The organism is Streptomyces sp. NBRC 109706, assembly GCF_000974485.1.
Lineage (GTDB): Bacteria > Actinomycetota > Actinomycetes > Streptomycetales > Streptomycetaceae > Streptomyces.
This window is the reverse complement of record NZ_BBOM01000007.1, coordinates 395,689-452,456: the sequence shown is the minus strand read 5'-3', so window position 1 is coordinate 452,456 and position 56,768 is coordinate 395,689. Positions and strand designations below refer to the sequence as shown.

The following is a 56,768-nucleotide window of genomic DNA, read 5'->3' as shown; positions in this document are numbered from 1 at the left end:
TGGCCGTGGCGCTCAGGGCGAAGCGGATCAGTGCGCGGTCGGAGCCCGGGGGGCCCACCAGACCGAGCCCGACGGGCAGCCCGGAGGCTCGCCCGAGAGGCATCCCGGTGGGCATCCCGGCCGGCTTCGCGGCCGGCACGGTGAGGGCGGGCAGGCCGGCCAGGGACGCCAGGCAGGTCAGCCGCAGCGTGCGGTCCCTGATCACGGCCAGCGCCTCGGGGCCGATGCCGGCCGCCGGCGGCGGCCCGGTGGGCGTGGCCGGCAGCAGCAGGAACCGGTCCTGGACCGCGGTGCGGATGGCTTCGCTGGCATCCGCCAACTCCCGCCGCGCGGAAGCGTGTTCTTCGTCGGTGATGCGGGCGGCCCGGTCGAAACGGGCCGCCACGTCGGCGCTCAGCGCGCCGGGGTTGGCGGCGATCCAGGCGCCATGGGCACGCCAGGCCTCCCAGCCCTGGACGGTGCGGAAGGCCGCGTACCAGGAGTCGAGATCCCAGGCCACCTCCAGTGCGGTGGCGCCCAGGGCATCCGCCGTGCCCGCTACCGCCTCGGCGATCTCCCGGTCGGCCTGGGAGTTGAGCGCGGGCACCGTGACCAGCTCGGCGTGCCCGGCGGGCTCAGCGTGCCCGGTCCGGGCATCCTCGGGCAGCAGCGCCTCCGCCACCGCCAGCAGCGTCCCGCCGTCCCCGGCGAGCCAGCCGACCGTGTCGAAGGACGGCGCCAGCGGCAGCAGCCCCTCGGTGCCGATCGCCCCCGTGGTGGTCCTGATGCCCCACAACCCCTGGTAGGAGCCGGGCACCCGGATCGAGCCGGCCGTGTCGGTGCCGAGGCCGAACGCGACCTCGCCCCTGGCCACCGCGACCGCGGGACCGCTGGTGGAACCGCCGGGCAGCCGCCCGGGCGCGGCCGGATTGTCCGGGGTGCCCTGCCGCCCGCCACGCCCATGGACGCTGTAGGCGAACTCGTCGGTCTGCGCGATCCCGGCGATCGAGGCGCCCGCTTCCAGCAACACCCCGACCGCGTGGGCGTGTTCGGTCCGCACCCGGGCCTGGGCCAGATACCCGGCCACCCCGGCGCCGACCGCGTGCCCGGCCACCGCGAAGAGATCCTTGACGGCGAAGGTCAGCCCCCGCAGCGGCCCGGCGTCGCGCCCCGGCACCAGCGGGGCGCCCAGCACCCGCCACACCGTCCCGTCCAACGGCCGCGCCGGCGCCGTCACATGGGCCACGCCGACCCGCCAGCCGTCCGCGCCGCGCTGCCAGAGCTGGGTCTGCAACCCGGGGGCCCCGGCGGGCGAGACCACCTCGGCGACGATCAACGCCACCCCGTCGGCCGGCAACCGCACATGGACCCGCACCACCCGGCGGTTCGGGATGGCGGTGCGCGCCGCCCGGAACTCGCTGATCGCCCGGTGGCCGACCACGACGCCCGAGCCATCGGCCCGCAGGGTGTCGGCCCCCCGCGCGAAACTGCTGTCCAGCGCCGGGACGTCGTTGCCGAGCAGGGCACGGTCATAGGCCCAGAAAGCATCCATCAACCCCGCCGGAAGGGGCCCCGGCGCGAGTACTTCCACAGCGTTCGTGTCGCTCATCGGGTGTGCTCCAGAATCCGCCGCGCCAGCCGTCCGGCGCCGCCGGCCCCGGCCACGAAATCGGCCACCCGCAGCTCGCCATGGACGCCGGCCACCAGATCCACCGCCTGCGACACCTGGAAGTCGGCCGCCGCGCTCAGATAGAGATACGCCTGCCGCCGCTCCATGCCGAACACCGCGCCCAGCAGCGCCACGGCGTTGCGCACACAGCGGCGCAGCGCCTCGTTGAGATCGGCGTCGAGGCCCGTGGGGATCAACAGCCCGTGCCCGGCGGCGAACGGGCCCCGCACCCCGCCCAGTTCCTCCCTGACCTGGTCCCCCGGGAGCAGTTCGACGCTCAACTCGGCCCGCAGCGGTGCCTCGAACGCGGTCAGCGCCACCTCGCCGTTGCCCTGGGCGTAGTGCGGATCGCCGACATAGAGCAGCGCCTCCGGCACCTGCACCGGCAGGAAGAGGGTGGCGCCCGGGGTCAGCAGCCGGATGTCGATATTCCCGCCATGCAGGCCGGGTGGCACCGAGTTGGCCCGGTCGGCGGTGTCGGTGGCCACGCCCACCAGGCCCAGAAAGGGCTCCAGGGGGAACGTCGCCAGCGCCTCGTCGTCCCGTCCGGTGGGCAGCGTGCCCAGCCAGCGTCCCCCCGGTCCCGCCGTCACCCCGCAGAACGTGTGGTAGTCGCCGCCCAGTTGGGGATCGGCGGCGAGCACGCCCCGGCCGTGCCGGGTGGAGATCACCCCGTAGGGCGCGCGCATCGTCAGCCGCTCGGTGCGGACCGCCAGCAGATCCCCGGGCCTCGCGCCCTCGACCGCGATCGGGCCGGTGACCACATGGGGCCCGTCCGAGCCGGGACGCCGCCGGCCGGTCGCGGTGATCTCGACGGCGTCGGCCAGCACCTGCTCCCGTTCGACGCCGTAGCGCCCGAAGAAGGCGACGGGATCGGAGCCCTGGTCCTCCAGGATCCCCTCGTGGCTGACGGTGTCGACCAGGATGCTCTCGCCCGACCGCACCGTCGCCGCCGGCTTGTCCCCGGCGCACGGGAGGCGGCCCCAGAGCACATGGTCGGGGTCGGCCGGCAGATAGTCGACGCCCCGGGGCAGACCCTCGCCCGGTTGGAGAACGGGGAAGGCCCCGGCTGCCGTTGTCTTCACTGGTGGTCGCGCCCCTCGCTTCGCTGTCCCGCTGTGTCCTGCTGTCCCGCTGTGTCCCGTCGGCCGTCGACCGGAACCGAATTGGTCTGACCATCCGACGTCCCGGCCACAGTAGGCGGGCCCAGGCGGGGGGAGTCCAGGGGTGGCGGCGAACGTAATGGCCCTTTTACGTGGCCGAAACGGTGCCGGCCCGACGGGTGTTGACGCAGGTGAGAACGGAAACGCGCCGGATATCAACGGATCTCGGCCAACGGGGACGCTGTGCGTCGACACGTCTTGCGGTGCCGCGATACGAGGTGGTACTGATTGGTCAGACCAGTGGTCCCAGTCGGCTGGCCCTCAACTGGCCCTCGGTAAAAGGAGCCGGAATTGAGCTTCGCGTCCATCCCACCCATGCTGCGGCGTTCGCGCAGCGTCGGCGCCGAGGTTGCGGCGCATCTGGAGCGGCTGATCACCAGCGGCGAGCTGGCCGCCGGCGATCGGCTGCCCGCCGAGCGGGAGTTGGCCGCCAGCCTCCATGTCTCCCGGGCCTCGCTGCGGGAGGCGATGTTCGAGCTGGAGTCGAAGAAGCTGATCGAACGACACCAGGGGCGCGGCAGCGTGGTGGCCGACATCTCCGAGGATGCCGCACAACTCTACGAGAATCTTTCGGAGTTGGATGTGGAGATCGCCAACGCCACCGAGCTGCGGGATCTGGTGGAGCCGCGGATAGCCCAGCTCGCCGCGGTGCGCGCCGCCGATTCCAACCTCCTCTCCCTGGAGGATGTGCTGGCGCGTTCCCAGGAGGATCTTGGCCCGGCCGAATCCCTGGCGCTGGATGTCGAGTTCCACACCCTGCTGGCCCACGCCGCGCAGAACCCGCTGCTGGTCACGCTCTGCACCATGACCACCAACTGGACGCGGAAGACGCGTGAGTTGTCCCATGAGACGGCGGAGGGCCGGCGGATATCCGTCCAGGGCCATCGGGCCATCTTCGAGGCGGTGGTGGCGCGTCAGCCGGCGCCCGCCGGCGCCGCCATGGAGCGGCATCTGCGGGAGATCCGCGCCATCAGCACGGAGCACGGCCACCGCCGCGCCCCGTCCTGACCCCGCGCCCCCCGCTGGCCGCCCGTCGTCAGCCGCGCAGGTCGAAGACGCCGTAGCCGAAGCCGGCGGCCGAGATCCCGTCCGGGCCCACGGTGACGCCGTCGCCCAGCACCTCGCGGGCGGTCGCCAGATCGGGGCGCGGCAGCGGATGGTCGGCCCGCTCGCGGCGTGGGTTGACCACCACCAGGAAGCGCTCGCCGCGCAGATAGACCAGCGGATAGCCGGTGTGGAAGACCTCGACGCCGCAGTTCGCGCCCAGCTCGGCATGGGAGCGGCGCAGCGCGATCAGCCGCCGCACCAGATGCAACAGCGAGCGCTCGTCGGCCCGTTGGGCGGCCACGGTGGGCCGCTCCGGGTCCGGGTCGATCGGCAGATAGAGCTGGTCGGCCGGCGCGCTGGAGAAGCCGGCGTTGGGCGATCCGTCCCACTGCATCGGGGTGCGCGAGCCGGCCCGGTTGTAGCGCGGGCCGAGGCGGCTCCCCTCGTGGTCGGGCAGATCGGGCACATAGCGCATCCCGATCTCGTCGCCGTAGTAGATCGCCGGCAGCGAGGGCCAGGTCAGCTGGAAGGCGAAGGCCGCCGGCAGCTGCTCGGCGGTGCGGTCGCCACAGGCTAGCCGGGAGAAGTCGTGGTTGGCCGTCGGCAGTGTGACAAAGCCCAGATCGGCGACGATCGCGCCGACCGACTCCCAGGCGCTGACAAAGGTGCCGGCCGAGGCGGCGCCCTCGGCGGCAAAGTAACAGTGCTCCTGGGTCCAGTGCTCGGCCACCGTGCCCTGCCCGTTGTTCCAGAGCGACCGCAGCGGCAGGCCGTCCGACGGGCCGCCGAACTGGAGGAAGAAGTCGGAGTGGAACCCGGCCGGCACCGAGACGGAGGGGTCGCCCCATTCGGCCAGCAGCGCGGCGCTCGGATGCGTCTCGTCCAGCCAACCGCGCAGCTCCGACCAGAGTTTGCTGGTCTCCAGCATGTCGGGATCGTCCTTGACCAGGGAGTGCGCCATGTCCACCCGGAAGCCGGCCAGGCCCAGGCCCAGCCAGTGGTCCATCACCTCGCGCAGCGCCGCCCGGTTGGCCCGCGGGCCGACCGAGTCCACCGACTGCCGCCACGGCTCGTCCGGATCGGTGCGTGCGTAGCCGAAGTTCAACGCGGGCTGGCTGTCGAAGAAGTTGGGCAGATAGCCGCCGGGACGGCTGCCCGGCGAGGTGACAAAGCCCTTCGGCAGCGCCTCGTCCACCCGGTCGGTCCAGATGTAGCGGTGGTCGTCCGGATCGTCGACGGCCCGCTGGAACCACGGGTGCTGGTCGGAGGTGTGACCGGCCACCAGATCCAGCATCACCCGGATCGACCGCCGCGCCGCGGCCTCCACCAGCTCGGCCAGCTGCTCCTCGGTGCCGTAGCGGGGCGCCACCGACAGATAGTCGGAGACGTCATAGCCGGCGTCGTCGAACGGCGAGGCGAAGCACGGGTTGAGCCAGATCGTGTTGACGCCCAGCCAGGCCAGATGGTCGAGCCGCTCGGTGACGCCGGCGAAGTCGCCGATCCCGTCGCCGTTGGAGTCGGCGAAGCTCTGCGGATAGATCTGGTAGAGCACGGCGTCGGCGAGCCAGCTCGGAGCGGGGCGGAAGGGCGACATGCGGGGGACGACCTTTCGTACGGTACGGGGCCGCGTCGCGCGGCGGTCTCAGACGATCGACACGCTTTCAGACGTTCGACACAAACGAGACGATCATCGCCGATCACCCCCCACCCGGCCTAGGGTGCCGGGGCGCCCGGGTGGCCGCGTCAGCCCTTGACCGCGCCCGAGGTGAGGCCGGAGACCACCGCGCGGCGGAAGATCAGGACCAGCAGGGCGATGGGGAGGACGGAGACCGTCGCGGCGGCGAAGATCGTGCCATAGGGAACGGTGAAGGTGCTGCCGAAGAGCGCCACGCCCACCGGCATCGTCCGGTAGCTGTCGGCCGTGTTGAGGGTGAGGCCGATCAGGAACTCCGTCCAGCAGGCGGTGAAGGTGAAGATCGCGGCCGTGAACATCCCGGGCCTGGCCTGCGGCAGGATCACCTTCAGCACGGTGCGCACCGGGGAGGCGCCGTCCACCCAGGCGACCTCCTCCATCTCCTTGGGGATCTGCAGGAAGAAGTTCCGCAGGATCCAGATGGCGAACGGCACATTGAGCGCCGTGTAGACGAGGATCAGCCCCTGGTAGCTGTTCAGCCAGCCGATCTCCCGCATCAGCAGGAAGAGCGGCGCGGCCAGCGCGATGGTGGGGAAGAGCGAGATCATCAGCAGCGCGATCATGATGGGCGACTTGCCGCGCAGCGGCAGCCGGGCGAGCGCGTAGCCGGCGAACGAGCTGAGCGCCAGCACCACGCCGGTGGCCAGCAGCGAGATCACGGCGGAGTTCAGCAGATAGACCCCGAAGTGGTTGTCGGCGAACGCCTGCCGGTAGTTCTCGAAGGTGAAGCGCTCCGGCCAGGCCGTCGGCGGGTTGGCGCCGACCTCCTCCATCGGCTTGAGCGAGCTGACCGCCATCCAGTACAGCGGGGCGGCGACGAAGAGCGCCACCAGCAGGGCTGCCAGGTGGACCCAGCGGAACTGGAACCGCACAGCGGGCCGTCTCACGTCTGTGACTCCTCGTCTCCGACCCGGGCCCGGAAGGCCCGGAGAAAGATCAGGCAGCCGACCAGCACCAGGGCCGCGGTGCTCGCGGCCACGGCCGCCCCTGGCCCGAAGTCCAGGTTGGTGAACATCACATGCCAGCCCAGCAGCGCCAGCGATTCGGTGGCGTCCCCGGGGCCGCCGCCGGTCAGCACGAAGGGCAGGTCGAAGATGCCGAACGCCTGCAGGATGCGGAAGAGGACGGCGATCACCAACGCCGGCCGCAGCAGCGGGAGTCGCACCTTCCAGAACGCCGTCCAGGCGTTGGCGCCGTCCACCCGGGCGGCCTCCACCACATCGCTGGGCAGCATCATCAGGCCGGCCAGCACGATGATCGCCACAAACGGGGTCGTCTTCCAGATGTCGGCGGCGGCCATCGACAGCACCGCGGGGGTCGGGGTGCCGAGAAACTGGAACGGGGTGCCGGTCAGCGATTCGGAGATGGCGGTCAGCACCCCGTAGACCCCGTTGTACATATAGGCCCACAGCTGGGCCGAGACCACCGTGATCATCGCCCAGGGCAGCAGCAGCAGGGCCATCATCCAGCCCCGGCCGCCGGAGAGCTGTTCCAGCACCAGGGCGATCAGGGTGCCGAGGACCAGCTCGGCGACCACCGTGCCGATGGTGTAGAGCACGGTGAAGACGACCGCGTGGCGCCAGCGGTCGGAGCCCAGCAGCAGCGAGTAGTGGTCGGTGGTCATGCCCGACAGTTGGAAGCCGTTTGCCGAGACCGTGACATGGCTCAGGCTCATGGCCACCGAGAAGGCGATCGGGAAGAGGGTGACGGCGAGTACCACCACCAGCGCGGGTGTGGCGAAGCCCCAGCCCAGGCGCGCGAACTTCCGGTCGAGCGCCGATCGGCCGGTCTCCTGCGGCGTCGCCCTCCGCACAGTGCCACTGCTCATAGGGCCCGGTCCTCCAGCGCGCGTTGGATGTCGTCAGCGGCCGAGCGCAGCGCGCTCGCCGAGCTTGCCGAACCGGCGAGCGAGCCGTTGATGTTGGTGTAGATGCCGTGGCTGATCTGGGGATAGCGGGGGGTCTTCGCCGGGCGGGCCACGATGTCGAGATCCGCCGCCACTTCGAGCACCGGGTTCTCCCGCTGCAACTCCGGGTCGTTGAGGACCTCTTCACTGGCCGGCAGCACCGAGTTCTCCGCCATCATCCGCTGTGCCTCGGGCCCGGTCATCCAGTCGATGAAGACCAGGGAGGCGCCGATGGCCTCGCTGTGCGGGTTGACCATCAGGTTCCAGCCGCCCGCCGCCGACGGGCCCTCGTCCTCGCCGCCCTCGAACCCGGGCAGCGGCATCACGCCGACCTTGTCGACGATCCGTGAGGCCAGCGGATCGTTGGCCATGCCCCAGCCGTGGGACCAGTTCCGGTGGAACGCCGCCTCGCCCTCGACAAAGGTCTGGAGCGACTGCTGCTCCTGGAAGCTGGTGCTGGCCGACGGCACCACGCCCTCGTCCATCAGCTTCCGCATGAAGTCCAGCACCCGCCGGTTTTCCGGCGAGTCGATGGCCGCCTCGTCGTTGTCGGCCGAGACGCTGCGCCCGCCGGCGGCGGCCGAGAGCTCCGTCCAGTTGACGGTGAGACCCTCGTAGTTGGCCCACTGGCCGACATAGCCGTAGTCGACCTCGTTCTCGTCCTGGAGGAACTTGGCGCTCTCGGCCAGCTCCTGCCAGGTCCCCGGCACCGGCAGATCGTGCTTCTCCAGCAGGTCCTTGCGGTAGTAGAGGAAGCCCGAGTCCACATAGAGCGGCGCCGCCAGGTGTTTGCCCCGGTACTCGGTGAGGTCGGCGCGCTCCTCCGGGTAGCGGTCCCAGAAGTCGTCCGGGAGGTGTTCGTCCAGCGGCATCGCCAGTTGGGCGTCGCCGAACTGCGCCGGCCAGACCAGATCGCCGTTGTACACGTCGATGCTGCTGGACCCACCGGTGATCTCGGTGGTGAGGGTGGCCCGCATGGTGTCGGTGTTGTTGGGCGCCGGCTGGAAGTCCACGCTGATCTCGGGATGGGCCTTCTCGAAGGCCGCGATCAGCTGTTCGGGGAATCCCTCGGGGCCGAAGTTGATGGCGTACCAGGTGATGTCGCCGCTGGCCGGCCCGACGTTCCGGGGATCGACCGATGCCGCATTGGCACCGGCCGAGCCACAGGCGGTGGCGGTCAGCAGAACGGACACGGCCCAGAACGCCCCTGCGCTGCTGCCGATCGACGTACTCAGGGCGTGCTCCTTGAGGAAGACCCGCGTTCCAAAGGAGCCTCAGCGTCCCGTGTGCGCCTCCTCATACCAAGCTAAAAACGCGCTTATCAGAAATATTCACCGAAAAGGCCCCCGGTGGCGTTGGCCACCGGGGTCGTCGATCGGGCGCTCACCAGGGGGTGGGTCAGCGGGTGGCCTCGGCGAGGTCGGCGAAGAGCGCCGTGTTGAGCGCGAAGGCGCGGCGGCACTCGTCCACGATCCGCAGCCGCTCGGGCCCGTCCACCGGCACCGCGTCGAGCAGCGCGCGGTACTCCCGCTTGAACGCGGCCGGGTTGGCGATGCCGTCGAAGACGTAGAACCGCACGCCGTCGCCCTTGTGCGCGAAGCCCCAGGTCTTCTCGGCGATGCCACGGATCACCTGGCCGCCGGAGAGATCGCCCAGGTAACGCGTGTAGTGGTGGGCGACATAGCCGCCCGGCCAGCCGTTCGCCACCTCCAGGACCCGGGCCGCGTAGGTCTCGGTCGCCGGCAGCGGGCGGAGCGCGGAACGCCAGTCCGCGCCCTCGTGCAGATGGTCGAGATCGCGCTCCAGCGCCGAGGTACGGAACAGCTCGGGGCGCAGGAAGGGCGCGGCCACCGGATCCCCGGCCAGGGTGTCGGTGACGCCCTCAAGGGCGCGGTAGACGAACCACAGCTGCTCCGTGTAGCGGCGGAAGGCGGAGACGCCGAGCCGGCCGGAGAGCAGATCGCTCATGAAGGTCGAGTTCTCCGCCTCGGTGTGCTGCGCCTGCGAGGCCTCGCGTATCTGGGTGGAGAACGGAACGGTGACATCGAGCACGGTCACGGGTGACCTCCAGGGCCGTGGCGGCGGGGCGTGCCCAGGGCGGGCCGCGCCTCGCCATACTGTCTACTTAGGTTTGCCTAAGTCAAGCAGTTGCCGACAGCTTGTCGGTAAAACATGTCAGCGGACCGAGCCAAGGGCCTTTCCGGGGCCGGAGATCGGGGCGGGGTCAGGGCAGTGTCAGCACCTCCGCGCCCTGCTCCGTGACCACCAGGGTGTGCTCGAACTGGGCCGAGCGGGCACGGTCCTTGGTGACCACCGTCCACTCGTCGGGCCACATCTCCCACTCGTGGGTGCCCAGATTGAGCATCGGCTCGATGGTGAACGTCATCCCCGGCACCAGCACGGTGTCCGCGCCCGGCTCGTCGTAGTGCGGGACGATCAGCCCCGAATGGAACGAGCTGTTGATCCCGTGACCGGTGAAGTCCCTGACCACGCCGTAGCCGAACCGTTTCGCATAGGACTCGATCACCCGGCCGATCACATTGACCCGACGGCCCGGGCGCACCGCCTTGATGGCCCGCCGCAACGCCTCCTCGGTGCGCTCCACCAGCAGCCGGGACTCCTCGTCCACCGCCTCGGGGCCGCCCACCAGGTAGGTGGCGTTGGTGTCGCCGTGCACCCCGCCGACAAAGGCCGTGATGTCCAGGTTCACGATGTCGCCGGCCTTCAGCACCGTGGAGTCCGGGATGCCGTGGCAGATCACCTCGTTCACCGAGGTGCACAGCGACTTGGGGAAGTTCCGGTAGCCGAGCGTGGACGGATAGGCCCCGTGGTCGCAGAGGAACGCGTGCGCCACCGCGTCCAACGCGTCGGTGGTGACGCCCGGTTCGATATGACGGGCGGTCTCGGCCATCGCCCGCGCCGCGATCCGGCCGGCCACCCGCATCCGCTCGATCGTCTCCTGATCCTGCGCGTCGGGCCCGGTGTAACGGGCGGGAGCGGCCTTGCCCACATACTCGGGACGAGGGATGACGGAGGGAACGGAGCGCCGCGGCGAAACCGTGCCGGGCTGGAGAAGCGACTGGCCAGACATGCGTCCGAGTCTACGGGCGGGCCGAACAGCGGGCAGGATAAGGGACATGGCTCTCTTCAAGCGCAAGGCGACCGGCCAGCCGGGCGAGTGGTACTACTGCCTCAAGCACGGCAAGGTCGAGGAAGGCCCGGAGTGCCCGGCCAAGGACCGGCTCGGCCCCTACCCCAGCCGCGCCGAGGCGGCGCAGGCCATCGAGATCGCCAGGGAACGCGACGACCGCTGGCGCAACGACCCGCGTTGGGCCGAGGACCCCGACGAGCCCCGGGAGCCGGGCGAGCCCGACGACCGGGGCCGGGGCCCGGCGGACACGGAGTGATCAGCGCGACACCCGGTCGGCAAACAACCGCCCCGGTGGCACCATTTGGCGTATGACCACACGTGATGACGCCTCACCCCCCAGGCGGGACCCCTGGGAACTCCCCGACGTGTCAGGACTGGTGATCGGCGTGCTCGGCGGCACCGGTGACCAGGGGCGCGGCCTCGCCTACCGGCTGGCCAGGGCCGGCCAGCAGGTGATCATCGGCTCCCGCTCGGCCGAGCGCGCCACCGCCGCGGCCGAGGAACTGGGCCATGGCGTCCAGGGCGCCGACAATGCGAGCTGTGCCTCCCGCGCCGACGTGGTGATCGTGGCCGTCCCCTGGGACGGGCACGAGCGGACGCTCTCCTCGCTGACCGCCGAACTCGCCGGCAAGCTGGTCGTCGACTGCGTCAACCCGCTCGGCTTCGACAAGCGGGGCGCCTATCCGATCGTCCCCGAGGAGGGCAGCGCCGCCCAACAGGCCGCCGCGCTGCTGCCGGACTCCCGGGTCACCGCCGCCTTCCACCACCTCTCGGCCGTACTGCTCCAGGACCCGTCGATCGAGTCCATCGACACCGATGTGATGGTGCTCGGCGAATCCCGCGACGACTGCGCGGTGGTCCAGGCCATCGCCCAGCTGATCCCCGGGATGCGCGGCGTCTTCGCCGGCCGGCTGCGCAACGCGCACCAGGTCGAGGCGCTGGTCGCCAACCTGATCTCCGTCAACCGCCGCTACAAGGCGCACGCCGGTATCCGGCTCACCGACATCTGACCCGACGCGCGACAATGGCGGTCGTACGCGGTTCGCGTACGACCGCCATCCGTCGTCTCCCAGCTTCCGGAGCCCCGCCCATGTCCTCACCGACCCCGACCGGCCACCCCCGACGGCTCGCCGGCTTCGCGCTCGCGCTCTGCCTGCTCACCGTCGTGGCGGCGGTGGTCTCCTTCGTACAGGGCCACTGGATCGGGATCGTCTGGGTGCTGTTGGCCGGGCTCTCCTCCAACATGGCCTGGTACTACGGGCGGAAGGCCAGGGCCGCCTGAGCCCGTCGGTCAGTGGAAGCTGTGCTCCTCGGCCGGGTAGGCGCCGCCCACCACGTCCTCCGCGAACGCCCTGGCCGCATCGCCCAGCGCCGTGCGCAGCTGCCCGTACTGCTTGATGAAACGGGGCGTCCGGCCGCCCGGCCAGTCCGTCATCCCGGCCATGTCCGTCCAGACCAGGACCTGGGCGTCACAGTCGGCGCCCGAGCCGATGCCGACCGTCGGGATGTAGAGGCTGCGCGTCACCTCGGCGGCCAGCTCGGCCGTCACCAGTTCGAGCACCACGGCGAAGGCGCCCGCGTCCTGCACCGCCTTGGCGTCCCGCAGCAGCTGGGCCGCCGCCTCCTCGCCGCGCCCCTGCACGGGGTGGCCGCCGAAGGCGTGGACGGACTGCGGGGTCAGCCCCACATGCGCCATCACCGGGATCCCGGAATCGACCAGCAACCGCACCTGGTCCGCCGAGCGCTCGCCGCCCTCCAGCTTGACCGCGCCGACGCCCGCCTCCTTCACCAGGTGGGTGGCGCTGCGCAGCGCCTGCGTCGGCCCCTCCTGGAAGCTGCCGAACGGCAGATCGCCCACGATCAGCGCCCGGCTGGTGCCGCGCACCACCGCGGCAGACAGCATCGTCATCTGCTCCAGGGTGACCGGCACCGTGCTCTCGTAGCCCAGCGCCGTGTTCCCCATGGAGTCGCCCACCAGCATCACCGGGATGCCCGCCTCGTCGAAGACCGAGGCGGTCATCGCGTCATAGGCGGTGAGCATGGGCCACTTCTCACCGCGCCGCTTGGCCGCCGCGATGTCCCTGACCGTGATCCGGCGGCTGCTCTTGCCGCCGTAGAGCCCTGGCCGCTCCGGCTTCGCCGGTACCTGGGCAGGAGTGTGCTGCGTCATCACGCTGCTCCTGTTCTTGGTGATCTCGAAGCGCCGTAACGGCGTCCCCGGACTTCCTCCATCGTCGCACCGACCGCCGACGGCGGGAAGTGGGGGGCGAAGATCGCGACTGATATAACGGAACCCCGCGCCGTACCGTGGCCGTCCTGTCCCTTGAGGTAGCGCGGATTTCCAGCGGCGGAGCCCGGACGAACAGCACGACGGTCAGCGAGGGCGCGAATGGCACATGTGGACACCCCCAAGGCAGGCCGGAGGGCGCTCGACGTGACAGCCGAGACGACGGCCGACGAAGCGGGTGCCCCCGGGCCGAGATGGAGCGACCGGGTCGGACGCTGGCGGCGCGGCCTGGTGCCCGCGGGCCTGGCGCTGGCCCTGGCGCTGCTGCTGACCGTGCACGCCAGGGTGCCCAACAAGATCGGCAACCTGGGCAGCCTGCTGGAGACCTTCCTCCCCTGGACCGCGCTCGCCGTCCCGGTGCTGGCGCTCTGCGCGGTGCTGCGCCGCTCCGTCACGGCGCTGGCGGCGCTGCTGGCCCCGGTCCTGGTATGGAGCAACCTCTTCGGCGGGCTGCTGCTGGACAAGACGGGGTCAGGCGGCGCGTTGATGGTGGTCAGCCACAACGTGGACGAGGGCAACGCCGACCACGCCGCCACGGCGAGCCAGCTGGCCGACAGCGGCGCCGATGTGATCGCGCTCCAGGAGGTGCCGCAGCGGGAGCTGGCCACCTACGAGGAGGAGCTGGCCCGGGTCTATCCGCACCATGCCGTCGAGGGCACCATCGGGCTGTGGAGCCGCCACCCCATCGTCGACGTGGCCCCGGTGGACACCGGGATGGGCTGGACGCGCGCGTTCCGGGGCACGGTGGCCACCGGCGAAGGGCCCGTCGCGGTCTATGTGGCCCATCTGCCGTCGGTGCGGGTGGAGTTCAGATCCGGGTTCACCGCCGAGCGGCGGGACGAGGCGGCCGAGCTGCTGGGCCAGGCCATCGCCCACGAGCCGGTGGAGCACGCGGTGCTGCTCGGCGATCTCAACGGCACCATGAACGACCGGGCGCTGGCGCCGCTCACCTCCCAGCTGCGCTCCACCCAGGGGGCCGCCGGCGCCGGCTTCGGCTTCAGCTGGCCCGCCGACTTCCCCATGGCCAGGATCGACCAGATTCTGGTGCGAAGCCTTGAGCCGGTGTCCTCCTGGACGCTGCCCTCGACCGGAAGTGATCATCTGCCCGTCGCGGCCCGCGTGGACTTCTGACCGGCACGGATCACCGCGCGCAGGGGAGCGGTTGCCCTGGGTTGTCCCGGTCCCCTCCGCTCGCTCCTGGCTTTCTCTCTTTGTTCCGGTTTTCGCTCCGGTTGTTCTACTTTTGAGAGACGTCCCCGAGCTGTGAGCTTCTTGGGAAGGGAGCGGTATGGCACGCACGCGGTTCGCCTCCGATCACGGGCTCACCCGTCGCATGGTGCTCACCATGTTCCTGATCGGGCTGCTGTACGTGGTCTTCGTGGGGGTGCTGATCGCCGCCTTCGGCCAGGCGTGGCCCCTGATCCTGGTCCTCGCCGGCGGGCTGTTCTTCGTCCAGTTCTGGTTCAGCGACCGGATCGCCGCCTACAGCATGGGCGCCCGGGAGGTCACCCCCGAACAGGCGCCCGAGCTGCACGGCGCCGTCGACCGGCTGTGCGCGCTGGCCGATATGCCCAAGCCCAAGGTGGCCATCGCCGACACCGATGTCCCCAACGCCTTCGCCACCGGGCGCAGCCAGAAGAAGTCCATGGTCTGCGCGACCACCGGCCTGCTCCGCCGCCTTGAGCCCGACGAGCTGGAGGGCGTGCTGGCCCATGAACTGTCCCATGTGGCGCACCGGGACGTCGCGGTGATGACGGTCGCGGCGTTCCTGGGCGTGCTGGCCGGTCTGATCACCAGAATGGCCCTGTGGACCGGCCTCAGTCGGGGTGGGCGGAACAACCAGAACGTGCTCTTCCTGTTGATCCCGCTGATCAGCGCCGTCGTCTATGTGATCAGTTTTCTGCTGACCCGGCTGCTCTCCCGCTATCGCGAGCTGTCCGCCGACCGCGCCGGGGCGCTGCTCACCGGCCGGCCCTCGGCGCTGGCCTCGGCGCTCACCAAGGTCTCGGGGCAGATGGGCCGCATCCCCACCCGGGATCTGCGGCAGGCGGAGCCGTTCAACGCGTTCTACTTCGCCCCCGCGCTCTCCGGCGACGGGCTGAGCAAGCTGTTCTCCTCGCATCCCACGCTGGAGCAGCGTCTCGACCGCCTCGGCCGGCTCTCCGCCGAACTGGGCCGCCCCTGACCGCCGGGCCCCGCACAACCCGCCAACGCATATAACCCGGACAACCCGTACAACCCGCACAACCCGCACAGGAAGCCGACCGGAAGGCAGGCAAGCGACCACGTGGGCCTTTTCGACGCGATCCTCGGCCGGCGCAAACCGGTCACACCCGATCTCGACCAGCTCTTCGCCGTGCCGTCGGCCGCCATCACCCTCCAGGCCGGCGGCGGCTTCACCCCCACCGGGGCCGGCTCCGTCTGCTTCGCCAGCGTGGAGGGCGGCGCCTTCGCCCGGGTCCGCGACGAGGTGCACCAGCTGCTGGACGCCGATGTCGACCAGGGCTCGCCGCCCGTGGAGTTCAGCCAGGACGACTACGGCTACACCTGGCTGCTGGCCCGCCATCCCGCCGACCGGCCGGCCGATCTGGTCAACGATCTGCACGCCGTCAACACCCTGCTGAAGGACGCCGGGTTCGGGCCCCAACTGCTCTGCTCGCTGGTCGGCTTCCGCGACCCCGAGGGCCAGCCGCTGGCCCTGGTCTACCTCTACAAGCGCGGCACGTTCTACCCGTTCGCGCCGCTGGCCGGCGCCAAGGAGCGCCGGGACAACGGTCTTGAGCTGCGGGTGCGGGCGCTGCTCGCCGACGATCTCAGGGTGGAGAACGACCTCAGCCGCTGGTTCCCCGTCTGGGGCGCGCCGGGGCTGTGACGGCGGGCCGCCGCCCGCGAGGGTGGGGACGGCGGCCCGCCGCGTGGGTCACGCGGTGTGCAGGGTCAGCCCGTAGACCGACAGGATCTCGTTGAGCGGCTGGTACCAGGTCTCGCCGCCGCTGGAGCAGTTGCCCCAGCCGCCTGAGGTCACGCCCTGGGCCTGGTCGCCACTGATGTAGGAGCCGCCGGAGTCGCCGCCCTCGGCGCAGACGCTGGTCTTGGTCAGCTCGTACACCAGGTCGCCGTTGCCGTAGTTGACCGTCTCGTTCTTGGCCAGCAGGGTGCCGCAGTGCCAGCCGGTGGTGGAGCCCGAACGGCAGATGGAGGCGCCGACCGGGGCCTCGGCCGAGCCGCGCACCAGCTGGTCGGAGACCGCGCCCCAGCCCAGCACGACGGGCTCCGTCCACCAGCCGCTGCCGACGCTCACCCAGGCGTAGTCGTTGCCGGGGAACGACGAGCCCTGGAACTGCCCGATATGCGAGCGGTCCCAGCCGAACACGTCGGCGCCCTGCGGTCCGCAGTGCCCGGCGGTGACAAAGCCGCCGTGCACGGAGAAGCCGATGGAGCAGCGGACGTTGCCGGTGTAGTACGGGTCGCCGCCCACGGTGCCGGCGGCGAACGTCGCCGGTGCCTCGCCCACGGTGCGGACTGCCACCGGACCCGCCGCGCGGGCCTCGTCGAGGAACGCGGCGACCTCGGGGGTCGATTCGGTGCCCTCGACGACATTGACCACCACGCTGTTGGCGCGGGGGTCGACCTGCCAGCTGGCCACCGCGTCGGGCGCGCCCGCGCTGTCGGCCAGGGTGTCGATGGACGCCTTGGCGGTGTCGAGGGCGGCCTCGCTGTGCCGGACCAGGGTGGCCCTGGCGCCGGCCTCCTCGACGGCGTCGGCCTGGTCGGCGTCGGTGACGGCGACCACCAGCTCGCCGCTCGCCGGGTCGAACCAGCTGCCGCCGAGCGCCGGGCCAGCCGCCTGCCGGGCAGCTGGCTCGATCGCGGTGGCGGCGGCCTCGTCGGCGAGCCGCTGTTCGGCCTGCTCGGCGGTGAGGCCGTAGTCCTGCTGGAGGGCCGTCAACAGGGCCTCGCCGGCGACCGGTTCGCCGGCCGAGGCCGATGCGGTGGTGGCGGCGCCGGTGCCGGCCAGCGCGCCGGCGACCAGCAGCGCGGACAGGCCAAGGCGCATGCCTCTGGTGCGTCTCATGGTGGGGGTTCTCCTTCGAGTGCTCTACCTGCGATGGGGCGGAACAGCGGAGACCGAGAGCGCTCTCATACTCTGCGGGGAGCAGCGTAGAAGGATGTCGTGGACATGTCTAGACCAAGTGCGCCGTCAACCGGTGCGCGGCGCCGGCGCGTTCAGTCGCCCTCGCGCCAGCCGTTGGTGATGGGCAGCCTGCGGTCCTTGCCGAAGCCCTTCGGGGAGATCTTGGTGCCCGGCGGGTACTGGCGGCGCTTGTACTCCGCCCGGTCGACCAGCCGCAGCACCCGCGTCACCAGCTCGGGATCGAAACCGTCGGCCACGATCGCCGACCAGCCCTGGTCGCGGTCCACATAGCGCTCCAGGATCCCGTCCAGGGTGTCGTAGTCGGGCAGCGAGTCCGTGTCCACCTGCCCCGGGCGCAGCTCGGCGCTCGGCGGCTTGACGATGGAGTTCTCCGGGATCGGCGGCGTCTCGCCGCGCCGGGCGGCCGCCTCGTTGCGCCATCTGGCCAGCCGGTAGACGCCGGTCTTGTAGAGGTCCTTGATCGGGCCGAACGCGCCGACCGAGTCGCCGTAGAGCGTGGAGTACCCGACGGCCAGCTCGCTCTTGTTGCCGGGGGCCAGCACGATCTGGCCCTCCTGGTTGGAGACCGCCATCAGCAGGGTGCCACGCAGCCGGGACTGCAGGTTCTCCTCGGCGAGCCCGGTCAGCTCCACCTGACTCATATAGGCGTCGAACATGCCGCCGATCGGCACCGTCCGCAGATCGAGCCCGGTGCGCCTGGCCAACTCCCTGGCGTCGTCCAGCGAGTGCTCCGACGAGTAGCGGGACGGCATCGCCAGCCCGAAGACGTGCTCGGCGCCCAGCGCGTCACAGGCGATGGCCGCGCAGAGCGCCGAGTCGATGCCGCCGGAGAGCCCGATCAGCACCGAGGCGAAGCCGTTCTTCACCGCGTACGCGCGCAGGCCCGTGACCAGCGCCTGGTACATCTCCTCGGCGTCGTCGAGCCGTTCGGCCACCACGCCCGGGTACGCGGGCTCGTAGGGCTCGGCCGGCTCGGCGGTCAGCGTCAGATGGTCGATGGTGAGCCCGTCGTCGGCCAGCCCGGTGGGCGGCTCGTCCGGGGCCGCCGGCAGCGACAGATCCACCAGCAGGCACTCCTCGGCGAACTGCCGCCCGCGCGCCAGGACTTCGCCGTGCTCGTCCACCACCAGCGAGTCCCCGTCGAAGACCAGCTCGTCCTGGCCGCCGATCATCGCCAGATAGGCCAGCGCGCAGCCCGCCTCCCTGGCGCGCTTGCGCACCAGCTCCAGCCGGGTGTCGTCCTTGGCCACCTCGTAGGGCGAGGCGTTGACGGCCAGCAGCAGACCGGCGCCCGCGGCGCGGGTGGCCGGCACCCGGCCGCCGTCCTGCCACAGGTCCTCGCAGATCGCCAACGCCACATCGACGCCGCGCACCCGCACCACCGGCAGCGTGTCGCCCGGGACGAAGTAGCGGTACTCGTCGAACACCCCGTAGTTGGGGAGGTGGTGCTTGGCGAAGGCCAGCCGCACCCGGCCGCCCTGGAGCACCGCAGCCGCGTTGCGCGGGGCGCCGGCCGGCTGCCCCAGATGCCGCTCGGCGTGCTCGGTGCGGTCCAGATAGCCGACCACCACCGGCACCTCGCCGAGACCTTCGGCGGCCAGTCGTTCGGCCAGCGCGCGCAGCGCGTCCCGGCTCGCGGTGACGAACGAGCCGCGCAGGGCCAGGTCCTCCACCGGGTAGCCGGTGAGCATCATCTCGGGGAAGGCCACCAGATGCGCGCCCCGTTGGACGCTGTGCCGGGTCCAGCGCAGCACCGCTTCCGCGTTGCCGGCCAGATCACCGACCCGGGAGTCGATCTGATTGAGGGCAAGTCGTAGCTGAGGCACGGGAGTGAGTGTAATCGTCCGACTGACGCTATGGGGGCGTGGACGTCTCGTTTCGGTCGTTATGTATGCCGGCGCACGCCCCATCACCTGCGGTGATCTCCCGACTACCGAGGCGATCCGGCCAGGGGTGGACACGTCCCCCGGTTGCTCCTGCGACGGTTGGGGCAGAGCAAGTGCACGCGCAGAAGGGGGTTGGCACATGCCGCAGGACGTGCGGTTCTTCCTGCCGTTCGCGCGCCGGGTCAACCCGCTGGCCGAGCGGGCGCGGGCGCACCACCTCGGCTGGGTCCGCGCCCATGGGCTGGTCGCCGAAGGGCCGGCGCTGCGCGCCTACGCCGACTGGCGGCTCACCGATCTGGCCGCCTACGCCTATCCCGAGGCGAACGCCGAGGACATCGAGCTGGCCACGGACGCGGTCTGCCTGGGCTTCCCACTGGACGACCAGTTCGACGGCGAGTTGGGCCGCAGCCCGAGCAGCGCGTTCCGGCTCTCCACCGCGCTGGCCGGCATCCCCTATCGGCCGCCGGGCGAGCGGCCGGCCCTGGACCTGCCGCTCACCCGCGCCTACGCCGACATGTGGCGGCGCGCCTCGGCCGGCATGTCCGATGCCTGGCGGCGGCGCGCCGCCGACAACCTCACCCGCTTCTTCCGCTCCTATGTGGGCGAGGCGCGCAACCGGCTCTCGGGCGCCCCGCTGGACGAGAACGCCTATCTGTCGCTGCGCCGGCAGGCGGTCGGCACCGCCCCCTGCTTCGATCTGATCGAGCGCGCCGGCCGCTTCGAGGTGCCGGCCCGCGCCTACTGGAGCCGTGAGCTGCAGATCCTCACCCGCTGCGCCGGCGATGTGATCTTCCTCTGCAACGACGTCCACTCCCTGGAGCGGGAGGAGGCCCAGGGCGATCCGCACAATCTGGTGCTGATCCGGCAGCGCGCCCAGGGCTGCACCAGGGCCCAGGCGGTGCGTCAGGTCACCGCGCTGGTCAGGGGGCGCGTCGAGATGTTCATCGAACTGTCGGGCCGGGTGCCCAGGATCGCCGCGCGCCTCGGCCTTGACACGGCGGGCCGGGTGGCCGTCGAGCGCTATCTGGAGGGCCTGCGCTGCTGGATGGCGGGGAACCAGCGCTGGGGCGTGGCCTCCGCCCGCTATACGGGCGGTGCGGCCGGCCGGGGCGTGATCGGCGACCTCACCGTGCCCGGGCCCGCCTCGGGCCCCGCCTCCCCGCCGTCCGGCGAGGTCAGCGGCCCCGTCGTTCCGGTGGGCGCTCTGCCGGCGCCCGCTCCGTCGATCGGCCCAACAGCCCGCGTAGCACCGCCCAGGGCGACCGTCGCGCACTAGCCGCCGGCTGGTCCGGCGCCGGCGCCGCCGCCGGCGGCCCCGGCCGCCGCCCGGGCGCGGCGCGGCGCCCCGGCGCCGGCGGCACCAGCGACAGCCGCTCCGCGCGGGTCCTCGGGGTGAACTCCACGGGCAGCGCGACGAGATGGCGGGACCAGGTGGAGGAGGACCAGGTCAGCTCGTCCGGCTCCAGCATCAGCCGCAGATCGGGCAGCCGGGAGAGTAGCACCTCGATGCCCGTCACGGTGATGGCCCGGCCGATGTCCTGGCCCGGGCACTCGTGCGGCCCGCTGGTGAACGACAGATGCGAACGGTTGCCGTGCATCGGGGTGCTGGGGGAGGGGCGGATGGCGGGATCGGCGTTGGCCGCCGCCAGGCCGAGAAGTAAGATATCGCCCTTGCGGATGTTCTGGCCGCCCAACTCCACGTCCTCGCTGGCGAATCCGCCGGGGCAGACGGAGATCGGCGGCTCGTCCCAGAGCACCTGCTCCACCGCCGCAGGCAGCGTCATCCGGCCGCCGTGCAGCGAACCCCGGAACCTGGGGTGGGTGAAGACCACCCGCAGCGTGTTGACGATCAGGTTGGTGGTGGTCTCGTTGGCCGCGACCAGCACCAGCCGCAGATGGTGCAGCACCTCGTCGTCGGAGAGGTCGGCCGGATGGGCGATCAGCCAGGAGGCCAGATCGTGTCCCGGGGTGGTGTGCTTGGTGGCGACCAACTCCGTGAGGGCGCGCTGGATATAGCGGTCGGCCTCGATCGCCTTCTCGGTGCCGATCAGCAGCTGCCGACTGGCCTCCACCAGCCTCGGCCCCTCCTCCTCGGGCAGGCCGAGCACCACGGTCAGCACCAGCATGGGCAGTTGCTGGGCGTACTGGCTCAGGATCTCGCCCCGGCCCTCGGCGGCGAACCCGTCGATCAACTGGTGTCCGTAGAGCTGCACATAGCGCCGCAGCCCCCGGCGGTCGAAGCGTTCCAGGGACTCGTTGACCGCGCCGCGCAGCCGCTGGTGGGTGCCGCCGTCCTGGTGGGTGCAGTCCGGGCCCCACAGCAGCACCGGGCCGATCGGGGAGTCGGCGCCGATCTCGCCGCGCTGCCAGGGCGACAGGGCCCTGCCGTCCCTGCGGAACCGTCGGGGGTTGCGGGTGACCTGCAGGATCTCGTCATAGCCGAGCACCAGCCAGGCCGGCACGTCCCCTTCGAGCAACACCGGGGCGACCGGGCCGTGTTCGGTGCGCAGCCGTTCGTAGAGGCCCATCGGGTCGGTCGAGGCGGCCGCTCCGTAGAGCCGTTGCACGCCGCCCGGGCCGCCGGTGCCCTGGTGGGCCGGACAGCCGGGCGGCGGTCCACCGGACGGGCCAAAGGCGCGTGGCGGTTCGGGCGTGGCGGTCACGGGGCCTCCGAGGGGTGCGGGGGAGCGGCACTGGGTGGGTGTGGAGAAGCGGGATGGGACGAAAGGCCGGGGCCGGCCGGGGTGTTCTCGGTGGCGCGGGTGTAGAGATGGCGCAGCAGGGTCAGCAGCACATCCCGGCTGGAGTCGAACTTGCGGGCGTCACAGCTGACCACCGGCACCTGGCTCGACAGATCGAGGGCGGCGCGCAGTTCGGGCACGGGGTAGAGCGGGGCGTCGGGGAAGTTGTTGATCGCGACGACAAAGGGGACGCCGCACTCCTCCAGCCGGTCCATCGCCTGGAAGCTGTCTTCGAGCCGCCGGCTGTCCACCAGCACCACCGCGCCCAGCGCGCCCTCGATGACGCCGTTCCACAGGAACCAGAACCGCTGCTGCCCGGGGGTGCCGAAGAGGTAGAGCACCAGCCGCTCGTTGAAGGTGATCCGGCCGAAGTCCATGGCGACGGTGGTCTCCGTCTTCCGCTCCACGCCGGCCAGGTCGTCCACCCCGGCACCGGCCTGGGTCATGGTCTCCTCGGTGGTCAGCGGGCGGATCTCGCTGACCGCGCCGACCATGGTGGTCTTGCCCACGCCGAAGCCGCCGACGACGACCACCTTGACCGACTGCTCGGCCGAGCTGGGCAGCAGGTCCTCGTCGCGGGGCCCAGGGGTGAACTCAGAGTCGTTGTAGGCCATCGATCAGTGCCTTCAGGGTTTCGAGGTCGGGATCGGCGGCGGCCGCGTGCTGTTCCACCCGGGTCTGCCTGACGTCCACCTGGGAGCTGTCGAGCAGATCCATGAGCAGCACGATCACCGCACTGAACGGAAGGCCGACATAGGCCGAGATCTCCGCCACCGAGATGGGGTAGCGACACATGCGCAGCAGCGCGGCGTGCTCCGGGGACTGCCCGGCCTGCGGATCGGCCCTGGCCACCACGAGGGTGACCAGGTCGAGGGCCAGGGCGTCCTTGGACTCGCTGCGGCCACCGGTCACCACATAGAGCGGAACGGGCTGGTCGTCGTCCGGCTTGCGGCGCGACGGAGATTCGTCCTCCTGTCCCTCGTCGCCGACGATCACTGGGTGGCCTGCTCGGGTGTCCTGGTGCCGGTCGAGAGGTGCTCGCCGATCCGCAGCACCAGATCGCGCATCCGCTGGCTGATCAGCCCCGGGTCCACCTCGGCGTCGGCGGTCACCGCCAGATAGGAGCGCTCCCCGGCCGACATCAGATAGAAGAAGCCGCCGGTCAGCTCCAGCAGCACCATCTTCACATCGCCCTCGTCGCCCGGGAGTTCGGTGGCGATGGACTGGGCCAGGCTCTTGATTCCGGAGGCGGCGGCGGCCAGCCGGTCCCCGCTGTCCCGCTCGCTGCCGTGCTGCGCCATGCACAGCCCGTCCGCCGACAGCACCACGATGTGCCGGATACACGGGACGGAGGCGGCCAGGTCCCTGAGCATCCAGTCCATGTCCTTGAACCGACGCTGTGTCACGTGCTTCTCACCCTTAATTCCGACTTGATCCGAGGTCCGACGCCGTCGAGGCGGCGTTCGAAGCGGCGTTTGAGGCTTTGCGGCGCCAGGCCCTCACCCGGCCAGGCGCGACGTGGGGCGCCTCGCTAGGGGCTGGGCCGCTCGGCCTCGCCCGGCCCATCGGGGGACGGCGAGCCCTCGGGCTCCGACCTGATACCGGCGAAGAACGCGTCCACCCACAGGCCCGACTCCCGCCGCTCGGGCGCGGGGCGCCGCCCCGCCGGGCGCGTCGGCGCCTGGCGCGGCACGGGCTGGCCGCCGTTCGGCTCCGGCTGCCGGCGCCTGCGGCGCTGCGGCAGGCCGTTGGCGTTCCGCTCGTACTGCGGGGTGTCCTCGTTCAGTTCGCCGATCGGCAGATGCCACTGGGGGGTCGGACGCAGCGCCGGGATCGGGTACTTGGGCGGTGGCACCGCCGTGAGCAGGTCGTTGGGCAGGAAGACCACCGCGCGCACGCCCTCGCAGGTGGAGGGGCGGAGCGAGATCTTGACGCCGTGGTGGCTGGCCAGGATGCCGGCGACCCGCAGCCCGATCCTGGCCGTCTCGCCCAGATCCTCCAGATCCAGACCGTCCACGCCCTGTTGCAGCAGGAACTCGGCGCGCCGCCGCGACTCGTCGGTGAGCCCCGCGCCCTTGTCCTCGATGGACACCTCGATGCCGGACGCCACCTCCTCGGTGTTCATCACCACGGTGCTGCTGGGCGGGGAGTAACGGGTGGCGTTGTCGAGCAGTTCGCCCATGATCATGATCAGCGGTTCGACCGCGTGGCCGACCACCGCCGTCTCGATCACGCGGTGCTGCTCGACCCTGAGGTACTCGTTGATCGGTCCAGATCCGGCGCGCATCACGTCGTGCAGCGAGATGGGCCTGGCCCAGCGCCGCACCGGGGCGCCGCCGCCGACCACGGCCAGGCTGGTGGCGAACCGACCGGTGACGTTGATGCGGTGTTCCAGATGCATCAGATCGCTCAGCACGTCGGGGGTGCCGTGCCGGAACTGCATCTTGGCGATGTCGTCCTGGAGACGGTGGATCTCGGACTGGATGCGGTGCGCGATGTTGACGATGGCCCGCTTGGCCGAGTCCCGTTGCAGCTCTTTCTCCCGCAGCACGTCGAGGATGCCGTAGGCCATTCCCTCGAAGGCGGCGACGAGTTGGGGGTCGGAGGTGGTCTCCTCGGGGAGCTGGGGGATGACATCGTCCTCCAGATCGCCGTTCTTCATCCGGTCGAGCGCCACCGGGAGCAGGTCGTAGGCCATCAGGTCGGCGTCGGCGAGATGGCGGCTGAGTCGGTCCTCCAGAAAGGCTATGGCCCGGCCCCGGCGCGCGGTCTCGCCGACGATCAGCAGCACCGCCGCCGTGGCCAACCCGCCGCACCAGAGCACAGCGAGGCGGGCGTCGGCCGGGACCACGAACACGGCGCCCAGCGCGCCGAGCGCCACCAGGACCGGCGGCACGAACCACCGTCCGCTGGGCGGGACGGGTCGGCTGGTTCGCTGTAATGAACCGACGTGCACCATTGGGTCTTCCTCACTGGCTTGCGACGGACGGACGAACGGTGGCCCATGCCACTGACATAGGCGACAACTGGCCGTAGCGACCACAACTCGCTATGTGACACAGGAGAGTAGAGGTCCGCCGCCCGACGCCGCAGGGACTTGCCGGAAGCTCCCTCGATCGGGCGGCCCGGTCCACCGTCGAAAGCCCTGCCACCCCCGGAACACCGGGCGTTGACCTGCGGATTCGCGTCAACGGCCGGCTCGTCTGGGCCGAGTGAAGCTTTGGGTAAAGCCTGCCGGGCCGCGGCCAGGGAGTCGCCGGGGGGTCACCGGACGCCCGATCTCGGTCGACTTCGGCGCGGTGCCCCACAATGGACTCGAACGGCACCCGGGACGTCCGGTCGTCGAACCGCAACGCGGCGGAAATCCTGTGATGGGATGCTCTTCGGGCCCCGTCGGGTCCCGCAGCCGGGGACAGAGCCGTCTGACCAGCGAGGATGGGTGGAAATGGAGAAGCAGCAGGAGTTCGTGCTCCGCACGCTGGAGGAGCGGGACATCCGTTTTGTCCGGCTGTGGTTCACCGACGTGTTGGGCTTCCTCAAGTCCGTCGCCGTCGCGCCCGCCGAACTGGAGCAGGCCTTCGAGGAGGGCATCGGCTTCGACGGCTCGGCGATCGAGGGCTTCGCCCGGGTCCACGAGTCCGACATGATCGCCAAGCCCGCGCCCAGCACCTTCCAGATCCTGCCCTGGCGCGCCGAATCCCCGGGCACCGCCCGGATGTTCTGCGACATCCTGATGCCGGACGGCTCCCCCTCCTACGCGGACCCGCGCTATGTGCTCAAGCGCGCGCTGGCCAAGAGCTCCGATCTGGGCTTCACCTTCTACACCCACCCCGAGATCGAGTTCTTCCTGCTCAGCAAGAAGCCGGTGGACGGCACCCGGCCCACCCCGGCCGACTCCTCCGGCTACTTCGACCACACCCCGCAGAACGTCGGGATGGACTTCCGCCGGCAGGCCATCACCATGCTGGAGTCGATGGGCATCTCGGTGGAGTTCTCCCACCACGAGGGCGCCCCGGGCCAGCAGGAGATCGACCTGCGCTACGCCGACGCGCTCTCCACGGCCGACAACATCATGACCTTCCGGCTGGTGATGAAGCAGGTGGCGCTGGAGCAGGGCGTGCAGGCCACGTTCATGCCCAAGCCGTTCTCCGATTTTCCCGGCTCGGGGATGCACACCCACCTCTCGCTCTTCGAGGGCGACCGCAACGCCTTCCACGAGACCGGCGCCGAGTACCAACTCTCCAAGGTCGGCCGGTCGTTCATCGCCGGTCTGCTGCGGCACGCGGGGGAGATCTCCGCCATCACCAACCAGTGGGTCAACTCCTACAAGCGGATCTGGGGTGGCGCCCAGCGCACGGCGGGCGCCGGCGGCGAGGCGCCCAGCTATATCTGCTGGGGGCACAACAACCGCTCCGCGCTGATCCGGGTGCCGATGTACAAGCCGGGCAAGACGGTCTCCACCCGGGTCGAGGTCCGCTCGCTGGACTCGGGCGCCAACCCTTATCTCGCCTACGCGGTGCTGCTGGCCGCGGGGCTCAAGGGCGTCGAGGAGGGGTACGAACTTCCGCCGGGCGCCGAGGACGACGTCTGGGCGCTGACCGACCGGGAGCGCAGCGCGCTGGGCATCGAGCCGCTGCCGCAGAACCTGGGGGAAGCCATTCAGCTGATGCAGCGCAGCGAACTGGTCGCCGAGACCCTCGGCGAACATGTCTTTGATTTCTTCCTCCGCAACAAGCGCCAGGAGTGGGAGGAGTACCGCTCCGAGGTGACGGCCTTCGAGTTGCGCAAGAACCTGCCCGTCCTCTAAGGGGTCGGCAGCAGGCGGGTGGGCGTGGACGGGGGCGCGCGTGGATGGCCGTGCGCTCCCCGGTGATGCGGCAACGCTCATACGAGGGATGTAAGACGGACCTCCCGGGCTTGAGACTGTGTGCTCCCCAGCGCACTTCCGAGAGGACTTCACGTGCCCGCCCATCCGCTCGCCAAGCAGCTCGCTCGGCATCTGCGCGGCGCCGTGTTCGACCCGGGCGACGCGAGCAGCGCCGCTTCCGAACCCGCCGCCCCGCCCGCCCCCTTCAACGGCATCGCCCGCCACCACCCCGCGCTGACCGTCGCCGCCGAGGACCGGGACGACGTCCGTACCGCCGTCGCGCACGCGGCCGAACAGGGGCTGCCGGTCGCCGTCCGGGCCACCGGACACGGCATCACCCGGCCGGCCGACGGCGGCCTGCTGATCAGCACCCACCGGATGAACGAGGTCCGCGTCGACCCGGCCACCCGCACCGCGCGGGCCGCCGCCGGGGCCCGCTGGGAGCAGGTGATCAGGGCCGCCTGGGCATACGGCCTGGCGCCGCTCAACGGCTCCTCCCCGCTGGTCGGCGTCGTCGGCTACACCCTGGGCGGCGGCCTGGGACCGCTGGCCAGACGCTACGGCTACGCGGCCGATCTGGTCACCCGGCTTGAGGTGATCACCGCGGACGCCCGCGTCCGGCAGGTCAGCGCCGGCGACGAGGCGGACCTCTACTGGGGCCTGCGGGGCAGCAAGGACAACCTCGGCATCGTCACCGAGCTTGAGTTCGGCCTGGTCCCCGTCGACCGGTTCTACGGCGGCGGCCTCTACTTCCCGGGGTGGGCGGCGGCGGAGGTCTCCCACACCTGGCGGATGTGGACGGCCACCGTCCCCGAGACGATGACCAGTTCGCTGGCCCTGGTGCGGCTCCCCGACTGGCCCCAGCTCCCCGAACCGCTGCGCGGCGCGCACACCGTGCACCTGCGGGTCGCCCACACCGGGCCCGTCGCCGAGGGCGAGGCGCTGATCGCCCCGCTGCGCGCCGTCACCCGGCCGCTGTACGACACCGTCACCGAACGCCCCTATCTGGAGATCGCCCGGGTGCACGACGATCCGGTCGAACCGCTCGACCACCACGCGCACTCGGTGATGCTGCGCGATCTGGACGCGGCCGCGGTCGACCAGGTGCTGACCCTGGTCGGGCCCGAGGTGTCCCAGTGCCCCGCCTACATGGTCGAACTGCGCCACCTCGGCGGCGCCGCCGGACGCCCGCCGGCCGTGCCGAGCGCCGTGGGCAACCGGGACGCCGCGTTCAGCCTGATGGTGATCTCCCCGCCCGGCAGCACCAGCGCCTACGCCGACGCGCTGCTGAAGCGCATGGTCCCCTGGTCCACCGGCCGCTCCTACGTCAACTTCCTGACCGGACCGCTCGCCATCTCCTCGGCCCCCGAGGTGCACGACCCCTGCGATCTGGTGCGGCTCGCCGAGCTGAAGCGCACCCACGATCCGGACAACATGTTCCGTTTCAACCACAACATCGCCCCGGCCCGGGGGCGCGGTGCCTGAACGGGCGGGCCCGGAGCATGGTTACTCTCTATGCCGGAAGACGCCGACGGGACCGGCCGGCGACAACGGGCGGCCGGTCGTCGGGTCAGCGACCGAGAGGGGACGACCACGGTGCCGGTCGGAGGGCGACGGGACAGCCGCTTTGGACAACTGGCGCGCCGCGGGTTCACCGACCCGTCCGCCGCCGAACGACTGCTGGAGTCGACCCCGCTGCGCCCCGCGGCGCAGCACACCGCGCTGCTCGACGCGCTGGGCGCCACCGCCGACCCCGACCAGGCGCTGCGCGCCCTCGCCCGGCTGGTCGAGGCCCAGCCCCCGGACGAACGCGCCCGCCTGCTGGACACCCTGCTGGCCGCCAAACCCCTGCGCGACCGGCTGCTCGCGGTGCTCGGCGCCTCCGAGGGACTGGCCGACGAGCTGGTGCGGCACCCCGCCACCTGGCAGGCGCTGCACGCCTTCGAGACCGCCGATCTGCACCCGGGCACCGAGGAGTTCACGGCCGCGCTCGCCTCCGCCCACGACCGGGACGCGCTCCGCGTCGGCTACCACCGCGCGCTGCTCACCATCGCCGCCCGCGATCTCACCGGCACCGCCGGCTTCACCGAGACCGCCGCCGAACTCGCCGATCTGGCCACCGCGACGCTGCGCGCCGCGCTCCGGATCGCGGGCGCCGGCGCCCCGGCCGACGTCGCCCAGTGCCGTCTCGCGGTGATCGGCATGGGCAAGGCCGGCGGCCGGGAGCTGAACTACGTCTCCGATGTCGACGTGATCTTCGTCGCCGAGCCGGTCGAGGGCGTCGACGAGGAGGTCGCCCTGCGCGCCGCCACCCGACTGGCCTCGGCGATGATGCGGATCTGCTCCGACCGCACCGCCGAGGGCACCATCTGGGAGGTCGACGCCAACCTCCGCCCCGAGGGCCGCAACGGCCCGCTGGTGCGCACCCTCAGCAGCCATCTCGCCTACTACCGGCGCTGGGCCAAGACCTGGGAGTTCCAGGCGCTGCTCAAGGCCCGCCCGGTCGCCGGCGATCCGGAGCTGGGCGCCGCCTACTGCTCGGCCGTCGCCCCCCTGGTGTGGCAGGCCGCCGAACGCGAGAACTTCGTGCCCGACACCCAGCGGATGCGCCGCCGGGTGGAGAGTTCCATCCCCGCCGCCCAGCTGGAACGCGAGCTGAAACTCGGCCCCGGCGGGCTGCGCGACGTGGAGTTCGCCGTCCAGCTCCTCCAGCTGGTCCACGGCCGCGCCGATCCCGAACTGCGCGACGCCACCACCCTGGACGCGCTGGCCGCGCTCGCCGCCGGGGGCTATGTCGGCCGCACGGACGCCGCCGAGCTCGACCGTTCCTACCGTTTTCTGCGCACGGTCGAGCACCGCATACAGCTCTACCGGCTGCGCCGCACCCATCTGATGCCCACCGACGCGGCCGATCTGCGCCGGCTCGGCCGCTCCCTCGGCTTCACCGTCGACCCGGTCAAGGAGCTGACCGCCGCCTGGCGCCGGCACACCTCGGGCGTCCGGCGGCTGCACGAGAAGCTGTTCTACCGGCCGCTGCTGGACGCGGTCGCCCGCCTCGACGTCGGCCAGCAGGTCAGGCTCGGCGAGGGCGCCGCCAAGGAGCGTCTGGAGGCCCTCGGCTACACGGACCCGGCCGCCGCGCTGCGCCACCTCTCGGCGCTGGCCTCCGGCGTGACCCGCAAGGCGGCCATCCAACGCACCCTGCTGCCCGTCCTGTTGGACCGGTTCGCCGACTCGGCCGACCCGGACGCCGGACTGCTCGGCTTCCGCAAGGTCTCCGACGCGCTGGGCAGCAGCCCCTGGTACCTGCGGCTGCTGCGGGACGAGGGCGCGGCGGCCGAGAACCTGGCCCGGGTGCTCTCCGCCGGCCGGCTCGCCCCCGACCTGCTGTTGCGCGCGCCGGAGGCGGTCGCCCTGCTCGGCGATCCCGCCGGGCTCGAACCGCGCGGCCGGGCGGCGCTCACCCAGGAGGTGCGCGCCGCCACCCGCCGGGCCAGCGGCCCCGAGGCCGCCGCCACCGCCGCGCGCGGCGTGCGCCGGCGCGAGCTGTTCCGCACGGCGGCGGCCGACATCATCGGCGCGTACGCCCCCGAGGGCGCGCCCGGCTCGGCCGTCGACGTCGCCGCCGAACTCGACCGGGTCGGCGACGCGCTCACCGACATCAACGCCGCCACGCTGGTCGGCGCCCTGGACGCGGCGGTCGCTGCGCGCGGCGACGCCGAGCCGCTGACCCGCCTCGCGGTGATCGCCATGGGCCGCTTCGGCGGCCGGGAGCTGTCCTACGGCTCGGACGCCGATGTGGTCCTCGTCCACGAGCCACTGCCGGGCGCCGACGAGCGGGCGGCCGCCGACCAGGCCAGAAGCCTGGCCAACGAGATGATCCGGCTGCTCCAACTCCCCAGCGTCGACCCGCCGTTGCTGGTCGACACCGATCTGCGCCCCGAGGGCCGCAACGGGCCGCTGGTCCGCTCGTTGGCCAGCTATGCCGCCTACTACCGGCGCTGGTCGCTGATCTGGGAGAGCCAGGCCCTGCTCCGCGCCGAACCGGTCGCCGGGGACGCCGAGTTGGGCCGACGCTTTGTCGAGCTGATCGACCCCATGCGCTATCCGGCCGAGGGCGTGGCCCAGGAGGCGGTCCTGGAGATCCGGCGGGTCAAGGCGCGGATGGAGGCCGAACGGCTGCCACGCGGCGCCGATCCGACCACCCACACCAAGCTCGGCAGGGGCGGCCTCTCCGATATCGAGTGGACCGTCCAGCTCCTCCAGCTGCGGCACGCGGCCGAGGTTCCCGAACTCCGCGTCACCGGCACCCGCCCCGCGTTGACCGCCGCCACGGCGGCCGGCCTGCTGGCGGCCGACGACGCGGAGATCCTGGACGAGGCGTGGGTGCTGGCCTCCCGGGTCCGCAACGCGGTGATGCTGGTGCGCGGTCGCCCGCTGGACACGTTCCCCACCGACAGCCGGGAGACGGCGGCCGTCGCCCGCTACCTCGGCTACGAACCCGGCACCGCCGGCCGCATGCTCGACGACTACCGCCGCGTGACGCGCCGGGCGCGCGCCGTGGTGGAACGCCTCTTCTACGACTCCTGACCGGGCGGCTCGGCCCCGGCCCCGAAGCCCGTGGTGGGATAGGGCGGGTGAACGACTTTTCGAATGGCTCGCCCGGTTCGGTGCGGCGGCGGCCCAGGCTCCACCGCGGGGCCGACCTGCTGGGCGCGGTCTGCCTGGTGCTGGTCGAGGCCGTGGTGCTGGCGGTGGTGGTGTACGTGGTGGGAATCTCCGCCTGGGCCGACTCCTACGAGGCGCAGCCGACGAACGACGCCGGCGGGCGGCTGGTGCTGTATCTGGCCGTGGGCGCCCTGGTGGCCGGTCTGCTCGCCGTCGTGCTGTGGCGGGCCCGCGCGCCGTTCGGCGCCGGCGCGCAGCTCCTCGTGGCCCTGCTCCTGCTGGGGTTCTGCCTCCTCGGCCAGGCCGCGGAGTCCCGCGCCGCGGCCCCGCCGAGCGGCCCTGACGTCACCGCCGAGGACGGCCACGCCGGGGGTGTCGCCTGCCACGGCGGGGGCGGCGACGACTGCCGGCACCCAGGCCGCTGACCCCCGACCGGCCGCCGCCCGGCCACGCACCCTAGCCGGGCTGTCGCCCCGAGGGGGCGGCGCGCTCGGCGTCGGTCGCCGCTCGGTCGCCGGAGGCGACCTCGCGGGGGAGGCGGTAGCAGAGGCGGCCGTACCAGAGGCGCGCGACGAGGTAGCCGGCGGCGAGGCAGATCATGCCGCCGACCGCGTCCAGCCAGAAGTGGTTGGCGGTCGCGACGATCACCAGCAGGGTGACGATCGGGTAGAGGACCCCGAGCGCCTTGATCCACAGCGGCCTGGCCAGCACGGCTATGGTGATGCCGCACCAGACGGACCAGCCGATGTGCATGGACGGCATCGCCGCGTACTGGTTGGAGACGGAGGCCATCGCGCTGTCCTCGGCGGAGAGCGAGCCCCAGGTGTCGTGGACGAGAGCGGTGTCGATGAAGTCCATGCCCTCCATCAGCCGGGGCGGCGCCAGGGGGAAGAAGTAGTAGCCGAGCAGCGCCACGGCCGTGGTGGCGAAGAGCACCAGCCGGGTCGGCCCGTAGCGGCCGGGGTGGCTGCGGAAGAGCCAGACCAGCACCGCGATGGTGACCACGAAGTGCAGCGTCGCGTAGTAGTAGTTCATCGAGACGATCAGCCAGGTCACGCCCTCGACGGCATGGTTGACCGAACGTTCGAACGCCAGTCCGAGATGGCCCTGGAGGTCCCAGATCCATTGGGCGTGCTTCTGGGCGTCGGCCACCCGGTCGGGGGCGGCGTTGCGGATCGCCGAATAGATGGCGTAACTGACGCCGATCAGCAGCAGTTCGAACCAGATGCGGGGTCTGCCGGGGAGGCGCGGGCGAAGGACGCGTCTGGTGGGGGCGGTCTGGCTCGCTTGTCGGTCGGGCACGGACACGGCCGCTTCTACTCGTTCACTTTCAGGACTGACGCTGGTTGCCCCCATGGGCCACTAGTCTGCCAGAGCGATGCCGTCCGCCCGATCATCCTCCGGTCTGGTCTTCGGCCCGGTGGTTCTCCGACGTACGGGGGAGATGTCCCGGTCAGGGACGCCGGTTCGCCGGGGCGGCGGCGGTGGAGCCGCGCACCACCAGCTCGGGGAGGAAGACGAACTCGCTGGGCGGCGCCGGGGTGCCCCCGACCTCCTCCAGCAGCGCCCGCACCGCGGCCTGGCCCATGGCCGTGACCGGCTGGCGGATGGTGGTCAGCGGCGGGTCGGTGAAGGCGATCAGCGGGGAGTCGTCGAAGCCGATCACCGAGCAGTCCCCGGGGACGGCGAGCCCGCGTTGCCTGGCCGCGCGGATGGCGCCCAGCGCCATCATGTCGCTGGCGCAGACCACCGCCGTGCAGCCGGCGTCCAACAGGGCGCCGGCCGCGGCCTGTCCGCCCTCCAGGGTGAAGAGGGAGTGCTCGATCAGCCGCTCGGCCCGTTCGGCCGGCACCTTCAGCTCGGCGGCCATCGCGCTGAGGAAGCCCTCGACCTTGCGCCGCACCGGGACAAACCGGATGGGGCCCAGGGCTAGGCCGATCTCGCGGTGCCCGAGGGAGGCGAGATGCGTCACGGCCAGGCTCATCGCCGCCCGGTCGTCGGGGGAGACGAACGGGGCGCGCACGCTGGGCGCGTAGCCGTTGATCAGGACGAACGGGACGCCGCCGGCGCGCAGTCGGTCGTAGCGCTCCATGTCGGCGGAGGTGTCGGCGTGCAGTCCGGAGATGAAGATGATCCCGGCGACGCCGCGTTCCACCAGCATTCCGGTCAGCTCATCCTCGGTTGAGCCGCCCGGGGTCTGGGTGGCGAGCACCGGCGTGTAGCCCTGACGGGTGAGCGCCTGGCAGATGACCTGGGCGAACGCCGGGAAGATCGGGTTCTCCAGCTCGGGGGTGATCAGCCCGACCAGGCCGGCGCTGTGCTTCTGGAGGCGGGAGGGGCGCTCGTAGCCCAGCAGGTCGAGGGCGGCCAGCACGGATTCGCGGGTGGCCGAGGCGACACCCGGCTTGCCGTTCAACACCCGGCTGACGGTTGCCTCACTGACCCCCGCCTGGGCTGCGATATCGGCTAGCCGTGCGGTCACGCTTCCGGACCTTACCGGTCACCGCCGACCCTGCCCACCGCGCTGGGAAGTCTGTGGGTGAATGTGGTGATTTCCGGGACCTCGGACGGGGGGAACGCCGTCCGCCGGGCGGACGGCTGTGCGCTCCGTGGTGGGAAAAGTCCTGTACAGCGCACTCTTGCAGAAATTTGCCGCAAGGTCTTTCCAAAATCTTGCGGCACTGTTACGTTCCTGCTCGGCCCGGCGTCGCAGTGGCGCGGCGCATAGGGTGGAACACATCGCCCTAACTCGGGCGTAACGGTTGAAGGAGTTCACATGCGGCGCAGCATAGGGACCACGGCCGTGCTGGCAGCACTGGCTGTTGCGGCAACAGCTTGCGGCGGGGACGACGGTGGCGACGGCGGCGGTAACGGCGGTAACGGGGGCAGCAGCTCCGAGGGGAGCGGCGAGCTCTCCGGCACGGTCACCTACTGGGACACGTCCAACGAGACCGAGGCGGCCGTCTTCCAGGCCATCGCCGAGGAGTTCACCGACGAGCACCCCGGGGTGACGGTCGACTACGTGAACGTCGGCTTCGACGACGCGCAGAACCGTTTCAAGAACGCCGCCGGCGCCAACGAGGCCCCGGACGTGATGCGCACCGAGGTCGCCTGGGTCGCCGACTTCGCCAGCCTGGGTTACCTCTACCCGCTGGACGACACGGCCGCCCTGGACAACCAGGACGACTTCCTCGCCGAGCCCTGGGCCAGCACCCAGTACGACGGCCAGACCTGGGCGGTGCCGCAGGTCACCGACACCCTGGCGCTCTTCTACAACAAGGAGCTGCTGGCGGAGGCCGGCGTCGAGGTCCCCGAGTCGCTGGAGCAGATCCAGCAGGACGCCGCGGCCTACGAGGCCGTCGGCACCGTCCCGCTCTACGCACGCGGCGACGACCCCTACTGGTTCTTCCCCTTCCTCTACGGCGAGGGCGGCGATCTGCTGAACGCCGAGGAGGAGCGGGTCACCATCGACGACGACGCCGGCATCGCCGCGTTCGAGGCGATGAACGAGCTGATCGAGTCCGGTGCCGCGATCACCGACACCAGCGACGGCTGGGAGAACATGATGTCCGGGTTCGCCGACGGCGACGTGGCCATGATGATCAACGGCCCCTGGGCGATCGCCGACGCCACCGCCGCGCTGGGCGACAACCTGGGCGTGGCCCCGGTGCCGGCCGGCGGCCAGGCGCAGGGCTCCCCGCTGGGCGGCTGGAACTACGGCATCTACGCGGGCACCCCGGACGCCGAGGCGTCCATGGAGTTCGTCAAGTACATGAGCTCCGCCGAGGTCCAGACGCGGATCACCGAGGAGCTGAGCCTCCTGCCCACCCGCGAGTCCGTCTACGCGGAGCCGGCGGTCGAGGCCAACGAGATGGTGCAGTTCTTCAAGCCGGCGGTCGATGTCGCGCACGAGCGGCCCTGGATCCCGCAGGCGCAGTCGCTCTTCGAGCCGCTGCGGATCTCCATCGAGTCCATGCTGACCGGCTCCTCCTCCCCCGAGGAAGCGGCCCGGCAGACCGGGGACACCTACCGTGACCTGCTCGAAGACTGGAGCTGACCGGGACCTCGGCAGGACGGAGGGCCGACACCATGGCTGACGCTGTGCACACCCCCAGCACGCCCACGCCCGAACCGAGCCCGGCTCCGGCCGGGGCGGCGAGCGCCCCGAGCGCCCGCCGCCCCGGCCGGGGGCGCCCGCCGCTGCGGCACCGGCTCGGCGACTACTGGTACGCCTGGGCGATGATCGCCCCGGTCGTCGCCGTGATCACGGTGATCATCGGCTGGCCGCTGGTGCGGGGCATCTTTCTCTCGCTCACCGACGCGGACGAGTCCAACGTCGAGCGTCGGATCGGTGTCAACACCATCGAGGCGACCTACGAGTTCGTGGGTCTGGAGAACTACAAGGACATCCTGACCGACAACGCCTTCTGGGACCGGCTCGGTTGGACCGTGCTGTGGACGGTGGCCTGTGTCGGCATCACCTTCTGCATCGGCCTCGGCCTGGCCAACATGCTCAACCGGGCGTTCCGGGGGCGCACGCTCTACCGGATGGCGCTGATCCTGCCCTGGGCGATCCCGGCCTTCGTGTCGATCTTCGCCTGGCGGATGCTCTTCAACGAGCGCAACGGCATCCTCAACGGGATGTTGGAGAAGGGCGGCATCGAGGGCATCGCCTGGCTCTCCGACCCGACCTGGGCCAAGATCGCCGTGATCGGCGTCAACGTCTGGCTGGGTGTGCCCTTCATGCTGATCGCGATGCTGGGCGCGCTGCAGTCCATCCCCGCCGAGCAGTACGAGGCGGCCGAGATGGACGGCGCCAACGCCTGGCAGCGGTTCCGCAACATCACGCTGCCCGGGGTGCGTCCGGTCGCCATGACGGTGGTGCTGCTGAGCACCATCTGGACGTTCAACATGTTCCCGGTGATCTTCCTGTTGACCCGGGGCGGCCCGGCGGGCTCCACCGACATCCTGGTGACCGAGGCGTACCGCCTGGCCTTTATCGCCAGCCCACGGGACTTCGCCTCGTCGGCGGCCTGGGGCGTGTTGATTCTGCTGCTGCTGGTGCTGTTCGCGGTCGCCTACCGCAGAGCGCTGCGCCGCCAGGGAGAGGTGTGGTGACCATGGCGACCGATACCACCCGTGTCGACGGCACCGAGCCGTTGCCGGTGCCGGGGCCGGCGCGTCCCGCCGGCGGCGGGAGGGACGCCGGGCGTCCCCGGCGGGTCAGGGCGCGCGGCGAGCGCGGCCCGTTGGCCTCCTTCGGACTGCACGCGACCCTGCTGGTCGCCGCGGTGATCGCGGTGTTCCCGCCGCTGTGGCTGGTGGTGACCTCGTTCAAGCCGAAGAGCGAGACGTTCTCGCTGTCGCTGATCGCGGACTTCACCACCGACAACTACAACCATGTGATCAACAACACCGAGTTTCTGACCTGGTTCGGCAACTCCGTGCTGATCGTCGCCATCACCACCGTGATCGGCGTGCTGATCTCCTCCACCACCGGCTATGCGCTCAGCCGCTTCCGGTTCCCCGGGATGCGTCCGCTGATGTGGACGCTGCTGATCACGCAGATGTTCCCGATGGCGGTGCTGATCGTGCCGCTGTACAACCTGATGGCGCGTTACGGACTGCTCAACCAGCCGGTCGCGCTGATCGTCACCTACCTCACCATCGCGGTGCCGTTCTGCGCCTGGATGATGAAGGGGTTCTTCGACACCATCCCGGTCTCCATCGACGAGTCGGGACGGGTGGACGGCCTCAACCCGTTCGGCACCTTCTGGCGGCTGATCATGCCGCTGGCGCGTCCGGGGCTGGCCGTCACCGGCTTCTACACCTTCGTCACCGCCTGGGCCGAGGTGGCCTATGCCACCGCCTTCATGACGGGCGAGGACAACCTCACCCTGGCCGGCGGTCTCCAGACCTTTGTCAACCAGCACACCCAGGACTGGCATCTGATGACGGCCGCCGCCGTGCTGATCGCCGTTCCCGCGACGCTGGTCTTCGGATACGCCCAACGACATTTGCAGTCCGGACTCACCGCCGGCGCCACCAAGTCCTGACGCCGGCCCCGTCCCCCGACTGCCCGAACCCACAGGGATGTCATGACCCAGCACCTCGCTGACCGTACCCAGCCGACCAGCGATGCCCCCACCTCCCACCCCGGAGCCGAAGCGGCCACGCCGGGTGTGCCGACGCCGCCGGAGTGGTGGCGGGACGCGGTGATCTACCAGGTGTATCCGCGTTCCTTCGCCGACGCCAACGGCGACGGCATGGGCGATCTGGCCGGGATCAGGGCGCGGCTGCCCTATCTGGCCAGGCTCGGCGTCGACGCCGTCTGGCTCAGCCCGTTCTACGCCTCCCCCCAGGCGGACGCGGGCTATGACGTGGCCGACTACCGGGCCATCGACCCGATGTTCGGCGATCTGCACGACGCCGACGCGCTGATCAGGGACGCCCATGACCTGGGCCTGCGGATCATCGTGGATCTGGTGCCCAACCACTCGTCCGACCAGCACGAGTGGTTCCAACGCGCGCTGCGCGAGGGCCCGGGGTCCCCGCTGCGGGACCGCTACCACTTCCGGGCCGGCAAGGGCGAGAACGGTGAACTGCCGCCCAACGACTGGGAGTCCATCTTCGGCGGCCCCGCCTGGACCCGGGTGGCCGATCCGGACGGCACCCCCGGCGAGTGGTATCTGCACCTGTTTGCCCCCGAGCAGCCCGACTTCAACTGGGAGAACCCGGCGGTCAGGGACGAGTTCCGCTCGGTGCTGCGGTTCTGGCTGGACATGGGCGTAGACGGGTTCCGGATCGATGTGGCGCACGGCCTGGTCAAGGCCCCTGGGCTGCCCGACATGGGCCACGCCGGCCAACTCCGGCTGCTGGGCACCCAGAAGCTGCCGTTCTTCGACCAGGACGGGGTCCACGAGATCTACCGCGCCTGGCGGGGGATCCTCGACGAGTACCCGGGGCAGCGGATCGGCGTGGCCGAGGCGTGGACGCCCAACGCGGAGCGCACCGCGCTCTATGTCCGCTCCGACGAGCTGAACCAGGCGTTCAACTTCCACTATCTGAGCACCCCCTGGAACGCGGCCGAGCTGCGCGCGGTGGTCGACTCCTCCCTGGACTCGATGCGCCCGGTCGGCGCCCCCGCCACCTGGGTGCTCTCCAACCACGATGTGGTGCGGCACCGCACCCGGCTCGGCGGCGGGGTGGAACGGGCCCGCGCCGCCTCGCTGTTGATGCTGGCGCTGCCCGGGTCCGCCTATGTCTACCAGGGCGAGGAGCTGGGCCTGCCCGAGGTCGTCGACCTGCCGGACGAGGCGCGGCAGGATCCGGCGTTCTTCCGGCGCGGCACCGGCGGCGACGGTCAGGACGGTCAGGACGGGCTGCGGGACGGCTGCCGGGTGCCGATGCCGTGGAGCCGGGAGGGTTCCTCGTTCGGCTTCGGCGGCTCGGGCGGTTGGCTGCCGCAGCCGAGGGACTGGGGCGGGCTCTCCGTCGAGGCGCAGACCGACGATCCGGGCTCCACGCTGGAGCTGTACCGGCGGGCGCTGGCCGAGCGGCGGGCGCGCTCCGCGCTGGGCGCGGGCGACACCGTCGAATGGCTGGCGGCGGCGGACGGCGTGCTGGCGTTCCGCCGGGTCGGCGCGGACGGCCGGGCGGTGCTGGTCGCCGCCAACACTACGGACCGGCCGGCCCCGTTGCCCGAGGCGTGTGCCGCGGCCGGCGGCCTGGTGCTGGCCAGCGGTCCCTACCAGCAGGGTGCGCCGCTGCCGGCGGACACCACCGTCTGGTGGGAGGAGTGACCCAGCCGGCGCCCACGTTTCCGCAGCCGGCCCGGCTCGCCGACATAGCCGGGCAGGCCGGGGTCAGCGAGGCCACCGTCAGCCGGGTGCTCAACGGGAAGCCGGGCGTCGCCGCCGGCACCAGGCAGCGGGTGCTGGCGGCGCTGGACATCCTCGGCTACGAACGGCCGGTGCGGCTGCGGCAACGCAGCGCGGGGCTGGTCGGGTTGGTGATCCCCGAGCTGACCAACCCGATCTTCCCCGCCTTCGCCCAGGTCATCGAGCAGACCCTGGCCGGCTACGGCTATACCCCCGTGCTCTGTACGCAGAGCCCGGGGGGCGCCACCGAGGACGAGCTGGTGGACCAGTTGGTGGAGCGCGGGGTCACCGGCATCGTCTTCATGTCCGGGCTGCACGCCGACACCTCCACCGATCCGTCCCGCTACGCCAGGCTGGCGGGGCAGGGGGTGCCGTTCGTCCTGATCAACGGCTTCAACGACCGGGTGAAGGCGCCCTTCGTTTCGCCGGACGACGCGGCGGCCAGCCGGATCGCGGTGCGTCATCTGCGGGCCCTCGGCCACCGCAGGATCGGTCTGGCGGTCGGCCCGCAGCGGTTCGTTCCGGTGCGGCGCAAGGTCGCCGGGTTCGAGGGGGAGATCGAGGAACAGCGGGAGCGCGCGCTGGCCGCCGGCGAGCCGCCGGTCGAGGGCGTGGTGCGGCACACCCTCTTCAGCGTGGAGGGCGGACAGGCCGCCACCGCCGCGCTGTTGGACGCCGGCTGCACGGGGGTGGTCTGCGGCAGCGACATGATGGCGCTCGGCGCGGTGCGCGCGGTGCGCCAGCGCGGGCTGTCCGTGCCGGACGACTGCTCGGTGATCGGCTTCGACGACTCGCCGCTGATCGCCTTCACCGACCCGCCGTTGACCACCGTCCGACAGCCCGTCACGGCGATGGCCAACGCGGCGGTGAACGCGCTCCTTGAGGAGGTGGGCGGCAACCCGGCGCAGCACACCGAGTTCGTCTTCCAGCCCGAGCTGGTGGTGCGCGGCTCCACGGCCGTGGCGCCGCCCGGCTGAGGCGCTTTCCACGGCTGCGGCGCGTTGGCCGTCAGACGGCGGCCAGCGCGTCGATCTCCACCAGCATGGCCTCGTGCGGGAGTTCGACGAAGACGGTGGTGCGGCAGGGCAGCACCCCGCTGGGGCAGTGCTCGGCGACAAAGGCGCCATAGGCCTCGTTCATCGCGCCGAAGTCCGCCCGGCGGGTCAGATAGACGCGGAACATCAGCACGTCCTCGACGTCGGCGCCGCCGGCGTTGAGGATGGCCCGGACGTTGCGCAGGGTGCGCAGCGTCTGCTCGCGGACATCGCCCGGATACAGATAGGCGCCGGTCGCCGGGTCCTGTGGGCCCTGGCCCGAGACCTGCAGCAGCGGGCCCTTGCGCACCCCCTGGGAGAAGTTCCAGGCGGGCGCCGGGGCCTGGTCGGTGCTCAGCCGGATCTTCCGGCCCGGCGCGTCCTGCGGTTGTTCGGCCATGCTGCCTCTCGCCTTCCCTTGGGTCTTCTCACGCGAACGCCGTCACGTTAGCCGCTGTCGGCCTCTGGCCCGTTCGGGGAATGATCCCTAACCTGTGCGCAATGATCGCGTACATGTCATGAAGGGGATCGTCTCGATGCGTCTGAAGCGACGAAGTCCGTTGGCTTCCACCGGTGTCACGCTACTGCTCGCCCTGCTGTTGGCGGCTCTTCTACCCGCGTCGACAGCGGCGGCGGCGCTGCCGGCCTGGCCGTCCGTCAGCCAGGGGGCGAGCGGCGCCAACGTCACCACCGCGCAGTACCTGCTGCGCCACCACGGCCACAACATCGCCGCCGACGGCCAGTTCGGGCCGGCCACCGCGGCGGCCGTGACCAGCTTCCAGAGCAGCCGGGGCCTGCCCGCCGACGGAGTGATCGGCGCCCAGACATGGCCCCGGCTGGTCGTCACCGTCCAACAGGGCGCGAGCGGGGACGCGGTCCGGGCGGCCCAGGTCCAGCTCAACAAGTACGGCGCCGGGCTGACGATCGACGGCAACTTCGGCCCGTTGACCGACAACGCCGTGCGTTCCTTCCAGAGTTCACAGGGCCTCGCGGTGGACGGCCAGGTGGGCCCCCAGACCTGGCAGAGCCTGCTCGGCGGCGGCGGAGGCGGCGGCCCGTCAGGACACGCGCTGCCGCTGGACCGTTCCGCCGCCCCCCGGAGCGACTACGCCCAACCGCACTGGGGCAACACCCCCGCCATCGACCTCATCGTGACCAACCTCCCCACCTACGCGGTCACCGGCGGCCGGGTCGAGCACTACAGCAGCACCAGCTGCGGGATCGGCATCCGGCTGCTCCAGCCGGACGGCTCCCGGTTCGTCTACTGCCATCTCTCCGCCCGCTCCACGGCCGACGGCGCCCAGGTGTCCGCCGGGACCAGGGTCGGCACGACGGGTGACACCGGCAACTCGGGCGCCCCGCACCTGCATATCGAGATCAGGACCAGCGACGGCCTCGCCCGCTGCCCGCAGAACTACCTGCTGGCGATCTGGGACGGTCGACAGCCGCCGGGCCTCACCAGCCTGCCGACCAGCGGCTGCACCACCGGCTGACGCCCCCGAGGGTCCGCCCCGACCGGGTTACGGCAGTCTGGTGCGCATGACCGATCTGGTGATCAGGGGCGCCCGACTGTTCGACGGAACGGGCGGGCCCGAGCGGCGGGCCGATGTGGCGGTCACCGACGGGCGGATCGAGGCCGTGGGCGGCCCCGGGCTCGGCGGACGGCGGGTGCTGGACGCCCACGGGCTCGCCCTGAGCCCCGGCTTCGTCGACATGCACGCGCACTCCGATCTGGCGCTGCTCACCGAGCCCGAGCACCTGGCGAAGGTCGCCCAGGGCGTCACCTGCGAGGTGCTGGGCCAGGACGGCCTCTCCTACGCCCCCGTCGACGAGCGGACCCTGCCCCAGCTGCGGCGGGCCGTCGCCGGCTGGAACGGGGACCCGCCCGGGTTCGACTGGGACTGGCGGAGCGTCGGCGGCTATCTCGACCGGCTGGACCGGGGGATCGCCGTCAACACCTGCTATCTGGTGCCGCACGGCACCCTCCGGATGCTGGCCATGGGCTGGGCGGCTCGGCCGGCCGAGGAGGCCGAACTCGCCCGGATGCGGGAACTGTTGGCCCAGGGGCTGGCCGAGGGCGCGGTGGGCCTGTCCGCCGGGCTCACCTATCCGCCCGGCATGTACGCCCCGGACGCCGAACTCGTCGAGCTGTGCCGGGTGGTGGCCGCCCACGGCGGCTTCTTCGCCCCGCACCACCGCTCCTACGGCGCCGGCGCGCTGGCCGCCTACGCCCAGATGATCGAGGTGGCCAGGCGCGCCGACTGCCCCCTGCACCTGGCCCACGCCACCCTCAACTTCGGCGTCAACAAGGGACGTTCGGGCGAGCTGCTGGCGCTGCTCGACGCCGCCCTGGACGCCGGGCTCGATCTGACCCTGGACAGCTACCCCTATCTCCCCGGCTCCACCACGCTGGCCGCGCTGCTGCCCAGCTGGGCCGCCGAGGGCGGCCCCGAGGCCACCCTGGCGCGGCTGCGTGAGCCGGCGGCGCTGGCCAGGATCCGGCACGATCTGGAGGTGGTCGGCTCGGACGGCTGCCACGGGGTGCCGGTGGAATGGGAGACCATCAGCGTCTCCGGCTCCCGCGATCACACGGCCGTCGGACTGACCGTCGCCGCCCTGGCGGCCCGCGCCCACCGGGCCCCGTTCGACGTCTACCGGGAGCTGCTGCTGGCGGACGAGCTGTCCACCACCATCCTGCAACTGGTCGGCGACGAGGAGAACGTGCGCGCCGTGATGCGCCACCGCGCGCACACCGGCGGCAGCGACGGACTGCTCGGCGCGGCCCGCCCACACCCCCGCGCCTTCGGCACCTTCCCGCGCTATCTCGGCCACTACGTCAGGGAGTTGGGGGTGCTGGGCCTGGCCGAGTGCGTGGCGCACCTCACCGGGCGCCCGGCCCGGCGGCTGGGACTGGCCGGACGCGGCCTGGTCCGCCCCGGCCACCACGCGGACCTGGTGCTCTTCGATCCCGACACCGTCGCCGACACCGCCACCTTCGAGGAACCGCGACAGCCGCCGACCGGGCTCCCGTACGTCCTGGTCGGCGGCGTCACCGTACTCGACGACGGACGCCCCACCGGCGCGCTCCCCGGCCGCGCCCTGCGCCGCCGCCCCGACGGCACGGTGCGGTAGCCGGGTCAGGCGCGCCAGGCGCCGGCGGCGGCCGCGTCGGCCGCGAAGGCGGCGAAGCTCCTGGGCTCCCGGCCCAGGGCCCGCCGCACGCCGTCCGAGAGACGCGCGTCGAGACCGCGCGCCAGCGGGGTCAGCGCCAGCCCGAACTCCCGCGCCTCGTCGGCGTTCCAGCCGTCGGCGACCAGCTCGGTGACGAACTCGTCGACGGTCAGCGGGGTGTAGCGGACCTGCTTCCCGCTGGCCAGGGAGATCTCCGCCATGGCCTCGGCGAGGGTGAGCGACGCGGGCCCCGACAGCTCGTAGACCGCGCCCTGGTGCCCGTCCTCGGTGAGCGCGGCCACCGCGACCGCCGCGATGTCCTCGGCGTCCACAAAGGCCGCCGACGCCTCGCCGCCCGGGATCCGCAGATCGCCCGAGCGCACCCAGTCGCCGAGGTACCCCTCGCTGAAGTTCTGGCTGAACCAGGAGGGGCGGATCACCGTCCACGTCAACCCGCTGGCGCGCAGCGCCTCCTCGCCCGTCACATGGACGATCCCGGCGGGGTGGCCGGGCGGCAGATAGTCCGGGTCGTCCACGCCGCGCCCGGAGAGCAGCACCACCCGTTCCACGCCGGCCTCGGCGGCCCGCCGGAGGAAGGGCCCGGTGAGCCGGGTCCCGTCCAGCGGGACGAGATAGAGCCGCCGCACCCCGGCGAGCGCGGCGGACCAGGTGTCGGGGTCGTGCCAGTCGAAGGGCCGGGCGGCGGAACGGGAGGCGACGCGCACGGGGTGCCCGGCGGCGGTCAGCCGCGCGGCCACCCGCCGTCCGGTGATGCCGGTGCCGCCGACGACGAGGATCGGGTTCTGGGTCATGTCACCAGCCAACGGCACCGTCCGACGCCGGGCCATGTCCGACCGGCTCGGGTGGATGTCCACGCGTCTTGCCCCTCCGCCCTGGGCCCCTACCCTGGGCCCCATGACGTGGATCGTCGCCGACCGGCCGGCCGAGGCGCCCGAAGTCCCGGGGGCTCCCGATGTGTTGGCCGATCTGCTCGACGGGGTGCGGGCCAGGGGCGCGTTCTTCGGGGAGGTCGGCCTCGACCCGCCCTGGGGCCTGCGGTTCGCCACCGGCGCGTCGCTGACGCTCACCACCCTGCGGAGCGGCGCCGGCTGGCTGGTCCCGGCCGAGGGGGAGCCGTTCCGGATCGACGCCGGCGATGTGGTCCTCTCCCGGGGCCCCGCCGCCTTCACCGTCGCCGACCGGCCCGGGACCCGCCCCGGCCATCGGGTGACGGGCACCGACTACTGCGCGGATGCGCCCGGCCGCTCCTGCCGGGTGGGGCCGCGCGGCGGCACGGTGCTGCTGAGCGGCGCCTACCAGGGTGGCGGCGCGGTCGCCGAGCGGCTGCTGCGGACGCTGCCCGAGACCTTGACCCTGCCGGCGGACGCCAGGCCCGAGCCGGTCCTCGAACTGCTGACGGCCGAGCTGCGCCGCGCCGGCCCGGGCCAACGAGCCGTCCTCGACCGGCTGTTGGACCTGGCGCTGGTCTCCGTGCTGCGCGCCTGGCTGGCCCGGGCCCGGCCGGCCGCGCCCGGCTGGTACGCGGCCGGCGCCGATCCGGTGGTGGCCCGGGCGCTGGCGCTGCTGCACGCCGCCCCCGAACGCCCCTGGACGGTGGCCGGCCTCGCCGGCGCGACGGGGGTGTCGCGTGCCTCCCTGGCCCGCAGGTTCGCCGGGGCGGTCGGCGAGCCGCCGATGACCTATCTGACGGGCTGGCGGATCGCCCGCGCCGCCGATCTGCTCCGGGAGACCGACGCGACGGTGGCCGCCGTGGCACGCCGGGTCGGCTACGCCGACGCGTTCGCGCTGAGCGCGGCGTTCAAACGGCTGCGCGGCGTCTCGCCGACCGCGTACCGCCGGGCCACCACGGGCTGAACGCGCGCCGGTACAGACGACGTTGGGCCCCTCCCTGCCGGAGAGGGGCCCGTACGCCGGGTCTGCCGCGATCTCAAGGGGGAGGCCGGCAAGGGCATCAAGATCACACAGAACACTGGTGGAACAGAGCAGAAATTAACGGAAGAACGCGAAGCTGACTAGGTAACACGTGCACATCCGTTGGTACCTGAGTGGTTGACGGGCCGCTGCCGGTCGACGTCGATGGCACGCGATCCCGGCCGAACGGGCGCGTGAGGCCCTGACGGCCCTCCGCTCGACCGGGACCCGACAGGCAAGCTAGCAGCCCGCAAGATTTTGCGAAAGACTTTGCGAGACGGCCGACTTCGACGCCGTCGGCCGTGCCCTGGGCCGGGCCGGCGGCTCAGTCGCCCAGCATCACCAGCTCGCCGCCGTCCGCCAGCTTGCCCGTCAACCGGGCCTGGACGCCCTCCTCGGCCGGCAGCGCCATCGTGCGGCCCTCCCGTCGCCCCGTCACCCCGCCGTGGGCGGCGATCTCCGTCACCTGCTCGCTGCCCGCCGCCAACAGGAACCAGGACTCCTCGGGCGAACGCCACAACAGACCGCTGAGCACCCCGGGATCGCGCGGCCCGCAGGCCGTGCCGTCCTCCACCCGCGCCGTCACCACCTCGTGCCCAGGCGTCTCCGACGACGGATCGACAAACTGCGTCCAGGCCCGCGCCCCCGTGCCCCGCCAGGTCTCCGCCCGGCCGCACACCCAGCGCGCCGTGCCGCCCTCGTGCGGCAGCGACTGCTCGGCGAACTCCCAGGCGTTCACCGACCGCACCCCGCCCCCGCTCACCAGGGACAGCTGGCAGGCCACCCGCGCCCACTGCCCACGGGACGAGGTCGGCGCCGCCCCGTCCTGGCCCACGCCAGGCGCCCCGTGCGTCAACAGCGCCGGCGTCAACTCGCCCAGATCCGCCAGCAGAAACGGCCGCTCCACCCCCTCGGCCGTCAGCTCAAGCGCCGGGAAGCTGTCGCACGCGGTGTCCCCTGACGAGGTGTGGATGGGATCCGTCACGCCCTGCTCGTCCACCGCCAACCCGGCCGCCGGGCGCTGCGGTTCGAGCAGTTCGGCCACCGACACCTCCGTCACCCAGGGCGCCGTGAGATAACGGGTGTTGCCGTCCCCGCGCTGCACCACCACGGCCGAGGAACCGGCCAGCTCGGCACCGTCCACCCGGGCCAGATCCAGGGCGACGCCGCCCTCCCTGGCGCCGGTCGGCTCCGCGTAACGCACCAGTCGCAGCCCGTCGTACAGCATCACCACCGAGGCGCCGCCCACCTCCCCGGCGAACAGCAACTGCGCGGGCCCCGGCGGCGGACCGGTCTGCGTCCCCGGCGTCGACGACACCGTCACCTCGTCGCCCGGCCGCGCCCAGACCGCCAACGCCCGGCGCAGCAGACCCGTATCGTCCAACGAGGAGCCGCGCGCCGGCCACACCGAGAAGTCCGTCCGCGCCGCCTGCCGCCAACCGTCCGCCGGAATCCGCCGCAGCCCCTGCGGATCGAGCGCCGCCTCGGCCGCCGTGTTCTCGCTGTACGGGGGCGCGGCCGGCCCGTCGGGGCCCCAACCCTCGGGCAGCACCGCCATGGTGGTCAGCACCAGCGCCAACGCGGCCCCGCCGACCAGGGCCGTCCTGGTGTACTGGCGGCGGCGCAGCAGATCCGTCGGACGCGCCTGGAGCGCGCAGGGATCCGTCAACGGCACCGCGCCGTCCACCTCGTCGGCGGCCCGCAGCGCCGCGTCGATCCGCTCCTCCGGCTCCCCGGCGGCGGCCAGCAACAGCCGCGCCTCCGATGCCGGCAGGCCGTCGACCCGGCGCAGCGCGTAGACGGCGCGCGCCGCCGGCTCCAGCCCGCCGAGCCGCTGCTCCAGCGCGATCTCGTCCGACTCGCCGGCCCGGGGGAACAGCCGCAGCCCCCACACCCGGGGCAGCGGCGACGGCGCGCGCGGCAGCCACCGCAGCTCGCGCCCCGCCAACCGCGCCGGCCGCTGCGCGGCGAGCGCCGCGCGCACCACGCGCAGCCGCAGGAACACATAGCCGGCGTCGGTGCCCCGCCCCTGCTCCGCCGAGCCGTCCCGCTGCGCGGGCAGCACCGGCGGCACCTCGTCCGCCTCCGCCGACTTGCCGCGCGGCAGGGCCCGTTGGGCCAGCGCATGCGCGCTGAGCACCCGCCGGTGCCGGCCCAGGGAGGGCGGCAGGATCAGATAGCCGATCCTGACCAACCTCGGATAGTGCTCGACCAGCGCGGCCTCCGCCTGCTCAAGCGCCAGGGCGGGCGCGGCGCGCCGGGTGTCCACGGGGGAAATGTCACTGGAAGCCACACCCGCCCAAACGAGCCGCCCACCCAGCGGTTACGCGGCGCGCTGGCTTGGCGGGTCCTCGGGTGCGGCGCGCTGGCCGCGTCGGCCTTGCGGCCTGGCGCGGGCGTCGGGTGGCTTGGCGGCCTTGCGTCCTGGCGTGGGTGGCGCCATGTCTGCCGGGGGCCTGGTTGGGCTGGTGGTGGTCGGTTGGGCCTGCGGCGGGCTGGTGTGCTTCTCGCTGTTCCGGCCTCCGGCCGTTGCCGTCCAGCGCGGTGCGCTGGCCGCGTCGGCCTTCGGCCTGGCGGGGGTGTTGTCGTGTCTGTGGGTGAGGGCTCCGATCGGGCCCGTGGTGGTCCGTTGGCCTGCGGCGGGCTGGTCTGTTTCTCGCTGTTCCGGCCTCCGGCCGTCGCCCTTCGGCGCGGTGCGCTGGCCGCGCGGGCTTGGTGGGTGGTCGGGCGCGGGGCGCCGGCCGCGTCGGCCTTGCGGCCTGGCGCGGGCGGCGCCATGTCTGCGGGGGCCTGGTTGGTCTGTGGCGGGCTGGTGCGCTTCTCGCTGTTCCGGCCTCCCGGCCGTCGCCGTTCGGCGCGGTGCGCTGGCCGCGTCGGCCTTGCGGCCTGGCAGGCAGTCGCGTGCGCGGGCCTTGCGGCCCGGCCCCGGCCGCGCACGGGTGTCGTTGCTCCGCGCTGCCCGCGTTAGGGCTACCGTTCCAGGTAGGCGAGGACGGCGAGGACGCGGCGGTTGTCGTCGTCGGAGGGGGGGAGGCCCAGCTTGGCGAAGATGTTGGAGGTGTGCTTGGCGACCGCGCGTTCCGTCACCACCAGTCGTTCGGCGATGGCCGCGTTGGAACGGCCCTGTGCCATCAGCTCGATGACCTCCAGCTCACGCGGAGTCAGCTTCTCCAGCGGCGAGTTGTGGCCCTTCTGGGCCAACAGCTGCTGAATCACCTGCGGATCCATCGCCGTACCGCCGCTCGCGACCCGGCGGACCGCGTCGATGAACTGCTCCGCGTCGAACACCCGGTCCTTCAGCAGGTAGCCGACGCCGCCGTGGCCGTCCGCCAGCAACTCCCGTGCGTAGAGCCGCTCCACGTGCTGGGAGAGGACCAGCACCGGCAGCCCCGGCTGCTCACGGCGCGCCTGGAGCGCGCACTGGAGCCCCTCGTCGGTGAACGACGGCGGCAGCCGGACGTCGACCACCGCGACGTCCGGCTTCAACTCGGCCAGCGCGCGGGTGAGTTCGGGCCCGTTGTCGACGGCGGCCGCCAGTTGGAAGTCATGCGCCTCCAGCAGCCGGACCAGCCCGTCCCGGAGCAGAAACAGGTCTTCGGCAACCACAACCCGCACGGAACTCTCCGTCTCTCGAACCACGCCCGACCGGCCCTAGCCTATGCGCTGTGCGCTCCAGGGCCGGCCCCCCGGCACACCGCCGGGTTCGTGGGGTCAGTGCGGGACGACGGTGGAGAGGACGGACGGGAGTCCGTGCCAGTCGGAGCTGGCCACGGCCGCGCCGCCGGCGGCCAGCTCGGCGACCCGGTTCAGCGCCTCGGCCTCGGTCGGGTTGGTCGCGTCGATCGGCGGCGCGACATTGTGCGCGTTGGTCATCACCAGCAGGTAGTTGCGGTCGGTGTACCAGCCGGTGTCGACCTCGGGGCCGAGGAAGACGTTCGCGTCGCCGTCGAAGACGACGAACCACGGCCGGATGGACTCCTCCGCGTAGCGGGTCTCCCTGGGGTCGCCGGCCTCGGCGTGGTGGACGGCGGGGAAGGCGGTGGACTGCGCCAGCGAGCCGGCGGCGGCCAGATCCCGCAGGTGGCGGGCGTACTCGACGTCCGTCCAGAGGTTGTCGAACGGGTTCCCCTCCTCGACGGTTCCGGGTATCAGATGGATCAGGAACCTGCCCGCCAGCTCGTCCCTGGTCGGCCAGCCGTCGGCGGTCACCGCCGCGTCCAGGGTGGGGTGGTCGCCGGCGAGGTCGCCCGGGCCGAAGACCGCGTCGCCGAGAGCGTCGTTCACCAGGGCGTCGAACGCGGCGGGGCCCCGACCGAGGTTGTCGGCGAAGCCGTCCTTCATCTCGATCTTCAACAGGATCGGCCGGTGGCCGGGGTTGGCGTCGTGCCAGGTCCTGATGTCGGCCAGACAGCCGGCCAGGCTCTGGTTCCGCGAGCCGGAACGTAGCTCCTCCGGGCTGGTCGCGCCCACGCAGTTGTTCTGGTTGCCGAACGGGTTGTCGTGTCCGACGCGCCAGCCGGAGCCGAAGAAGTTGGTCCAGACGTCGATCTCCAGCATGCCGGCGCCCGAGTCCAGGGCGTCGGCGAAGTAGGGGAACGCGCTCTGCAGGTAGGCGTTGTGCACGCCGACCGAGGTGCTGGCCGAGTAGGCCGCCGGCCCGGGCTCGGCCGCGTGCACCCCGCTCGCCGCGACGAGCACCCCGACACCGCCGACCGCGACCGCGCCGCCGACCCGTCGCATCCTTGCCGTCCGCCTCATCGAACTCATCGAAGCCGCCTCCGCTGTGTGGGTGGGGAAGAGCCGCAACACGGCGTCAGCGTAGAGCAGTTGACATGCTCGCGAAATGATCCGAAGGCGAACTCCCGGAACACGCACGGTGGCTGGGGGAGCCGGCGGCGGCGCGTCGGTCAGGGGGCGCCGTTTCCCGGGTTCCCGGCGTCCTCCCGGCGTCGGCGGCCGTCATGGCGGCACCCCGGGCTCGGGGGAGCGGGGGCAGCCGGCGGCTCAGTCCGCTCTGACCTGGCCGTTCGGGGTCAGGGCGCAGGGGATCTCGATGGTGACCAGGGTGGGGCCGCCCTCGGGGCTGCTGACGGCGAGGACGCCGTCGAAGGAGCCGAGGCGGCGTTGGAGGCCACGGAGGCCGCTGCCGCCCTCCAGCGTCGCGCCGCCCCGACCGTTGTCGGTGACCGCGATCCGCAGGGTGTGTTCCTTGTGGTTGTAGTAGATGTCCAGCCAGGCGCGTTCGGCCCGCGCGTGCTTGGCCGCGTTGGTCAGCACCTCGCTGATCGCGAAATAGGCGGCGGACTCCACCGACTCGTCGAGCCGCCCCGGCAGCTCCACGTCCACCTCGACGGGCAGCTGCATGCGCAGCGCCAGGGCCCGGGCCGCGTCGCCCAGGCCGCGTTCGGCCAGCACCGGCGGGTGGATGCCGCGCACCAGATCGCGCAGCTCGGTGAGTGCTTCGGCGGAGTTGGCCCGCGCCTGGGCCAGCAGCTTCTTGGCCTGGTCGGGATCCTTCTCGATCAGCGCCTCGACCGCGCCCAGGCTCATGCCCATCGCGACCAGCCTGGCCTGCGCGCCGTCGTGCAGATCCCGTTCGATGCGCCGGAGTTCGGCCGCCGAGTTGTCCAGCGCGTCATGCCGGGTCTCCTGCAGCCTGGCCACCCGCTGCGCCAGCAGCTGCTTCTCCGGCGCGCCGATCAGCACCCGGGTGAAGTGGAAGTGGAGATGCAGGATCAGCGGGTTGTAGCGCAGGCCGGTCGCCAGCAGCAGGAGCCCGATCAGGCCGGCCAGCATGGCGGTGAGGAAGTTGCTCACCGGGACGAAGGCCCACCAGTAGGTGCCGATCGCGTTCACGATGGGCACCCAGACGCCGGCCGCGAGGACCGGACCCCAGACGCCGTAGCCGAGCAGCGAGAACGGCAGCAGGGCCAGGATGAACCCGACGATCGCGTCGGGCAGCAGCCAGAGCGCGTCGCGCCAGGTCGCCGGGTCCTTGAGCAGCCGGATCGCCCGGTCGACCTGCCCGGCGATCCCGCCGCGCGCGTCGTGCGGCACCGGCCGGTAGGCCACCGGGATGGTGATGCCGTACCAGTCGTTGGCGTACTTCCTGCGCAGATTGGCCTGCGCCCGGACGGCGACGATCACCACCGGCATGGCCAGCAGCCCGACCCCCAGCGGCACCAGTACCAGGCACACGACGAAGAGGACGAACAACAGCAGCGACGCGCCGATCGTCAGCACCGTCAGCAGCAGTCCGTACGCCGCCGCCAGCAGGCCGTCTCGCGCCCGTTCCCGGTTCATTGTGCCTGTCCAACCCCTTCGTGGTGTGCCATGCCCCACCCGCGACCACAGTCTGTCGCGTTCCCGAGGGGAACGTAACGGGGGGAGACCCCGGGGGCGCGGTGGTGCTGAGTACACCCGGATATGCGCCGCGCGCGCCAGTCGGGGGGGCGCGCGGACATACCGAAGGCGCCCGCCGCGAGGGCGAGCGCCTTCGGTGTCCCTCCGATGCCACGCCCGAGCTGCGACCGTGGGCCGAAGGGAGTCTCCGGGAGAAGGACCGTCGATACGACGAGGGCTGTCGATACGGCGAGGGCCGTCGGCGACGGCGGCCGGGTCAGACCAGGCCGGCCCTGTCCAGCTCGGTGCAGCAGGTCTCCACCAGCAGCCTGGTCACCACGTACGGGTCGCAGTTGGCGTTGGGGCGACGGTCCTCGATGTAGCCCTTCTTGTCCCGCTCCACCTGCCACGGGATGCGGACGGAGGCGCCCCGGTTGGAGACGCCGTAGCTGTACTCGTTCCAGGGGGCCGTCTCGTGCGCGCCGGTCAGCCGGTCCTCGACGCCCACGCCGTAGTTGCTGACGTGCTCAAGCGGCTTGCCCTCCAGGCCCAGGGCGTCGCAGGCGGCGATGATCGCGTCATAGCCCTCGCGCATCGCCTTGGTGGAGAAGTTGGTGTGCGCGCCGGCGCCGTTCCAGTCGCCCTTGGCCGGCTTGGGGTCCAGGGTGGCGGAGACGCCGTAGTCCTCGGCGGTGCGGTAGAGCAGCCAGCGGGCCACCCACAGCTGGTCGGAGACCTCCAGCGGGGAGAGCGGGCCGACCTGGAACTCCCACTGGCCGGGCATGACCTCGGCGTTGATGCCGGAGATGCCGAGACCGGCCTTGAGACAGTTCTCCAGGTGCGCCTCGACGATCTCCCGACCGTAGATCTCGTCCGCGCCGACGCCGCAGTAGTAGCCGCCCTGCGGCGCGGGGAAGCCGTTCTCGGGGAAGCCGAGCGGGCGGGAGCCCTTGAAGAAGGTGTACTCCTGCTCTATGCCGAAGATCGGCTCCTGCGCCGCGAACTGCTCGGCCAACGGGCGCAGCAGCGCACGGGTGTTGGAGACGTGCGGGGTGTCGTCGCCCGTGTTGTAGACCTCGCACAGCACCAGCAGGTGCGCGCCGCCGCGGATCGGGTCCGGGTAGCTGGCGACCGGCTTGAGGACGCAGTCCGAGGCGTGGCCCTCCGCCTGGTTGGTGCTGGACCCGTCGAAGCCCCACTCCGGCGGCTCCACGCCGTCCGCCAGGATCTTGGTCTTGGAACGGAGCTTCGCGGTCGGCTCCGTGCCGTCGATCCAGATGTACTCGGCCTTGTAGCTCACGGTCCTGCTCCTTGGGAGGTCGACGGGAGGTCTTCGCGGGTGCGTCCTTGCGTCTGCGGCCACCTTCGCCAGGGCCGATTGCCTTCCAGTTGCCCGGTTGTTAAGGCGCTGTGAACGAGGGCTCAGGCCATCGAATAGCGCTCCGTGCGCGGGCTCTGACGCGCGGCTGGTTAGGCTGGGGCGCCGGATCGCGTGCTCAACAGCGGCCCGGGAACGGCTCGGGAAATCCCAGGAAACCCCAGGCAAACCCCAGGAAAGGGGCAACGCGGAGATGAGGATCGGCCTGCTCGGCACCGGACCATGGGCCCAGCGCACTCAGGGTCCCGGGCTCGCCGAACATCCCGGCGTTGAGTTGGTCGGGGTCTGGGGGCGCCGCCCGGAGGCGGCCGGCGGGCTGGCGACGGCGCTGGGCACCCGCGCGTACGAGGATCCGGACGCGCTCTTCGCCGACTGCGAGGCGGTCAGCTTCGCGCTGCCGCCGGACGTGCAGGCGCCGTTGGCCGCGCGGGCCGCCCGGGCCGGCTGCCATCTGCTGCTGGACAAGCCGGTGGCCACCTCGGTCGCCGCCGCCCGTGAGGTGGCGGACGCGGTCGCGGAGGCGGAACGGGCCTCCGTCGTCTTCTGCACGCTGCGGTTCGCCGTGGAGACGGCCGCCTGGGTGACCGCGCAGTGCGGCTCCGACGACTGGCTGACGGGCCGCGCCGACTGGTACTCGGCGGCGTTCGGCGGCGCCGACTCGCCCTATGTGGACTCGATCTGGCGCCGGGAGCGCGGCGCGCTCTGGGACATCGGCCCGCACGCGCTCTCGCTGTTGCTCCCGCCGCTCGGCGATGTGGCCGACCTCGCGGCGGTGCGCGCGACGCGCGGCCCGGGCGACATGGTGCACGCCACCCTGCGGCATGTCTCCGGGGCGTCGAGCTCGCTGTCGCTGAGCCTCACGGTGCCCCCGCAGGCCGCCGGCGTCACCGTCGAACTGCGCGGCGCCGCCGGCGTCTCCACCCTTCCCGAGCGGGGGAAGGACGGCGGCCCCGCGCGAACGTTCCAACGGGCCGTGGACGCGTTGATCGCGTCGGCCGGCGGCGGTGCCGCCCACCCGTGCGACGTCCGGTTCGGGCTGCGGATCACGGAGATCCTGGCCGCCGTGGAACGGGCCCTCGACAGCTGAGCCGGCCACGCGCCCGAGGTGTCAACGGGCCAGGTCCAGCGTCCAGTTCTGGCCGATCTCGGGGCGGCCGAAATCCGTGTGCGGGGCGCTGTCGGTCAGGGTGAACCCGGCGGCCCGGTAGATCCGGCGGGCATGGCCGAGGCTCTCGTTGGTCCACAGGGTCAGCCGGTCATAGCCGGCCGCCCGGGCGAACTCCACGCATCGGGCGGTCAGCGCCGCGCCGATGCCCAGGCCCCTGGCATGCGGCTCGACCAGCAGCAGCCGCAGCCGGGCGGTCGTGCTCCCCGACTCGTCCGCGACGCAGAGCACCGAGCCGACGGGTTCGCCTTCCCATTCGGCGATCCACGCGGCCTCCGCGGCCGGGTCGCCGTGTCGCGCGTAGCGGGCGACGACCTCGGCGACCAGCGCCTCGAAGGCGCCGTTCCAGCCGTACTCCGCCGCGTAGAGCGCGCCGTGCCGCTGCACCACCCAGCCCAGCTCGCCCGGTGCCGGCGGGCGGAGTCGGGGGTCGGCGGCGGGGCGCGGGGCCAGGCCGAGCAGCCGCGCCAGGGAGCGGACGGCGGCCCGCAGCCGCGCCTGCTCGGCGGGGGAGAGACGGCGCACCAGGGCGCCGGTGACCTCCTCGGACCTGCGGTCCAGCAGCGCCGCCGCCTCCCGGCCCGTACCGCTGAGCGCGATCAGCTGCCGGCGGCCGTCGGCCGTGTCCCGCTCCCTGACCAGCAGGCCGGCCGCCTCGGCGCGGGACAGCAGCCGGCTGAGCTGGCCGGCGTCCATGTCCAGCCGCTCGCGGAGCGAGGCCACCGGCATCCGGCGGCCGGCAGCCAACTCGTAGAGCACCCGCGCCTCGGGCAGCGAGTACGGGGTGCCCAGCCGGTGCCGGTAGTCCAGGGCGCCGATCAGACGGGTGTAGTCCCGGTTGAACTCCCTGAGCGCCCCGACGACCTCCGTAGTTGTTTGATCATTCATTGACTCAGTCAAACGTATACGGTGGGACCGCGTCAACGCCCCCGTGGTCGCTGCCTGTTACCGGCGCGGCCCGGCCGGCGGTTCCCGCCGGCCGGGGGTCGGCCAGGGCTCGGTCAGGCGCGGGGGTGGTGGCCGAGTGCGACGGCCACCTCCTGCACGTTGTGGTAGGCGTGCTCGCCGGGCAGATCGTGCCGCACCGTCTCGACCAGCGGCTCCGGGGCGTGGTTCTCGTCGAGCGCCGCCAACACCTCGGGCCGGTCGGCCGGGAAGTCCGTACGCCGCAGATAGCGGGCGAGTTCGAAGCGGAACGCCTCGTCGGCCCGTTCCCGCGCGTCGTTGCCCGTGCCGGGGCGCACCGGGCCCGAGGCCAGCGGGGGATCGTCGTCGGCCGCCGGTTCGGGGTCGTGCCACTCCTCGGCTCTGGTCGGCTTCTCGCCCTTCAGCATGCCCTGAAGCTCATGCTTCATCTCGTCGTCGCGACGCGGGCTGTACTGGTCGCTACCACGCTGTTGCATGGCTTCCTCCTAACCCTTCGGGAGCGCTCCGGGTACCCGGGGCGGCGCGTTCCACACGGGGCGGCGCGTCCCGCCGGGGCTCGCGCGCCGGTGGTGGGGACCCGTCGGACCACGGCGGTGTTTGCCCGGCGGCCGGGCGGGGAAACCGGTCAGTCCGGGTCGGTGAGCGGCCTTGAGAAGAGGAAGAAGCTCCGGGGCGGGGAATTCAGGGGCCCCTCCCGGAGTGCTTCTCGCGTGAAACCGCCACCGGTCCGTCGAGTCCCCCGGGGGCGCGACATCCACTGCGCCTCGCGCCCTCCGGCCGGGACCCCGCCGCACAGCTCGAAGACCGGCCTAGCTCTCGCCGCCCCCGGCGTGGGCGCCGAGCAGGGACGCCAACTCCGAGTCCAGGCAACGGTCCTCGTCCAGCACCGGGTCCGGCAGGACCCTCGGTATGGCCCGGGCCAGCTGGGCCCGGCCCAACTGGCCGCAGTAGGCCCGGGCGGCGCGCAGCCTGGCGTCCTCCTCGGGCAGGTTGAGCGCCGAACGCAGCACTCCTGACAGCGCGTCCAGGCGCAGCGCTATCACCCGCTCCAGAACGGCGGCCACCCGTGGCTGGTCGGCGGCGGCGAGCAGCGCGACCTCCGACCGGTCCAGGGTGGCCCGCTCCGCGATGCTACGCAGCAACTCCCTTACCAGCGCGGCTGGTTCGATCCCGTTGGCGTCCAGAGTCTGGTTCAGCTCGCGAGCCGAGCGGGCCTCCCACTCGGCGAGCGCGGCGTCGATCAGCGCGTCCCGGCTGGCGAAGTGCCAGTAGAAACTGCCCTTGGTCGCGCCGAGGCGCGCAGCCAGTGGCTCGATGGCGATGGCGTTGAGACTTCCCTCGTCCCGCAGCGCGTCGAGCGCGGCGTCGGCCCAGTCCGCAGCCGTCAAACGGCGTCGGGCCCCCCGTCGTTGTGACATGGGAGAAAGGTAACGTAAAGTTAAAACCATGCGGCAGGGTATGGAGATATACCCGCATATGCCCCCCGGCGGATGCGGTGAGACGGTGGGCGCCCGCTAGCGTTCCTGCTTCTCCAGTGCGCTCCCCTCCAGTCCGTCCAGCGTGGCCGGCGCCGGACCCTCCGTGCGGACCTGCTCCACGCCGTGCAGCGACTCCCGCAGATCGGCGAGCCAGGTGTCGGTGTGCCGCTCCACCAGGCGCACGCACCAGGCCAGCGCGTCGCTGCGGCTGCGGGCCACGCCCCCGGCGATCAGGGTGTCGAGCACCA

Annotated in this window: 50 protein-coding genes (2 of these 50 only partly in view); 21 read left to right on the top strand and 29 right to left on the bottom strand. The window is 72.1% G+C overall.

The annotated features are described in order from the left end of the window. Together AOM46_RS16245 and AOM46_RS16240 are read right to left on the bottom strand one after the other, a co-directional pair. Positions 1-1,588: the 5' portion of an AtzH-like domain-containing protein gene (locus AOM46_RS16245; RefSeq protein ID WP_067226281.1), read on the bottom strand. 44 nt of this gene lie to the left of the window's left edge; the window shows 1,588 of its 1,632 coding nt (coding positions 1-1,588); its start codon is at positions 1,586-1,588; its stop codon lies beyond the left edge, outside the window. Continuing rightward, positions 1,585-2,733 carry an acetamidase/formamidase family protein gene (locus AOM46_RS16240; RefSeq protein ID WP_062211931.1) on the bottom strand — a complete coding sequence of 383 codons (1,149 nt, stop codon included), beginning with the start codon at positions 2,731-2,733 and terminating at the stop codon, positions 1,585-1,587. Before AOM46_RS16240 ends, AOM46_RS16245 begins: the two co-directional genes overlap by 4 nt. 369 nt (positions 2,734-3,102) lie before the next feature. Here AOM46_RS16240 and AOM46_RS16235 point away from each other — a divergent pair, with 369 nt between their 5' ends. After that, the gene (locus AOM46_RS16235; protein WP_158920444.1) at positions 3,103-3,819 is read left to right on the top strand and encodes a FadR/GntR family transcriptional regulator; all 717 of its coding nucleotides are present in this window, start codon (positions 3,103-3,105) and stop codon (positions 3,817-3,819) included. Positions 3,820-3,847: 28 nt separating this feature from the next. Here the strand turns inward: AOM46_RS16235 and AOM46_RS16230 are convergent, their stop codons facing one another. The 6 genes from AOM46_RS16230 to map form a co-directional block, all read right to left on the bottom strand. Continuing rightward, the gene (locus tag AOM46_RS16230) at positions 3,848-5,452 is read right to left on the bottom strand and encodes an alpha-amylase family glycosyl hydrolase (RefSeq protein ID WP_062211923.1); all 1,605 of its coding nucleotides are present in this window, start codon (positions 5,450-5,452) and stop codon (positions 3,848-3,850) included. A 149-nt stretch (positions 5,453-5,601) separates the two neighbouring features. Next, positions 5,602-6,438, bottom strand: a complete 837-nt coding sequence (locus AOM46_RS16225) for a carbohydrate ABC transporter permease (RefSeq protein WP_062211920.1) — start codon at positions 6,436-6,438, stop codon at positions 5,602-5,604. After that, positions 6,435-7,379 carry a carbohydrate ABC transporter permease gene (locus AOM46_RS16220; protein ID WP_062211917.1) on the bottom strand — a complete coding sequence of 315 codons (945 nt, stop codon included), beginning with the start codon at positions 7,377-7,379 and terminating at the stop codon, positions 6,435-6,437. Before AOM46_RS16220 ends, AOM46_RS16225 begins: the two co-directional genes overlap by 4 nt. Continuing rightward, a complete protein-coding gene (locus AOM46_RS16215) occupies positions 7,376-8,650 on the bottom strand; it encodes an ABC transporter substrate-binding protein (RefSeq protein WP_062211914.1) in 1,275 nt (424 codons plus the stop codon). The genes AOM46_RS16220 and AOM46_RS16215 overlap by 4 nt, the downstream gene beginning before the upstream one ends. 205 nt (positions 8,651-8,855) lie before the next feature. Next, the gene (locus tag AOM46_RS16210) at positions 8,856-9,515 is read right to left on the bottom strand and encodes a heme oxygenase (biliverdin-producing) (protein WP_062211911.1); all 660 of its coding nucleotides are present in this window, start codon (positions 9,513-9,515) and stop codon (positions 8,856-8,858) included. Between the two features lie 166 nt (positions 9,516-9,681). Next, on the bottom strand, positions 9,682-10,548 hold the full coding sequence (map, locus tag AOM46_RS16205; protein WP_062211908.1) for a type I methionyl aminopeptidase: 867 nt from the start codon (positions 10,546-10,548) through the stop codon (positions 9,682-9,684). 46 nt (positions 10,549-10,594) lie between these two features. Here map and AOM46_RS16200 point away from each other — a divergent pair, with 46 nt between their 5' ends. The 3 genes from AOM46_RS16200 (at position 10,595) to AOM46_RS16190 (ending at position 11,890) form a co-directional block, all read left to right on the top strand. Next, on the top strand, positions 10,595-10,864 hold the full coding sequence (locus tag AOM46_RS16200) for a hypothetical protein (RefSeq protein ID WP_062211905.1): 270 nt from the start codon (positions 10,595-10,597) through the stop codon (positions 10,862-10,864). A 52-nt stretch (positions 10,865-10,916) separates the two neighbouring features. Next, positions 10,917-11,618: an NADPH-dependent F420 reductase gene (gene npdG / locus AOM46_RS16195; protein WP_062211902.1), complete on the top strand. Its 702-nt coding sequence runs from the start codon at positions 10,917-10,919 to the stop codon at positions 11,616-11,618. Positions 11,619-11,698: 80 nt separating this feature from the next. Beyond that, the gene (locus AOM46_RS16190; RefSeq protein WP_062211899.1) at positions 11,699-11,890 is read left to right on the top strand and encodes a hypothetical protein; all 192 of its coding nucleotides are present in this window, start codon (positions 11,699-11,701) and stop codon (positions 11,888-11,890) included. A gap of 9 nt (positions 11,891-11,899) precedes the next feature. Here the strand turns inward: AOM46_RS16190 and panB are convergent, their stop codons facing one another. Then, positions 11,900-12,778 carry a 3-methyl-2-oxobutanoate hydroxymethyltransferase gene (panB, locus tag AOM46_RS16185; RefSeq protein ID WP_062211897.1) on the bottom strand — a complete coding sequence of 293 codons (879 nt, stop codon included), beginning with the start codon at positions 12,776-12,778 and terminating at the stop codon, positions 11,900-11,902. A 219-nt stretch (positions 12,779-12,997) separates the two neighbouring features. Here panB and AOM46_RS16180 point away from each other — a divergent pair, with 219 nt between their 5' ends. The 3 genes from AOM46_RS16180 to AOM46_RS16170 all read left to right on the top strand — a co-directional run bounded on the left by AOM46_RS16180 (position 12,998) and on the right by AOM46_RS16170 (position 15,767). Beyond that, positions 12,998-14,026, top strand: a complete 1,029-nt coding sequence (locus AOM46_RS16180) for an endonuclease/exonuclease/phosphatase family protein (protein ID WP_062211894.1) — start codon at positions 12,998-13,000, stop codon at positions 14,024-14,026. Between the two features lie 157 nt (positions 14,027-14,183). Continuing rightward, the gene (htpX, locus tag AOM46_RS16175; protein ID WP_062211891.1) at positions 14,184-15,080 is read left to right on the top strand and encodes a zinc metalloprotease HtpX; all 897 of its coding nucleotides are present in this window, start codon (positions 14,184-14,186) and stop codon (positions 15,078-15,080) included. 102 nt (positions 15,081-15,182) lie between these two features. After that, positions 15,183-15,767, top strand: a complete 585-nt coding sequence (locus AOM46_RS16170) for a hypothetical protein (RefSeq protein ID WP_062211889.1) — start codon at positions 15,183-15,185, stop codon at positions 15,765-15,767. Positions 15,768-15,815: 48 nt separating this feature from the next. Here the strand turns inward: AOM46_RS16170 and AOM46_RS16165 are convergent, their stop codons facing one another. Further along, positions 15,816-16,970 (bottom strand): S1 family peptidase, encoded by a 1,155-nt coding sequence (locus AOM46_RS16165; protein ID WP_062211886.1) that lies wholly within the window; start codon positions 16,968-16,970, stop codon positions 15,816-15,818. 152 nt (positions 16,971-17,122) lie between these two features. Further along, positions 17,123-18,877 (bottom strand): NAD+ synthase, encoded by a 1,755-nt coding sequence (locus AOM46_RS16160; RefSeq protein ID WP_062211883.1) that lies wholly within the window; start codon positions 18,875-18,877, stop codon positions 17,123-17,125. A 199-nt stretch (positions 18,878-19,076) separates the two neighbouring features. Between AOM46_RS16160 and AOM46_RS34055 the strand changes: the two genes are divergently transcribed. Beyond that, positions 19,077-20,213 (top strand): terpene cyclase, encoded by a 1,137-nt coding sequence (locus AOM46_RS34055; RefSeq protein ID WP_158920442.1) that lies wholly within the window; start codon positions 19,077-19,079, stop codon positions 20,211-20,213. On the opposite strand, the gene AOM46_RS16155 is transcribed toward AOM46_RS34055, so the two are convergent. The 5 genes from AOM46_RS16155 to AOM46_RS16135 form a co-directional block, all read right to left on the bottom strand. Then, positions 20,113-21,600: a cytochrome P450 gene (locus AOM46_RS16155; RefSeq protein WP_062211880.1), complete on the bottom strand. Its 1,488-nt coding sequence runs from the start codon at positions 21,598-21,600 to the stop codon at positions 20,113-20,115. The genes AOM46_RS34055 and AOM46_RS16155 overlap by 101 nt on opposite strands. Continuing rightward, complete coding sequence (locus AOM46_RS16150; protein WP_078856871.1) at positions 21,597-22,292, bottom strand: ATP/GTP-binding protein; 696 nt, start codon at positions 22,290-22,292, stop codon at positions 21,597-21,599. The genes AOM46_RS16155 and AOM46_RS16150 overlap by 4 nt, the downstream gene beginning before the upstream one ends. Beyond that, positions 22,273-22,674 (bottom strand): DUF742 domain-containing protein, encoded by a 402-nt coding sequence (locus tag AOM46_RS16145; RefSeq protein WP_370592726.1) that lies wholly within the window; start codon positions 22,672-22,674, stop codon positions 22,273-22,275. Before AOM46_RS16145 ends, AOM46_RS16150 begins: the two co-directional genes overlap by 20 nt. Then, positions 22,671-23,060: a roadblock/LC7 domain-containing protein gene (locus AOM46_RS16140; protein WP_062211877.1), complete on the bottom strand. Its 390-nt coding sequence runs from the start codon at positions 23,058-23,060 to the stop codon at positions 22,671-22,673. The genes AOM46_RS16145 and AOM46_RS16140 overlap by 4 nt, the downstream gene beginning before the upstream one ends. Before the next feature lie 149 nt (positions 23,061-23,209). Continuing rightward, positions 23,210-24,574, bottom strand: coding sequence for an ATP-binding protein (locus AOM46_RS16135; RefSeq protein WP_062211874.1), 1,365 nt, complete (start codon positions 24,572-24,574; stop codon positions 23,210-23,212). Between the two features lie 549 nt (positions 24,575-25,123). Here AOM46_RS16135 and glnA point away from each other — a divergent pair. The 4 genes from glnA to AOM46_RS16115 all read left to right on the top strand — a co-directional run bounded on the left by glnA (position 25,124) and on the right by AOM46_RS16115 (position 31,638). Then, positions 25,124-26,485 (top strand): type I glutamate--ammonia ligase, encoded by a 1,362-nt coding sequence (gene glnA, locus AOM46_RS16130; RefSeq protein ID WP_062211870.1) that lies wholly within the window; start codon positions 25,124-25,126, stop codon positions 26,483-26,485. A gap of 153 nt (positions 26,486-26,638) precedes the next feature. Next, positions 26,639-28,030, top strand: coding sequence for an FAD-binding oxidoreductase (locus tag AOM46_RS16125; RefSeq protein WP_078856870.1), 1,392 nt, complete (start codon positions 26,639-26,641; stop codon positions 28,028-28,030). A gap of 111 nt (positions 28,031-28,141) precedes the next feature. Continuing rightward, the gene (locus AOM46_RS16120) at positions 28,142-31,135 is read left to right on the top strand and encodes a bifunctional [glutamine synthetase] adenylyltransferase/[glutamine synthetase]-adenylyl-L-tyrosine phosphorylase (RefSeq protein ID WP_062212709.1); all 2,994 of its coding nucleotides are present in this window, start codon (positions 28,142-28,144) and stop codon (positions 31,133-31,135) included. Positions 31,136-31,182: 47 nt separating this feature from the next. Next, the gene (locus AOM46_RS16115) at positions 31,183-31,638 is read left to right on the top strand and encodes a DUF6234 family protein (RefSeq protein WP_062211867.1); all 456 of its coding nucleotides are present in this window, start codon (positions 31,183-31,185) and stop codon (positions 31,636-31,638) included. Positions 31,639-31,669: 31 nt separating this feature from the next. On the opposite strand, the gene AOM46_RS16110 is transcribed toward AOM46_RS16115, so the two are convergent. Together AOM46_RS16110 and AOM46_RS16105 are read right to left on the bottom strand one after the other, a co-directional pair. After that, positions 31,670-32,515, bottom strand: a complete 846-nt coding sequence (locus AOM46_RS16110) for a phosphatase PAP2 family protein (RefSeq protein WP_062212706.1) — start codon at positions 32,513-32,515, stop codon at positions 31,670-31,672. A 151-nt stretch (positions 32,516-32,666) separates the two neighbouring features. Continuing rightward, positions 32,667-33,695: a LacI family DNA-binding transcriptional regulator gene (locus tag AOM46_RS16105; protein ID WP_062211864.1), complete on the bottom strand. Its 1,029-nt coding sequence runs from the start codon at positions 33,693-33,695 to the stop codon at positions 32,667-32,669. 294 nt (positions 33,696-33,989) lie between these two features. On the opposite strand from AOM46_RS16105, the gene AOM46_RS16100 reads away from it, so the two are divergent. Genes AOM46_RS16100 through AOM46_RS16080 form a run of 5 tightly spaced genes read left to right on the top strand, consistent with a single transcriptional unit; the run spans position 33,990 to position 40,070 of the window. Beyond that, positions 33,990-35,270, top strand: a complete 1,281-nt coding sequence (locus tag AOM46_RS16100; protein WP_062211861.1) for an extracellular solute-binding protein — start codon at positions 33,990-33,992, stop codon at positions 35,268-35,270. Between the two features lie 32 nt (positions 35,271-35,302). Continuing rightward, positions 35,303-36,331: a carbohydrate ABC transporter permease gene (locus AOM46_RS16095; RefSeq protein WP_078856867.1), complete on the top strand. Its 1,029-nt coding sequence runs from the start codon at positions 35,303-35,305 to the stop codon at positions 36,329-36,331. 2 nt (positions 36,332-36,333) lie between these two features. Continuing rightward, entirely contained in the window at positions 36,334-37,269 is a 936-nt protein-coding gene (locus AOM46_RS16090; RefSeq protein ID WP_078856919.1) for a sugar ABC transporter permease, read from the top strand. A 42-nt stretch (positions 37,270-37,311) separates the two neighbouring features. Then, positions 37,312-39,015 carry an alpha-amylase family glycosyl hydrolase gene (locus AOM46_RS16085; RefSeq protein ID WP_062211858.1) on the top strand — a complete coding sequence of 568 codons (1,704 nt, stop codon included), beginning with the start codon at positions 37,312-37,314 and terminating at the stop codon, positions 39,013-39,015. Further along, positions 39,000-40,070 (top strand): LacI family DNA-binding transcriptional regulator, encoded by a 1,071-nt coding sequence (locus AOM46_RS16080; RefSeq protein ID WP_078856918.1) that lies wholly within the window; start codon positions 39,000-39,002, stop codon positions 40,068-40,070. The genes AOM46_RS16085 and AOM46_RS16080 overlap by 16 nt, the downstream gene beginning before the upstream one ends. A gap of 31 nt (positions 40,071-40,101) precedes the next feature. Here AOM46_RS16080 and AOM46_RS16075 read toward each other — a convergent pair whose 3' ends face one another. Next, positions 40,102-40,527 carry a RidA family protein gene (locus tag AOM46_RS16075; RefSeq protein ID WP_062211843.1) on the bottom strand — a complete coding sequence of 142 codons (426 nt, stop codon included), beginning with the start codon at positions 40,525-40,527 and terminating at the stop codon, positions 40,102-40,104. Positions 40,528-40,687: 160 nt separating this feature from the next. Here AOM46_RS16075 and AOM46_RS16070 point away from each other — a divergent pair, with 160 nt between their 5' ends. Together AOM46_RS16070 and AOM46_RS16065 are read left to right on the top strand one after the other, a co-directional pair. Beyond that, complete coding sequence (locus tag AOM46_RS16070) at positions 40,688-41,620, top strand: peptidoglycan-binding protein (protein ID WP_234313800.1); 933 nt, start codon at positions 40,688-40,690, stop codon at positions 41,618-41,620. A gap of 46 nt (positions 41,621-41,666) precedes the next feature. After that, the gene (locus AOM46_RS16065) at positions 41,667-43,259 is read left to right on the top strand and encodes an amidohydrolase family protein (RefSeq protein ID WP_062211840.1); all 1,593 of its coding nucleotides are present in this window, start codon (positions 41,667-41,669) and stop codon (positions 43,257-43,259) included. A gap of 5 nt (positions 43,260-43,264) precedes the next feature. Here the strand turns inward: AOM46_RS16065 and AOM46_RS16060 are convergent, their stop codons facing one another. Next, a complete protein-coding gene (locus AOM46_RS16060; RefSeq protein ID WP_062211837.1) occupies positions 43,265-44,110 on the bottom strand; it encodes an NAD(P)H-binding protein in 846 nt (281 codons plus the stop codon). A gap of 103 nt (positions 44,111-44,213) precedes the next feature. On the opposite strand from AOM46_RS16060, the gene AOM46_RS16055 reads away from it, so the two are divergent. Further along, complete coding sequence (locus AOM46_RS16055) at positions 44,214-45,173, top strand: AraC family transcriptional regulator (protein WP_062211834.1); 960 nt, start codon at positions 44,214-44,216, stop codon at positions 45,171-45,173. Between the two features lie 382 nt (positions 45,174-45,555). Here AOM46_RS16055 and AOM46_RS16050 read toward each other — a convergent pair whose 3' ends face one another. From AOM46_RS16050 to glnII, 5 genes are all read right to left on the bottom strand, one after another. After that, positions 45,556-47,499 carry a hypothetical protein gene (locus tag AOM46_RS16050; RefSeq protein WP_234313799.1) on the bottom strand — a complete coding sequence of 648 codons (1,944 nt, stop codon included), beginning with the start codon at positions 47,497-47,499 and terminating at the stop codon, positions 45,556-45,558. A gap of 701 nt (positions 47,500-48,200) precedes the next feature. After that, the gene (locus tag AOM46_RS16045; RefSeq protein ID WP_062211829.1) at positions 48,201-48,845 is read right to left on the bottom strand and encodes a response regulator transcription factor; all 645 of its coding nucleotides are present in this window, start codon (positions 48,843-48,845) and stop codon (positions 48,201-48,203) included. A 96-nt stretch (positions 48,846-48,941) separates the two neighbouring features. Further along, complete coding sequence (locus AOM46_RS16040; protein WP_078856866.1) at positions 48,942-49,988, bottom strand: phosphatidylinositol-specific phospholipase C domain-containing protein; 1,047 nt, start codon at positions 49,986-49,988, stop codon at positions 48,942-48,944. 246 nt (positions 49,989-50,234) lie between these two features. Beyond that, a complete protein-coding gene (locus AOM46_RS16035) occupies positions 50,235-51,533 on the bottom strand; it encodes a sensor histidine kinase (protein ID WP_062211823.1) in 1,299 nt (432 codons plus the stop codon). A 316-nt stretch (positions 51,534-51,849) separates the two neighbouring features. Further along, a complete protein-coding gene (glnII, locus tag AOM46_RS16030; protein ID WP_062211820.1) occupies positions 51,850-52,872 on the bottom strand; it encodes a glutamine synthetase in 1,023 nt (340 codons plus the stop codon). Positions 52,873-53,143: 271 nt separating this feature from the next. On the opposite strand from glnII, the gene AOM46_RS16025 reads away from it, so the two are divergent. Then, positions 53,144-54,037: a Gfo/Idh/MocA family protein gene (locus AOM46_RS16025; RefSeq protein WP_062211817.1), complete on the top strand. Its 894-nt coding sequence runs from the start codon at positions 53,144-53,146 to the stop codon at positions 54,035-54,037. Positions 54,038-54,058: 21 nt separating this feature from the next. Here the strand turns inward: AOM46_RS16025 and AOM46_RS16020 are convergent, their stop codons facing one another. From AOM46_RS16020 to AOM46_RS16005, 4 genes are all read right to left on the bottom strand, one after another. Further along, positions 54,059-55,003, bottom strand: a complete 945-nt coding sequence (locus AOM46_RS16020; protein ID WP_062211814.1) for a helix-turn-helix domain-containing GNAT family N-acetyltransferase — start codon at positions 55,001-55,003, stop codon at positions 54,059-54,061. A gap of 113 nt (positions 55,004-55,116) precedes the next feature. Next, positions 55,117-55,518 carry a DUF2795 domain-containing protein gene (locus AOM46_RS16015; protein ID WP_062211811.1) on the bottom strand — a complete coding sequence of 134 codons (402 nt, stop codon included), beginning with the start codon at positions 55,516-55,518 and terminating at the stop codon, positions 55,117-55,119. A 333-nt stretch (positions 55,519-55,851) separates the two neighbouring features. After that, positions 55,852-56,460, bottom strand: a complete 609-nt coding sequence (locus AOM46_RS16010) for a TetR/AcrR family transcriptional regulator (RefSeq protein ID WP_067226279.1) — start codon at positions 56,458-56,460, stop codon at positions 55,852-55,854. Between the two features lie 96 nt (positions 56,461-56,556). Then, positions 56,557-56,768, bottom strand: partial view of a hypothetical protein gene (locus tag AOM46_RS16005; protein WP_062211805.1) — the 3' portion only. Its footprint extends 358 nt past the window's final position; the window shows 212 of its 570 coding nt (coding positions 359-570); its start codon lies off the right edge, out of view; it ends in the stop codon at positions 56,557-56,559.

Excerpts from the sequence above, each read along its gene's own strand:
- AOM46_RS16230 (WP_062211923.1), bottom strand. The coding sequence starts at position 5,452 with ATGTCGCCCTTCCGCCCCGCTCCGAGCTGGCTCGCCGACGCCGTGCTC.
- AOM46_RS16220 (WP_062211917.1), bottom strand. The coding sequence starts at position 7,379 with ATGAGCAGTGGCACTGTGCGGAGGGCGACGCCGCAGGAGACCGGCCGA.
- map (WP_062211908.1), bottom strand. The coding sequence starts at position 10,548 with ATGTCTGGCCAGTCGCTTCTCCAGCCCGGCACGGTTTCGCCGCGGCGC.
- AOM46_RS16200 (WP_062211905.1), top strand. The coding sequence starts at position 10,595 with ATGGCTCTCTTCAAGCGCAAGGCGACCGGCCAGCCGGGCGAGTGGTAC.
- npdG (WP_062211902.1), top strand. The coding sequence starts at position 10,917 with ATGACCACACGTGATGACGCCTCACCCCCCAGGCGGGACCCCTGGGAA.
- AOM46_RS16190 (WP_062211899.1), top strand. The coding sequence starts at position 11,699 with ATGTCCTCACCGACCCCGACCGGCCACCCCCGACGGCTCGCCGGCTTC.
- panB (WP_062211897.1), bottom strand. The coding sequence starts at position 12,778 with ATGACGCAGCACACTCCTGCCCAGGTACCGGCGAAGCCGGAGCGGCCA.
- AOM46_RS16180 (WP_062211894.1), top strand. The coding sequence starts at position 12,998 with ATGGCACATGTGGACACCCCCAAGGCAGGCCGGAGGGCGCTCGACGTG.
- htpX (WP_062211891.1), top strand. The coding sequence starts at position 14,184 with ATGGCACGCACGCGGTTCGCCTCCGATCACGGGCTCACCCGTCGCATG.
- AOM46_RS16165 (WP_062211886.1), bottom strand. The coding sequence starts at position 16,970 with ATGAGACGCACCAGAGGCATGCGCCTTGGCCTGTCCGCGCTGCTGGTC.
- AOM46_RS34055 (WP_158920442.1), top strand. The coding sequence starts at position 19,077 with ATGCCGCAGGACGTGCGGTTCTTCCTGCCGTTCGCGCGCCGGGTCAAC.
- AOM46_RS16150 (WP_078856871.1), bottom strand. The coding sequence starts at position 22,292 with ATGGCCTACAACGACTCTGAGTTCACCCCTGGGCCCCGCGACGAGGAC.
- AOM46_RS16140 (WP_062211877.1), bottom strand. The coding sequence starts at position 23,060 with ATGGACTGGATGCTCAGGGACCTGGCCGCCTCCGTCCCGTGTATCCGG.
- glnA (WP_062211870.1), top strand. The coding sequence starts at position 25,124 with ATGGAGAAGCAGCAGGAGTTCGTGCTCCGCACGCTGGAGGAGCGGGAC.
- AOM46_RS16100 (WP_062211861.1), top strand. The coding sequence starts at position 33,990 with ATGCGGCGCAGCATAGGGACCACGGCCGTGCTGGCAGCACTGGCTGTT.
- AOM46_RS16095 (WP_078856867.1), top strand. The coding sequence starts at position 35,303 with ATGGCTGACGCTGTGCACACCCCCAGCACGCCCACGCCCGAACCGAGC.
- AOM46_RS16090 (WP_078856919.1), top strand. The coding sequence starts at position 36,334 with ATGGCGACCGATACCACCCGTGTCGACGGCACCGAGCCGTTGCCGGTG.
- AOM46_RS16085 (WP_062211858.1), top strand. The coding sequence starts at position 37,312 with ATGACCCAGCACCTCGCTGACCGTACCCAGCCGACCAGCGATGCCCCC.
- AOM46_RS16075 (WP_062211843.1), bottom strand. The coding sequence starts at position 40,527 with ATGGCCGAACAACCGCAGGACGCGCCGGGCCGGAAGATCCGGCTGAGC.
- AOM46_RS16065 (WP_062211840.1), top strand. The coding sequence starts at position 41,667 with ATGACCGATCTGGTGATCAGGGGCGCCCGACTGTTCGACGGAACGGGC.
- AOM46_RS16060 (WP_062211837.1), bottom strand. The coding sequence starts at position 44,110 with ATGACCCAGAACCCGATCCTCGTCGTCGGCGGCACCGGCATCACCGGA.
- AOM46_RS16055 (WP_062211834.1), top strand. The coding sequence starts at position 44,214 with ATGACGTGGATCGTCGCCGACCGGCCGGCCGAGGCGCCCGAAGTCCCG.
- AOM46_RS16040 (WP_078856866.1), bottom strand. The coding sequence starts at position 49,988 with ATGAGGCGGACGGCAAGGATGCGACGGGTCGGCGGCGCGGTCGCGGTC.
- AOM46_RS16035 (WP_062211823.1), bottom strand. The coding sequence starts at position 51,533 with ATGAACCGGGAACGGGCGCGAGACGGCCTGCTGGCGGCGGCGTACGGA.
- AOM46_RS16025 (WP_062211817.1), top strand. The coding sequence starts at position 53,144 with ATGAGGATCGGCCTGCTCGGCACCGGACCATGGGCCCAGCGCACTCAG.
- AOM46_RS16020 (WP_062211814.1), bottom strand. The coding sequence starts at position 55,003 with ATGAATGATCAAACAACTACGGAGGTCGTCGGGGCGCTCAGGGAGTTC.
- AOM46_RS16015 (WP_062211811.1), bottom strand. The coding sequence starts at position 55,518 with ATGCAACAGCGTGGTAGCGACCAGTACAGCCCGCGTCGCGACGACGAG.
- AOM46_RS16010 (WP_067226279.1), bottom strand. The coding sequence starts at position 56,460 with ATGTCACAACGACGGGGGGCCCGACGCCGTTTGACGGCTGCGGACTGG.